The following is a 53,569-nucleotide window of genomic DNA, read 5'->3' as shown; positions in this document are numbered from 1 at the left end:
CCGATCTCGCCGCGCTCGGCCCCGCCACGCCGCTTTGGGCGGGCCTGTTGACGCCGCAAGGCAAGGCGCTGTTCGATTTCATCCTGTGGGCGGATGGCGAAGCCGTGTTGATCGACGTGGAGGTGACCCAGGCGGAGGCGCTGGTCCGGCGACTGTCTATGTACCGCCTGCGCCGGCCGATTACGATCGAGCGCACCGGACATGCGGTCCATTGGCATCCCACAGCCGGCGATATTGCCGATCCGCGGTTATCGGCGCTTGGGTATCGATGGCTGGGGGGTGCGGGCGAGCCCGCCGACGGTTGGCATGCCCATCGGCTGAGACTGGGCGTGACCGAGGGGGTCGCGGAACTGGGGTCCGGCGAAACGCTCTGGCTGGAATGCAATGCGCGGGAGCTGAACGGGGTCAGCTTTACCAAGGGCTGCTACGTCGGGCAGGAGAACACCGCCCGCATGCATCACCGTGCCAAGGTCAATCGCCGGCTGGTCGTGGTGCCCATCGGTCCGGTCGGCGACCGGACGCGGATAACTTATCCCGATCTGGGCACGATGGTCGAGCATCGCCGCGTCGAGAGTCTCGGCGATGCGCTACGGCCGGCCTGGCTGGAGGCGGCGCTACTCGACTGACGCGCATATCAGCGGCCGCGCGCTACGGCATCGGCCGTTATGCGGCCGTTGCTCGACATGAACGGTCCGACCGGCGGCCGGATCGGCGCGAAGCCGCCCAGTCCGGGGCATTCCGGCATGCCGACATAGATCGCCTCGATCCCGCCGCGCGCATGATAGGCTTCATGCCAAAAACCGCATCCCTGCGTATAGCGCAGGAAGTCTCGCCACCAGACCGCATGCGGCGTATCGCGCGTGAAGCGGCCGAGACTTTCCGCATCCCGCCAACATTGCCGGATGCCCAGATGGTTCCAGGCGAACATGAACTGCGCATCTCCCAGCAAACCGTCCGGTCTGGCCGTCCTTATCGCCGCCAGGCCGCGCCCAATACAAACAACGCAGGCAACGCGCGCCAGTGCCTGACCTTAAAGCCAAGCAGCACGACGACGAGGTCGGGATAGCCCGACAGATCGACGGTTTCTCGCAATGTGCCCGCTTGCATGAGGTCTATGATTGCAGCGTCAAACAGAATTGTTCGGCCGCTGAGCGATCTTCGCGAGCGGTTGATCGATTGCGCAGCCGCCATGGTCGAGTCTGGCGATACCGATATCAGCCTGCGCGGCGTCGCGCGTGCGGCGGGCGTATCGGCGATGGCTCCCTATCGGCATTTTCCTGACAAAGCGGCCTTGATCGGGGCGGTCGCAAGCAGTGGGTTCGGGATGTTGAGGCAGGCACTGGAACTGGCTGATCGATCCGCCGCAGACAAGGACGGCGCGTTGATCGCGCAGGGCGTGGCTTATGTCGCCTTCGCCGGCGATCATTCCGCGCTTTTCAGGCTCATGTTCGCCAACCCATCGATTGCCACTTTGGCACCGAACTGCGACACCGATGCCTACAGCGTTCTGGCGAACCGCGTCGCGAGCATGGTTGTGCACGACGCCGAAACCGCAGCGCTGGCACGTTGGTCGATCGTCCACGGACTGGCAATGCTGATGCTCGATGCGCGCATACCTAGTGGCAGCGAGCGAGCAGAGACGGTGTTGACGCTATTTGTTCTCGGCCTGAACACTCGTCAAGTCGAAGTCTGACACGCCGAGATATGCGCTGAAAGATCGGCGATGCGATCCTTGGAGAAACAGTGATCTCCTAGCGAGTGCAAAGCAGTCCGACACTCTGATAATACAACAAAAAAGGGGAGGCCGGCGCTTGCCGACCTCCCCGATTTTCTTGCCGAAGCAGGAAGACTTACTGGCCCGAACCCGGACCGTAAGTGATTTCCACGCGACGGTTCTGCACTTCGCGGACGCCATCGGCAGTCTGCACGCGCAGGTTGGTCTCACCAAAGGCGCTCGTCGTGATGACGCCATCGGGGATCGAGCGCGAGCTCATGTACGCCTTGACCGCGTCAGCGCGACGCTGCGACAGGCCTTGGTTGTACTTCGCGGCGCCCGACGTGTCGGTGTAACCAGCCAGCATGACCTGCGCGTTACCGCAGCTCTGATACTGCGTCACGGCGTTATCGAGGATCGACGAAGCCTCTGGCGTGACGTCCGACTTGTTCCACTCGAAGAACACGATGAACGGACCAGGCGAGCAGACCACAGGCTCCGGCGCTGGTGCTGGCGGCGGGGGCGGCGGTGCCGGGGGAGCGGGCGGCGGCGGCGGCGGCGGCGGCGGCGTCGGCGAACCGAAGTTGTAGCTCAGGCCACCCAGCACGCTGTGCGAACGGTAACGGCCGTCCAGCGTACGGTTCGTCACGTCGACCAGCTTGACGTTGTCGGCGTTGAAGAAACGATACTTCAGCGTCGCGTCGATGTGATCAGTCAGCGGTGCACGGATGCCGGCCAGAGCCTGCCACGCGAACACGGTGTCGCTGTCGCTCAGGAAGTCGCCGTTCGTGCCGAGGCCGTAATTGGCCTTGACGCGAGCGACGCCAACGCCGCCGCCGACGAAGCCCTGAATGGCATCGTCATCGCCGAAGTCGAGCAGGCCGTTCAGCATGAAGCTGAGCGCCGAGCTGCGGCCGCCGGCTGCATCGTAGTTGCCGGCAACTGCCGAACCCGGCGTCGTCGCCGTGGCCGACAGATAACGCGGGGTCGTGGTGGTCGACGAATAGCCGTCGACGGTCGCACGACGATAGCCGACTTCGGTTTCGAGGCGGAAGCCACCGAAATCGTAACCGACAACGCCGTCGACGTCGAAGCCATAATTGTGATCGACAGTGCCGGTACCCGACGTCGCCGCAGTGGCGCCCGTGATATCGTAATCAATGTCTTCAACGATCATCGCGCCGCCTTCAGCGCCCACGTACCACGACTTGTCGCGGGCGAGGGCGGGTGAAGCAAGCGCTGTTGAGGCGAGTGCCAGAACGATGGCAACCTTCCGCATCATAGTCCCCTTTCTTGAGTGTCACTACGGTGTGCGCAAACCCACTATAGGGCAGATGGTTTCGCGGCAAGATCACAAACTTTCACATGTGTTGCGCAAGGGACACACTCTGCGGGCGCGCCGGACCGTGCAAACGCCGCCACGGATCGAAATTCGGGCGGCTCTCAAACCGGAAAGCCACCGGTACTGCTCAAGGCAATTTCGCTGTAAGCGATCCGCATCATCGCCTTTTCAGACACTTTATCAGTATCTTGGCGCAGATCTTGAGCACGATTTCACCAAATCTGGCGAGGTGACGGTTGCCGCAACCGCCCGATTTTGGCCAGCGAAACGGTCGCAAGACCCACCAGGAGAACCACAAGGTGTCATCGATCATCAATTTGTCGATCGATCGTTGATCCCGCTGCCCGCGTCCGGCGCCGCACCGCATTCAGTCTGCGAGAACGATCGTCGCGGGCAGCGAATCCAGCCAGGTTCCGCGCTGGCTTACGGCCGCTGTCAGACCAGCCGCCATCGGCAACGCCAATCGGGGTTCGACCGTCTCGACCTCACGCACGCCGTTCGCATCGGTCAGCGTGACGCGATAACGTTCGGCCTCCTCGCCCAGCGGCGGAACGACACCATCGGACAGGTTCCAGCCGATCCGGCTCCGCCGCGTCCAGCGCAGCATGCCGCCATCGCCCGGTTCCCATCGCAGATCGACCGGCGACGGCGGCCGCAGCGACGCACCCGTCACCACGCACCGTGCCTCCGCCGGCTGGTCGTCACCGGCGCCCGACGCCATCACCCGCACCGTCCGCCCGATCGCCGTCAGCGGCAGGTCGATGACGCGCGACGCGTCCGCCGTCAGAAGCGCAAAGCCATCGCCTACCTGCAGCGGTGACGCCTCTGTTCCACGCCGCCCCCGCAACAAACCGGAAAGCCGCCAGCGAGCATCGCCCAACGGCGCTGCCCGTCCGAACTGAATAAGCTCTGCCCCCGCCATCGCCAGATTAGCGCCTTGGGCGAACGCCGCATCATCGGCATCGATCAGCATCATGTCGTTCCGCGCCAGTCGGACGATCAGCGTCGCAACGTCGTCCGGCACCGCATCCGGTACCGATTCGACGATGCCGACGATCCCCGGCGTCGCGGTACTCCCCGCCTCGACCCAGCTGACGCCGTCATCGATGCTCCACAACAATGCCGCCCGCCGCCAGCCGGCCCCCTGCCCGGACGCCACCACCGTCAATCGCGGCTTGGTGAGCAAGCTATCATCCAGCACGGGCGTCTCGGCCAACCGCAGGATCGTCGCCCCCAACACATCGTCCGGCGAGCGTGCGACCCGGCCGCTGGTCACCGCCGTCGTCGCCATCGTTGCCGCCGCCACCGGGGCCAGCGTCAGACGAACTGCCATCGCCTCGACCCCCGCCTCCAGCACGCGCCAGCGCCCCACCTCGCCGGCGATCGTCACGATCTCGCCAGGCCGCCGCGCCAACCCGGCAAAACCCAGCGTCACGGTGCGACGAACCCGGTCCGCCTCCCGCCGTGCGAGCATCGTCGTCGCCAGCGTCATCGCGGCACCGGCATCGATCACCGCCGGCATCTCGACCCGTTCGTCACGGTGCCCCGCCCCCGGCCGCACCGCCCGCTGGACACCCGCCTGATAATCGCGCGCCGGATCGTAATGGCCGATCGACAGTGTTCGCGGCACACCCTCGACCGCCGCGATCGACCGCGATCGCGCCGCACCCTTCAGCCCCGTCGGCATGACTCCGGCGTCGGTAATTTCTGTCGCGACATCGGTTCCGCGCCGCAACCGCACGCCATCGGCATCCGCTACCCACCGGCCATCGGCCAGCGCGCCGATCGTCGCCAACACCCCCTGCACGCTGCCACTCGCGGCAAAGCCCGGCACCGGCACCCTACCACCGATTGCATTCGGCGCCATGGCCCGCGCGATCGACCCGGTCGTCACCGGAATCGCATCGGCCATCACCTCTATAGTCAGCGACGGGATGCGATTGCCGAACTCCGCCAGTGGCAGATCCTCCCACACCATATAGGCGCAGCCGCGATAGGCCGGCGGCGTCGCCTCCGCGCTGGCGATCAGCGGATCGACCGGCTGGTCCTCGCCCCCGCGATGGACACGCAGCATGGCCTTCACCTTCAGGTCGCCCGCCGCGCCCCGGATCAGCCGGCCGTCCGCCCAGATCCGCCCGATCCCCGCAATTGCCCGCGCCGACAACAGCACCGCGAACGACGCCGCATAGCTATAGCCATTGACCGCCGGCTGCCCCTTGCCACCACCCGACCGTTCGCGCGTCTCCTTCAGGTCGGCCGCCCAGATCACCGTCCCCGCCACCCGGATCGTGCCGAACAATTGCGGGATCGGCGTGCCATAGGACGACGTCTGCACCGCCAGTTCGGTCAGCCGTGGCCCCTCGCGCGCCTTGCCCAGCCATTGCCGGTCGGCCAGATTGCCCAGCAGCCCGCCGATCGCACCCCCGATCGGCCCGCCCACCGCCGTTCCCAGCGCCGTCAGCACCAGTGTCGCCATCGCTCATCCCCCTGAAAGTCGCCACGCCCCGATCACCGGCCAGGGCGGTTCACCCGGCCGCTCCACCACCCGGCCCAGTCCGGCATCGGCATGGACCAGCCCGTCACCCGTCCAGATCGCCAGATGCAGCTGTCCCGGCCCCGCCTGCAGCAACAGCAGGTCGCCCGCCGCCCGCCCGGCCACCCGCCGCAACCGCTCGTCCAGCAGGCTCGCCACCCGATCAGGCCGCCCGCCGCGCAGGCCATATCCCGTCGGCACCGCCTGCAGATCGAGCGCCATCGCCACCAGCCCGACGCAATCCACGCCGTCCATTCCGCGGCCGTGCAGCCGAAACCGCAAGCCCATCATTTCCCGCGCCGCCGCGACGACCGCGCTCATCCGCCCGGCCACCGGGTCAACAGGTCGATCCCCGGCAGATGCGGCTCGCCCCGAAAGTTCGCTGCATTGCCGAACCGCCGCGCACAGGTCGCCAGCGTCCGGTCGCATCCCTCGACCAGTTCCACGAGATCGCCCGCCGTCACCGCGAACACCGGCGGCGCGCGCAGCGTCATCTGCACCCCCGCCGAAATCGCGATGGCGCTCTCCAACCCGCCATTCGCGCCACCGAACCAGCGCAGCAGCCCGCCGCCATAGGCATCGGCGACCGGCTCCCCCCGATCCAGCGTCAGCACCGCGTCCTCCACCGACACCACCCGCGCGAACCGCCGCCGCCCCGCCATCGCCACCCGGCACCGCCGATCGCCCAGTTCCGCCCGGCACGTCGGCGACGTATCCTCCACCGCCGGCCGGTCGAACCCGGCACCCGGTCCCGCCAGTTCGGCCGAGAAGCGCCCATCCGCCATCTCGACCGCCCCGATCGTCCCCTCGCCCAGTTCGACGCGCCCGCCGGCCCCCATCTGGTCGGCGGCCCAGTCCACCGCGAACAACTGCACCCGCGCCCCGTCCCAGCGCCCGGCCAGCAGATCGCGCTCGCCGATCGCCGCGCTGGCCAGCCCGCCGGCGACCTCCATCGTGTCCGCCTCCAGCCCCACCTGCCGCCTGATCGCCGAGGGCACCATGCCCGGTGCCGCCCGGTGGATCAGGCCGTCGATCGTCAGATCGCGGTCATGCGCGGTCAGCCCGATCGCCACCCCGTCGCGCCGCTCGATCCGCAAGCAGAGCGCGATCGTCGCCACCTCGCCGTCCAGCCAGCTCATGGAAACGCCTCACGCACTTCGATCAGCGGTACGGACGTCGCCATGCCAGCCAGAAACGTCGCCCGGCTCACCGCCAGCCGGTCCTCGGCAAATCGCACCGGCACGTCGAACCGGAATCCCGCCCACACCACCGCCCCCGCCGCCGGCGGCGTGTCCAGCACCACCCAGCCGCCAGCCTCGATCGCGAACGGCGCAGCAACGCCGCCGACCTGCACCGTCACGCTGCCCGCCTCCGGCCGCGTGATCCGCCGCACCGTCTCGCCATAATGCTTCACCAGCGCGAACCGCCGGACGGTCCCGTCACCCACGCCGATCCGCTCGTCCGCCGCCTGCCAGTCGAACGGATCGCGCAACCGGAACCCCCGCGCCGGTCCCATCCGCGCGCGGAAGAACCCCAGCAGCGCCGCGATATCCGCCTCCGATCGCAGGCCCGGCCCGACATCATACGAACACCGCGCCTCCGCCCAGGCAACATTGCGCTGTTCGGCCCCGCCCGCCGCCGTCACGATCTGGGTCGAAAAAGCCGGCACCACCTCCGCCTCGCGGCCCAGCGCCAGCGGAAACGCCACATCGTCGAACGCCTGCATATCGTCCCCCCCCTGTTCGGTATCGAAATGCACGAAGCCGTCGCGCATCACCTGCGGCAGCGCCCACAAGACGGTCGCGGCGACGCCCCGCGCCCGCGCGACCGCCGCCGCCGTATCGATCGCCGCCCACTGCCCCGACTGGTCCGGGCTGAGTACGAAGCCCGACAGATAATGCTGACGCGCCGCTGGATAACCCAGCCGCGCCTCCGCCGCCGCGACGCCCCGCGCGGTCGACACCGCATCGCCCGTCGCCGCCCAGTCGTAATCCTCCAGCTGCAACACATCGAAGGCGGGGCTCGCCCATCCCACCGGCATGTTCGCCCGCTTCGCCTCCGGCGCCAGCGGATCGAGCACCGTCGGCAGATAGGTCAGCAGATGGCTGACACATCCCGGTGCCGCCGCTTTCGCTGCCGCCACCAGCGCCGCCGTCGATGCCGCCAGATATGCCCCCGCCCGGTCCAGCGTGTCGCGCTGCGCCTGCGTCGTCACCGCCCGCATGCTGTCGATCGGCACCGGCGCAAACGCCGCCACCGCTGCCGTATCGTACAGGCACGGCCGCTGACGCTCGGGCTGAACCCACCACCACGGCTCACCGACCTGGAACTTCGGCGCCAGCCCCGCCGCCACCGCGATTGCCATGAATGCCGCCGCGACGCTGCGCAGATACGCCATCGCCTCGCCATGCGCCGGACTGAGCAACGTCGAGGGCGGTTCCCACCCGGTCAACGCCGGCGACCCGTCCGCCGCCCGCTGCTTCCACCCTTCCGGGCAATGCGCATCGAATAATTCGTAACTTAGCGACCAGATCACGCCATAATCCAGCGCCCGTGCCCGCTCGGCGAAATCGCGATGCCACGTCGCGCACGCCGCGTTCAGCACACCGCCTGTCACGCCGGCCTGAAAGCCGCCGCCCACCCGGTCGAGCCGGAAATAATGGCTCATCCCGACATAATGGACGATCGCCCCGCGATACCCCAGATGCAGCGCGTTGCGCAGCAGCCGTGCCGGCGTCAGGTTATAACTGTCGTCATATCCGCTCGCGATGCCCAGCCCATGCGGCGGCACCACCGCCTCGCCGATCGCCAGCACCGATCCCGGCCCCTCGCACACCATGCCGCTCAGGTCCGCCCAGCTACCGACCGGCGTGTCCAGCGCCACATCCGCCCCGGAATATCCGCGCGGCACCAGCGACACGAACATCCGGTCGATATCGCCCGCCCAGACCGGATCAGCCTCGCCGGGATGCAGGAACCCGCCCGCGACGCTGGCAAAGTCGATCGACACCACCGCATCCTCCGGCGTGCCGACCGCATAGTTCCACAGCCGGACATACCAGGCCCGCGCCTGCCCCGCCGCATCACGCCCCTCGATCGTCAGCACCGGGCCGTTGACCGCGTCCAGCGACATCACCCCGCCCGAACGCCACCGGAACTGCAAGCGACAGTCGCGGAAATCGCGTGCCGTCTCGTACCGCAGCAGCGGATGGTCGATCCGGTCCTCCGCCTCCCAGATCAGCCCCGCCAGATCGTTTGCCTTGTGAAACACGCAATCGACGCGCAGCCCGTCGGGCGCGGTCGTCACCACCGATGCCATCATCGGTCGCGGAAAATTCACCGTCCAGAACCGCGGATCGAACCGCGACACCGTACCGGCCACCTGCACGGTCCGCGACCGCGCCAGCCAATGCCCCATGCTTTCCTCCCTCACCCCTCGGCCAGCGCCGCCCGCACCGCACGCGCCACCTGCCGGCTCGACTGCATCAGCGCCCCCGACGCCTCGCCCGTCCCGGCATTCACGGTGATCGCCACCCGCACTTCCCGCGTCCCCGCAGCGGTCGCCATCGGCTCGATCCGCCCCCCGGCGGTCGGCACGAACAGCTCCGGCCCGCGCTCGCCGACCGTATAGGGCCGCCCCGCCACCACCGGCCCGCCCGTCGCCCGCCCCGGCGCCCCCAACAGCCCCGCCAGCGCCGATCCCAGACCGCCGCCACTCCCGAACAGCGCCTGCACACCCCCACGCAGCGCTGCCCCGGCAATGTCGTCCAGCGCCCTCAGCGCCACGCTGCGCAGTTCGTCGAAGCCCAGCTTGCCGCCGCGCACCGCCCGCAACAGCGATCCCTCGATCAGCCGCCCCGCCCGGTCCGCGCCCTCGCCCAGCCCGTTGCCCAGTTCGCTGCGCATCTGCGCCACGTCGCGCGCGAAGCCCGTCGTGTCCGCGCGCACCGCGATCATCATCCGGTCGATCTCGTCATCCATCCGGAAACGCCTCCCTCAATCGCGCGATCGTGGCGCCGTCGGGCGGGCTCGCCGTCTCCCCCGTCAGCGCCGCGACCACCGCCCCCAGTTCCGCCGGCGTCGCTGCCCAAAAGGCATCGGGCGACCAGCCCAGTACCGCCCCCGCAAAGCCCGCCAGCCGCGCCGCGCCCTCGCCGAACATCATCGCCCCGCCAGTATCTGCCCCAGCAGCACGCGCAGCACCGGCGTTGCCGCCGCCAGCCCGCCGGCCGCCACGGCGTCGCCCATCACCTCGCGCGTCAGCCAGTCCGGCCGCCCGGCGACGCAGTGCCAGAACAACGCCACCGTCTCACCTAATCCCAGCCGCCCCTCCGCCGCCCGGTCGACCAGCGCGAACAGCGGCCCCAGTTCCCCCTCCGCTGCGACCAGCGCCGCAAACGAAGGCCGCAGCACCACCGCCTCGCCGTTCACCCGCAACGCCGCCTCGCCGCGCGCCACATTGGCGGTCATGCCGCCACCACCTGACCGGAGCTTTCCAGGCTCAGCGTGTACGAACGCTCGCCATTGAAATCGCCGGCATAGTCCAGCCGCGTGACCAGGAACCGCCCGGTCATCGTCTCGCCGCCCTCGAAACTCAGCCGATAATCGTCGAGCACCCCCGACAGCGCACTCGTCTTCAGCCGCGTCTCCGCCGCCGATCCGGTGAACACGCCGGCACCCGACACGCTGACCGACCGCACACCGGCGCCCGACAGCAATTGCCGCCAGCCGCCGGAATCCTTGTTGGTCACGACCACCGCCTCGCCGTTGATCGACAACTGCGTCGTGCGCAGCCCTGCCATCGTCGCGAACGCCGGGTTCGCCTGGCCATCGCCCACCTTCAGCAGAAAGGCGCTTCCCTTCTCGATCATCGTTCCGTCTCCCCATCCTGTCGCCACATCGTCAGCTGGAACTCCGCCGATCCCGTCCACCGATCGCCGCCGCCCGACCCCACCAGCCGGCTGCGCACCAGCCGCATCCGGCCCAGCCGCCAGCCATCGCCGATCGCCGCCGGCATCGTCGCCAGCCCCCGCTCCACCGCATCGACCAGCCCGCGCAGCCGCACCGGCCGCTCGCCGGCATCCGCCAGCGTCACCGTCAGCCGCCCCTCCACGCCGCGCCACCCCTGCGCGCCCGTCGCCGCCAGCACCGGTTCCTCGACCAGCACATATGGCAGTCCCGCCCGCACCGGCGGCGCATCGAACACCGTCACGCCCTGCAACCTCGGCAAGGCGCGCACCCGCGCCACGACCGCCGCCATCAGCACGTCCCGCGCGCTCACGCCCCGATCCCCATCACCCGGTATGGCCGCCACAGCGCCGAAATCGCGGCCGGCGGCGGCAGGCCGTCCGTCCCCCGGTTCTCCCACAGATGCACCGTCAGCAGTACGACGCCATGCGCGACCGGCGCCGGCATTCCGCCCCATTTGTCCGCGATCCCCACGACATAGCGCACCGTCGCCCGCGTCCCCGCTGGCAACCGCACGCGCCCCCGCCCGGCCATGATGTCGATCGCATACGCGTCGTCCGGCACCCCCTCGACCGCGACGATCACGCCCACCGGCCGCTCGCCCAGCCGCTGCCAGTCGCCCGTCCCCACCAGCACCTGTGTGAATTCGCGCGCCACCAGCCGCTGCCCGCAGAACGCCTCGCCCATCTCCAGCGCCGTGCGCGCGAGCCGGGTCATCAGCATGTCCTCGCCCGATCCCTCCAGACGCAGCATCGCCTTCGCCGCCGCGACCGCTTCCGCGATCACGGCCGGCGCCACCGTTCCGTTCATGCCCATCTCCCCCAACCCCTCCGCCGTCGCCGGCGGAGGGGAGGCCACCATCAGTTGGCGGCGAACTTCATGAGCTTGATCGCCTCGGCATTGGCGACGCAGCCGCCGATCCGCTTGGTCGCGTAGAAGCTGACGAACGGCTTGTTCGAATACGGATCGCGCAGGATCGCGGTCTCGCTGCGTTCCGCGATCAAATATCCGGCGCGGAAATTGCCGAACGCCACCGACAGCGATCCGCCGGCGATATCCGGCATGTCCTCGGCCTCCACGACGGGATAGCCCAGCAGCGTCGCCGGCTGCCCCGCGCTCAGCGAAGGCTGCCACACGAACGCGCCGTCGCTCGTCTTGAACTTGCGGATGCGCGCCAGCGTCCCCGCGTTCATCACGAAACACGCCCCCTGCCGGTATGGCGTGCGCAGCGACTGGACCAGATCGATCAGCCGCTCCTGCGGGTTGGCCGCGAAGTCGCCCGCCGCCCCGCTCGCCAGATACTGGATCGTACCGAACGCGCGGGTCGCATCGCCCGTCGTCGCTACCGGCTGCATCAGGAAACCCTTCGGCTGGTTCACCCCCGATCCCGATACGAACGCCGCCCCCTCGGCCCGCGCGAATTCGTTGGCGATCTCGCCCGCCAGCCATTCCTCGACGTCGAACGCCGCATCGTCCAGCATCGCCTGACTGGCGCTGGGGTTGGCATATAGCTCACCCGTGGGCGGAGCGATCTCCTGGAACACCGGGCTGGCCGTCCCCGGACGTCCCGCCGTCTCCGCCGCCCAGCCCGACGGCGTACCGCCCGTCGTCACCAGCTTGCGATAACCGGCCGATCCCACCTTCACCACGTTGGCGATCTGCCGGATCGGCGACACCGCCGTCAGCGCCCGGTCGATCACCGCATCGATCTCGCGCGGCACGGCATAGCCGCCCGCATCGCCGCTCACCCCCGTGAACGCCTTCATCTCGATCGTCGCGCCGGTCCGCACGAAGCCCGCGAACCCGGCATCCTTGTCCATTACACGCGCGCCATCCAGCGCCGGCCGTTCGACCACGTTCATGCCATTCTCCCTTGTTGAACCTTCAGAAAATCCGCGACACTCGCGCCAGCGCCTGCATCGGCACCGCGACCAGGCTCACCTCGACCAGCGTCACGCGCAGCAATTCGCGCCGCGCCCCCTGCCGAACCGACACCGCGCGATACCCGACCGACAGCCCCGCCACCGCGCCGCTCACCACCAGCGCCGCCATCACCGGATCATCGACCGACGCGACGAGGTGCAGCCCGTGCGCGTCCTCGGCGATCGTCTCGATCCGGCCGACCGCCGCGCCGCGATGCCCCCACAACAGCGGCACCGGCACGACGTCGCCGAACGCGCCCCGGCGCATCACGTCGCCCGCCCGGTCCACCCGGTCGAACACCGCGGCATAGCCCTCGAAGCGGATCACTTGAGCCACTCCTCGAACCCCAGCCGCATCGCGATGCCCGCCAGCAGCAGCGCCAGCACCAGCCTCACGAGCCACTGGAACACCGCCCGCCACGCCGACTTCTTGGCGTCACGCCACGCCGCCAGCAGCTCGCGCAGTTCCGCCAGATCGCGCGGCGCCCGCTCGTCGGCCAAACCTAGCCGCGTCAGCGCCCGCGTCGCGCCCAGCTCGCCCGCCTCCTCGGCGATCGCGCGCAACGTCGCGATATCGATACCTTCGCGAGACCCCTGCGCCATCAGTTGCGCCAGCACCGCGCCGGTCACGACGACGTCTCCGTCGCCAGCCCCAACAGCGCACGCTTTTCGTCGCCGGTCAGGAAATCCGCCGCCGCCACCGATCGCCAAACCCGCTCGCGGTCCTCCGCCAGCGCCGGCACCCGGTCCATGTCGATGCCCAACCGCGCATCGGGGAACCAACCGGCCAGTCCCTGCGCCAATCCCCCCAGCACCAGTTCCGCCATCGGCAGCACCGCCAGCCGCCACAGCGCCCGGTTCGCCTCGGCATAATTGGCGTGGGTGGAATCCCCCGCCAGCCCCAGCAGCATTGGCGGTACGCCGAATGCCAGCGCGATCTCCCGCGCCGCCGCCGCCTTCGTGCCGGCAAAGTCCATGTCGGCCGGCGACAGGCTCATCGCCTGCCACTTCAGCCCACCTTCCAACAGCATCGGCCGACCGGCATTGCCCGCCCCGGCAAAGGCATCCATCTCCGCCCGCAACCGGTCATATTGATCCGGCGCCAGCGCCGATCCGTCGCCCGGATCGTACACCAGCGCGCCCGACGGCCGCGCCGCATTGTCGAGCAGCGACTTGCCCCAACGCGACGCTGCATTGTGGATCGCCACCGCCCCCGCCGCCGCGCCCAGGCACCCCATGCCGTAATGATCGTCGAGCGGATTGAACCGCTTCAGGTGAATCACATGCGGTTGCACCGGATCGGCCGACAACCGCACCACGCGTTCGCCGACGCGATACCGGTAGGCGGCGGGCCAGCCACCCGCATCCGTCTCCACCGCCACCCGTTCGGGGCGCAACGCGTACAGCTCCGCCGCGCCGCCCTCCGCATCGCGCAGCACCTGCACATACGCATTGCCATGCAACAGCAGTTGCGCCGCCACCGTCTCCAGCAACGCCTGCCCACCCGATCGCGCCGCGACCAGCGCCACCAGCGCCGGGTCCGATCCGGTCAGCGGCGCCGCCCCCACGCCCTCCGCCACCAGCTTCACCGCCCGCTGCGCCACCGCATTACCCGCATAGGCATCGCGCAACTGCGCTTCGTAACTGCGCGGCCATTCGCCCATGATCGGCACGCCCGACCGCGACACGGACGCCGACAACGCCGGACGCGACTCATCGCGCCCGGTCCTTCGACCGAACAATTTCATGATCGTCCCCTTTGTTTTATCGTGGTGGGCGCCGGCTAAAGCCCGCGCACCCCCGCCTCGCTTTTACGCCCCAGCATCAGGGTCGCGGTCGCCCACACCAGCGCATCGGCGCGATCCGGCGATCGTCCCGGCCCCGCATAACCATGCGGCGTCAGCCCACACAGCTCGTCCTCCAGCGCCGGAAAGCGCCCCACATGCCACACCCGCCCCCGCTCATAGAGCAGCGACACCGGCTCGGCCCGCGCGCCCTTCCCTTCGACGGCATGGACCAGTTTCAGCGGCATCGTGTCGTTCTGCGCCCGCAGCACGCTCTCCACCATCGCGCCGCCCTGGTTCTTCTCCGCCACCACCCGGTCCGCACCATGCCGCGCGGCGCATTCCGCCACGGCACGCGCCCAGCCCTCGGGCGTCAGTCCCCGGACGCTGGCGTCCTCCAGCACATACGCATGGCCATCCCGCCCCAGCGCCGCCGCGACGATCCCGCACGCATCACCCTGCGTCCCCGCCGGCGGATCGACACCCACCACCACGCGCGTTAGCGGGGGAGCCTGCCCGACCCGCTGTCGCTCGATCAGCGCGCGCGACCACAGCGCCTCCGCGACATCCTCGATCAGTTCGCCGTCCAGTTCCTGCCGGCCGAAGCGCGTTCCGGCATACCGTTCCTCGACCGTCGCAATATACGCCGCCGCCAGATGCGGATTGTCATAGGTGCCACCGCGCGTTTCCAGCACGCCGCGGATCGCCATCACCCGCCGCATCAGGTTGTTCGGCTGCGGCGTCGTTGTCACCACCACCTGCGGCCGCTCCCCCAGCCGCAGGCCCAGCATCAGATTGTCCCACGTCGCCTCGCCGTACCGCCACTTGGCCACTTCGTCGCACCACGCCGCATGGTGTTCCGGCCCACGCAGCTTCTCCGGCGCCTCCGCCGAATACACGAACGCCTTCGCGCCCGAGGAAAAGGTGAACTCGCCGATCCCGCTGCGCCATTCATATCCCTCGCCATGTCGGCACAGCGCGATCAGGCCGCTCGGTCCCTCCACCATTACGGCGCGCACCTCGTCCACCGTGCCGCCGACCAGTGCGATCCGCGCCTTGCCGTCGGCGCGGGCGAGCGCGCTCACCCATTCCGCTCCCGCCCGCGTCTTGCCGAACCCGCGCCCCGCCCGGATCAGCCACAATGACCAGTCGTCGCGGCCCGGCAATTGCCCGTCATGCGCCCAGGTCGGCCAATGCTCGTCCAGCGTGCGCAATTCGCCATGCGACAACATCCTGAGCGTCCGCAGCCATTCCACCCGCGGATGCGCCGCCAGCCGCGCCATCAGCGACTTCAGGTCGCCGCCGCTCATGCCGATTTCGCCCTGCGATCCAGTGCATCAAGCTTGCGGATCAGCGTCGCCTCGACCTCTTCGATCGGCACCTGCCGGGTGCTCGCCGCCTTCGCGCCCCGCCCCTGCGCCGCCCGTCGCGCCAGCACGTCCAGCGCCAGCTTGCGGTCGATCGCATTGTCGTCGGCCGATCCCATCGCCGCCGCCAGCAACAGCGCCTCCAGCCGCGCATAGCCCTCGTCCAGCGCCGCTTCCCACGCCGCCGCGAAGCCGGCATCGCGCTGCCGCAACCGGTAACAGGCCCGCGCCTCCACCCCCGTCTCGCGCGCCGCCCGTGCCACGTTCGCCGTCGCCGCCAGCACTTCCAGAAACCGCTGCCGCCGCACGGCATTCAGCGTCCTCTCCCCAACCTCAGCCATGATCCGCCCCCCGGCTCATCCGAACGTCGTCGGGCCGGCGGCAACCGGAGCATCCGCCCCGACCACCCCGGCCCGTTCGACTATTCTTCGATGTTCCCGGTATGTACCCAAACAGCGTCGCGCTGTCAAGCACAATGTACCGATATGGTTAAATGAAATCACCTGCCGCGATCAGGTCGCACGCCTCGCCGATTGCCGCATACACCCGGTCCAGATCGTCATCGCCGATGCAGTATGGCGGCATCACATACACCGTATCCCCCAACGGCCGTAGCAACAGATCCCGCTCGCCAAAGAAACGCAGCAACAACGGTCCCAGCGCCGACAGATACCCGTCCCGCCCGCCGATCTCCAACGCCGCAATCGTCCCGATCCGCCGCACGCCCGACACCGCCGGATGCCCCGCCAGCGCCGCCAGCCGTGTTGCCTGTCGCGCGCCCAGATCGGCCACCCGCGCCAGTACCGGTTCCTCGCGCCAGATCGCCAGATTCGCCACCGCCGCCGCGCAGGCCAGCGGATTGGCGGTGTAGCTGGACGAGTGGAAGAACATCGTCGCCCGGTCGCGACTGTAATGCGCGTCCCACACCGCCTCGCTCGCCATCGTCACCGCCAGCGGCACCGCGCCCCCGGTGAGCCCCTTGGACAGACACAGGATATCCGGGACGATCCCCGCCTGCTCCCCCGCCAGCAGCGTCCCCGTCCGCCCCCAACCGGTCATCACCTCGTCGCTGATGAACAGCACGCCCGCGCTGGCACAGATCGCCCGCATCTCGCGCAACACCCATGCCGGATAGATCAGCATCCCGCCTGCCCCCAGCACCAGCGGCTCGACGATGAACGCCGCCGCCTCGCCACCCGCGCACGCCCGCATCAGCGCGTCCAGCGTCGCCTGCTCTTGCCCAGCGACGGGAAACGGCACCGTCTCCACATCGAACAACAGCGGCGAATACGCCCGGTTGAACACGCCCCGCGCCCCCACCGACATCGCGCCGATCGTATCGCCGTGATAGCCATGCTCCATCACCAAGATGCGATGTCGGGCATTGGGCCGCGCCTCACCCCGCGCCAGCCAGTATCCCAGCGCCATCTTCAGCGCGACCTCGACCGCCGTCGATCCCGAATCGGAATAGAATATCCGCGTCAGGCTTTCCGGCATGATCGCGCGCAGCCCCCGCGCCAGTTCCTCCGCCGGTTCATGCGTCCACCCGGCAAAGATGATCTGGTCCAGCCGCTCGGCCTGCTCCCGCAGCGCCGCCACGATCCGCGGATGCCGATGCCCATGCGTCGTCACCCACCAGGACGAGATCGCATCCACGATCCGCCGCCCGTCCGCCGTATGCAGCACCGCCCCCTCGGCACGCGTCACCAGCGGGATCGCCTCGCCCAGCCCGTGCTGCGTGAACGGATGCCACACCGACGATCCCGTCATCGAAAATCCTCCACATCGAACCCGGTCGCGAACGCCGCTGCGAGCGTCCCGGCATCCAGCGGATCGAGCTTCGGCAACCGCCCCAACCGCTTCACCCCCCCAACGCCCGCGATCGTCGCCTCGCTATCCTCCACCGCCTCCCCCACGAACGCCACGCCCAGCACCGGCACGCCGCGCGCCCGCAACGCCTCGATCGACAACAGGCTGTGGTTGATCGTCCCCAGCCCGGTCCGCGCCACCAGCACCACCGGCCGCCCCCAGCGCGCGAACAGGTCGGCAAACAGCAGCTCCCGCGTCACCGGCACCAGCACCCCACCCGCGCCCTCCACCACCAGCGGCCCGTCCACCACCGGCAACGCCAGCCGCGCCGGATCGATCTTCACCCCGTCGATCTCCGCTGCCCGGTGCGGCGAACACGGCGTCCGCAACCGGTACGCTTCGGGCAGGCACCGCGCCGCCGGCACCCCCAGCCGAGTCACCCCGGCGACATCACCGCCCTCATCCGTGCCCGCCTGCACCGGCTTCCAGTAATGCGCGCCCAGCGCCATCGTCAGCGCAGCGGCGAACACCGTCTTGCCGATGTCGGTATCGGTCCCCGTGACCACGATCGTCATCGCCGCATCTCCCGCAACACATCGCCCAGCGCCCGCACGTCATCCGCCCCGACATTCAGCGTCAGCGAGATTCGCAACCGCGCCGCCCCAGCCGCCACCGTCGGCGGCCGTATCCCGCGCAGATCATATCCCGCCGCCTGCACCGCCGCCGCGATCCGCATCGTCTCGCCATCCTCGCCGATCACCAGCGGCAATATCTGCGATCCCGTCACCGTGACCCCACACGGCGCCAGCACCTCCCCGGCCACCGCGATCAGCGCCGCCAGCCGCGCCCGCCGCTCCGGCTCGTCCGCCAAAATCCGCAGCGCCTCGCCCACCGCCACCGCCATCAACGGCGACGGCGCGGTCGAAAAGATGAAGCCCCGCGCCCGGTTGACCAGAAAGTCCCGCACCACCGCCGGCCCGCACACCAGCGCGCCCTCGACGCCGAGCGCCTTCCCGCAGGTATGCAGCGAGATCACATTCTCGCGCCCCTCCAGTGCCGCCGCCAGCCCCCGCCCGCCCGGTCCCCAGACCCCCGTCGCATGCGCCTCGTCGATTAGCAGCATCGCTCCATGCCGCGCCGCCACTACCGCCAGCTCCCCCAGCGGCGCCCGGTCGCCATCCATCGAATACAGGCTCTCCACCGCGATCCACGGCGTCCCTGTGCCACCCCCGGCTCTCCAGGCGGCAATGGCCTCCTCGAACGCCCCCGCCTCGTTATGCGCCGCCGCCACGCAGGTCGCCCGCCCCAGCCGCATCCCCTCATGCGCGCTGGCGTGGATCAGCGCGTCATGGACCACCAGATCGCCCCGCTGCGGCAACGTCGCCAGCAACGCCGCATTCGCCGCAAACCCACTGCCGAAAAACAGCGCCGCCTCGACGCCGAAGAACCGCGCCGCCTCGTCCTCCAGCCGCTCATGCTCGACGTCGTTCCCGCGCAACAGCCGCGATCCGCCGGAGCCCACCGCCACGCCCCTCGCCACCGCGTCGGCGACCGCCGCCGCCAGCCGCGGCGAGGTCGACAGCCCCAGATAATCGTTCGACGAGAAATCCACCCCCCGCCGCGGCGCCAGCGATCGCCGCCGTCCCATGGCGGCCAACTGGTCCAGATCATGTCGATGGGCGGCAAGATGGGTCATGTCCGCGCTGTAGGACGCGTTCGACGCCCGCGAAACTCCCCGATCCTCACCCTCGCACCCGCAGCATAAATCTGCTAGGGGCGCGCGCATGCTCAACATCAACGGCATCACCGTGCGCCTTGGCGGCCGCACGATCCTCGACGGCGCGTCGGCGGCACTTCCCCCCGGCAGCCGCGTCGGGCTGATCGGCCGCAACGGCGCGGGCAAGTCGACGATGGTCCGCGTCATCGCCGGCCTGCTCGAACCCGACGAGGGATCAGCGGAAATGCCGCGCGGCAGCCGCCTCGGCTATATCGCGCAGGAAGCGCCCGCCGGTCAGGAAACGCCGTTCGACACCGTGCTCGCCGCCGATACCGAACGCGCCGCGCTGATGATCGAGAGCGAGACATGCGAAGACCCCGACCGGCTCGGTGACGTGTACGAACGACTGATCGCGATCGACGCCTACACCGCCCCCGCCCGCGCCGCGCAGATCCTGCTCGGTCTGGGTTTCGACGAAGAGATGCAGGCGCAACCGCTCGACAGCTTCTCGGGCGGCTGGAAGATGCGCGTGGCGCTTGCCGCGCTGTTGTTCTCACAGCCCGATGTGCTGCTGCTAGACGAGCCGTCGAACCACCTCGATCTAGAAGCGGTCATGTGGCTGGAGGATTTCCTGAAATCCTATTCCGCGACGATCGTCGTCGTCAGCCACGAACGCGATTTCCTCAACAACGTCGTCGATCACATCCTGCATCTGCAGGGCGGCAAGATCACGCTCTATCCCGGCGGCTATGACGCGTTCGAGCGCCAGCGCGCCGAACGCATGGCGCAGCTGGCGGCGGCCAAGGCCAACCAGGACATACAGCGCGCCAAGCTGCAGGATTACGTCGCCCGCAATTCCGCCCGCGCCTCCACCGCCAAACAGGCGCAGAGCCGGCAGAAGATGCTGGCCAAGATGCAGCCGATCGCCGAACTCGCCAACGATCCGTCGCTGTCGTTCGACTTCCCCGATCCGTCCGAACTGCGCCCCCCGCTCATCACGCTCGACATGGCGTCGGTCGGCTACAGCGACATTCCGATCCTGAAGCGCCTCAACATGCGCCTCGATCCCGACGACCGCGTCGCGCTGCTCGGCCGCAACGGCAATGGCAAGACCACGCTCGCCCGCCTGCTCGCCGCGCAGCTGGCGCCGATCGATGGCGAAATGAACGCGTCGGGCAAGATGAAGGTCGGCTATTTCACCCAGTATCAGGTCGAGGAACTGGACGCCGACGACACCCCGCTCGAACACATGACCCGCATCATGAAGGGGTCCAGCCCCGCGGCGGTGCGCGCGCAGCTCGGCCGCTTCGGCTTTTCGGGCGACAAGGCGATCGGCAAGGTCGGCAAGATGTCCGGCGGCGAAAAGGCGCGCCTCGCGCTCGCCCTCATCACCCGCGACGCCCCGCACCTGCTGATCCTCGACGAGCCGACCAACCACCTCGACGTCGATGCGCGTGAGGCACTGGTGCAGGCGCTTAACGCCTATAGCGGCGCCGTCGTGCTGGTCAGCCACGATCGCCACATGCTCGAACTCACCGCCGACCGGCTGGTGCTGGTCGATAACGGCACCGCCAAGGAATTCGACGGCAGCCTCGACGATTACATCGCCTTCGTCCTGAAGGGCGACGCCCCCGCGGCGGGCGCCAGCAAGGCCGATCGCAAGGCGAACAAGAAAGCGGCCACCGACGCCCGCGACCGCGAAACCGCCCTCCGCCGCACCATCCGCGACCTCGAAGCCGACACCGCCCGCCTGACGACCGAGCGCAACGCCCTAGACCGCGCGATGTTCGACCCCGCCGGCGCCGAACCTCGTTTCGCCAAACTCAGCATGAGCGACCTCGGCAAACGCCGCGCCGAAGTGCAGGGCAAGATCGAAGCGGTCGAGGCCAAATGGCTCGAAGCGACCGAGGCGCTGGAGACGGCGTAACGGGCGGCGTGCCCATCGTGTTGACCGGCTATTAAATATGACGGCGTCGCGCCATCTTATCGATCGATAAGGCTGGTGAGGAGCGACGCCGGCCGTACCAAAACGGGAAACCGCAGCCTCGTTCATATTGAAACCTTTCCTCGACCACGACCGTAGCTCCGCCGCGATCACTGCCGTCAGACTCGGCGTTGAGAACGCATGGAGATGGTAACATGAAGAAACTGGCGCTTGGTATGGTGACCGCAATGGTCCTGGCTGCCTCCCCAGCATATGCGGCACCGCTGCTGTTCAACTTCTCCGGTCCTTCGGGAACGGCGGTGTTCCAGCTCGATTCGAACCCGATGCCTGCTTTTTCACAGACGTTCCTCGGTTCAGATCAGTTTTCGTTCAACAATGTTGCCGGCACATTTGGTGGGGTCGCAGGAACGGCATCGACGGTCAGCTTCGGCAATGGCTTATTTTCTAGCCTGAGCATCAACGCGGCCAATCTGGGTTTCACCCAGTTCAACGCCCCGACCCTGTTTAGCGGATCGCCCGGTAACCCGACTTTCCTCACCGGCTCCTTTACCCTGATCAATCCATTCTTCGGCAATGGTCAGCTGACTATCTCTCCGATCACAGCCGCTGTTCCTGAACCCACGACATGGGCAATGATGGTGCTCGGTATGGGCGTCGTCGGCTTCGCTATGCGCCGTCGTCGAGCGGTCACCACCCGCGTCACGTACGCCGCCTGACACCGCGATAGACAACGAAACCAGCCGGCGATCGCAAGATCGACGGCTGGTCGATGCGGTTTCAGCACGACCGTGCGCATGCCATGCCCGAATGAGCAGACTACCGCCATCGACTTGGGCTACCAATCAGCGATCCAGCCATCATCGATTGATCGGCCAAAAAATTGGCAAGTTAATCACCCCCGCTGTCCTATACCGACCCTCGCTGGTACAAGGCGGTCGCAGCGCTCAGGCTCCGCTCTTTCGCATCACCGGCTACCAGTGAATTGGACAGTGTTTAGGCCTAACCTTAGCCTAACTTTCCGCGCCCCACCGCGATCACGGGATCAGCCGTTGGGCGCGTAACTGCTGGAATAGACTGAAGAAAGCATCGTCGGTCGGCTGGTAATCCAGAAACCCCAGCCGCCGGCTCTTGCCCATGTCGGTCACCACCTCGATCGGCCGCCCCAGATCGGCGTCGGTATGCCAGGGTGACGCCAGCCGCGACAGGTCGGCCTCCGCCAGCCCTTCGCGCTCGGCGATCCCGCGCCACACGCCGGCGTCGTCCGCCATCTGCTCCTCCAGCGGCATCACGCTGCCATCGAACGGCGCCGGCTCCAGCCCGAACCACTCCGCGATCCGCCCCCACATCCAGCTCCACCGGAACACGTCGCCATTCACGACATTGAACGCCTGATCCCGCGCCGCCGGTGTCTCCGTCGCCCACACCAGATGCCGCGCCAGTTGCCGCGCATCGGTCATGTCGGTCAGCCCGTTCCACTGCGCCGCCGACCCCGGAAAGCGGAACGGCCGCCCCAGTTCGCGGCACAGCGTCGCATAGACGGCCAGCGTCGTGCCCATGTTCATCGCATTGCCCACCGCGCGACCGATGATCGTATGCGGCCGGTGCACGCTCCAGCCGAAGCAATCGCGCGCCGCTGCCGCGAACACCTCGTCCTCCTGCGCGTAATAGAAGTTCTCGACATCCAGCCGCCCCTGCTCCTCGCGGAACGGCGTCTGCGGCAACGTGCCTTTGCCGTAAGCCTCGAACGGCCCCAGATAATGCTTCAACCCGGTCACCAGCGCGACATGCCGCACGCTCCCGGCCGGTCGCACGCCGTCGAGCAGATTGCGGACCATCGCGGCGTTGACGCGGATGTTCTCCGCCTCGGTCGCCTGTCGCGACCATGTCGCGATGAACACTGCGTCCGGGCTCAACCCGGCCAGCGCCGCCGCCGTGCCGGCTGCATTCTGCAGGTCGGCCGCCACCGGCGTCACGCCATCCTGCGCCTGCGGTCGCCGCGCCAGACCATGGACCGCCCAGCCATCCGCCACCAACTGCGCGGCGGTCGCGCTGCCGACGATCCCGCTGGTCCCCACGACCAAAGCCGTACGTGTCATCGTTCATTCTCCGTGAAGGCTGAGGCCACGAACCGGGCCGCTCTATCACGGAGCCAAACGCACCGGGCCGCAATCGGTCCCGGACGATCGTCGATCAGGCGGTGGGCTGGTCTTGTGCGTCGCCAGCCGGCTCGTCGCCCGCTGTCTCTTCACCAGCAACCGGCCGCTCGAACCAGGCTTCGACCTCGCCGACCAGCTTCAGCGTGAGCGCGCGACCCTTGCGATCGACCTTCTTGCCCAGCGCAACCCGAATCCATCCCTCAGAGATGCAATATTCCTCGACATCCTTTCGCTCGACACCCTTGAAACGGATGCCGATCCCGCGCTCCAGCAGCGGCTGGTCGAAATACGGGCTGTCGGAATTGATCGAAAGGCGATCGGGAGGCGTGTCGGTCATGCCGCGCGCTTAGCGGTGCCGATGCCGTCCGGCCACAAAAAAGCGGCGCGGGAATAGCTCCCCGCGCCGCCGGTCATCCGATCAATAGCCGTAGCCGCCATATCCGTCATAACCGCGATCGTAATAGCCACGGTCATCATAGGCCGGCTCGTAATAGTGCTCCCGCACCACGACCCGGGGCGGCGGCGAGTAATACCGCTCGCGATACACCACCCGCGGCGGCGGCGCGTCGTAATAGCCACGGTCGTAATACCGGTTGCGGTTGTTGTTCGACGCAATCGCCGCGCCGACGCCCAACCCCAGGATGCCACCCAGCACCGCGCCGGCCACGCCGTTGCCGCCGCCACGATGCCCGCGATAGTCGCGATAGCCATAGCCACGACCCCAACGCTGCGCCTCTGCCGGCACCGCTGCGGTCAGCACCGTCGCGGCTAGCACCGCGCCCAATCCGGCCTTCTTCAACATATTGTTCATCTCGAACCTCCGATACAGTTACGCCCGGTCCGCCAGATCCAACGCACAATGGTGCGACCGTGTTGCGATCCCTGCCCGAGTCGGGCTGAATGATCCCGGAACCGTCTGTTTAAGGAACGTTCATGCGCTGGCTCGTGAAGACCGAACCCGACAGTTACTCCTTCACCGATCTGGTCGCCGAAGGTCGGACCGAATGGACCGGCATCCGCAACCACACCGCCGCCAACCACCTGCGCGCCATGGCGGTCGGCGACGACGTCCTGATCTATCACAGCGGCAAGGAAAAGGCCGCGGTCGGCACCGCCACCGTCGCCCGCGCCGCGCAACCCGATGGCGACGAAGGCTGGGTCTCCACGTCCCTTGCGGCCGACGTCCCGCTGGCCCGCCCGGTGACGCTCGCGCTGATGAAGGCCGACCCGGCGCTCGCCGACATGGCGATGATCCGCCAATCCCGCCTGTCCGTCTCCCCCATCACCGACACGGAATGGTCCGTGATCCTACGGCTGGCAAAGGGCTGATCTACCCCCGCGCAAAAGTCTCCGCCTCTGCCACCTGCGCATCGCTAGGCCGTACCCCCGTGTAGAGCACGAACTGCTCCAGCGCCTGCAACGTCGCCACCGCCGCGCCGGTGATCCGCCGCTTCCCCGCCGCCTCGGCCGCGTTCAGGAAGGGTGTCGCCGCCGGGATCGCCACCACGTCGAACGCCACCTCACACGCCGCGACCATCGCCCCCGGAAACGCCATCGCATCGGCATCGCCGCCCGCCATCCCCAGCGGCGTCACGTTCACCAGCAGCGGCGCACCCTCGTCGCCCAACTCGGATCGCCAGCCAAAGCCATACAGGTCCGCCAGCGGCCGCCCCTTCGCCTCGTTACGTGCAACGATCACCCCGTCACTAAAGCCCGCATCGCGCATCGCCGCCGCCACCGCCTTCGCCATCCCGCCCGATCCCCGCAGCACGAACCGCGTCGCCGGATCGACCTCCGCGATCAGTGCAGCCACCGCCGCATAATCGGTGTTATGCCCGGTCAGCACGCCATCGTCGTTCACGATCGTGTTCACGCTGTCGATCGCCGCCGCCGACCGTGCCAACCCGTCGAGCAAGGCGATCACATCTTCCTTGAACGGCATCGATATGGCGCAACCTCGCACCCCCAGCGCCCGGATGCCGCCGATCGCACCCGGCAGATCGGTCGTCGTGAACGCCTTGTAGACGTAATCCAGCCCCATCAGTTCATAGAGCCGGTTATGGAACCGCGATCCGAAATTACCCGGCCGGGTGGCAAGCGACATACATAACCGCGTATCGCGGCCGATCGGGGGTTTGCTGGTCATCGGGACACTATACCGTCGCAGGGCGATCCGGCCAATCAGTCCGGGAAAACCGTGTCGTCATCCGACCCACCCGGATCGAACAGCCGGAACACCACCTCTTCCAGCGTCCGTTGATCGAGGCGACGCTCCGCCGGGCAGTCACCAGTTCGTGTCGCCTCCACCTGCCAGCGCTGACTTTGTGGACGATCCGGGTTCCAACCCGGTCCCCCGCCCCGTTGCATCCCGTCGAACAAGTCGTCGGACAGGAAATTTATCGTGAGCCGCTTCGCATCATAGCGTCCCGACACATCAAGTTTGCTGTTGCCCGGCTTTGCGCCCGGTTGGCTGACCGGCCGTAGGCATGACCGGCCACCCCTGATCCGCCCGTCTGCAACCTTTAGCCGCAGCGAACTGCACCTGATCGCTCGCGGCATCGCGGATTGCTCACCCGCCATCGCCCGCAGCGCCGCTTCCAACGCGCTGTCGGGCAGGCAGACAGCGAAACGGAACGACCGCGAACCGTTTCCCATTGTCGCAGACCGCGTGAACTTCCACAGACCGCCCCTGATCGCCGGTCGCTCGCCCGTCACGATGATGTCCGGCTGGTCGGGACCGATGACGACGATCGGCTTGTCCTGCGACGCGGGCTCGCTCGCCTGCGCCAACGGCGTCGAATGCGCGACGGACAGCCCGAACGCCCCCGCCATCACCGCAACCGCTACCCATTTCAGGCCGATCGGCATCCTGTTCCCTCCCCACCGGCCCATGGCTGGCGGTCGAGTGTAGAGCGGATCGGGCACGTGGCCACCCCCTCCCATCCCGGCGGGGCGATGCCGGTCACGGCGGCCAAGAACGAGAAAAGGGCCGGACGTTTCCGTCCGACCCCTTCTCTATCATCAGCCCCGTCGCGGCAAAGCCGCGCCGTCGGTCCTCGCTGTGGCGAGGCCGGCCGGGCGGGCCTCTTCGGCTCAGTGCAGCTTCACTGCGCCGTGCCCGGCCCGCCTTACGCGGCCTGTTTTGCGCGGCTCGCCTTCTTGCGCTCGTTCGCGTCCAGATAGCGCTTGCGCAGCCGGATCGACTTCGGCGTCACTTCGACCATCTCGTCGTCGTCGATATACGCGATCGCCTGCTCTAGCGTCGCGCGCTTCGGCGGGGTCAGGCGCACCTGATCGTCCTTGCCACCCGACGCGCGGAAGTTGGTCAGCGCCTTGGTCTTCATCGGATTGACCTCAAGGTCGTCCGGCTTGGCGTTCTCGCCGACGATCATGCCCTCGTATAGCGCTTCGCCATGGCCCACGAACAGGATGCCGCGCTCTTCCAGCGGACCCAGTGCGTAGTTGTTGGCTTCGCCCGTGCCGTTCGAGATCAGCACGCCGTTCTTGCGGCCTTCGATCTTGCCCTTGTGGGGGCCATACTTCTCGAACAGCCGGTTCATGATGCCGGTGCCGCGCGTGTCCGACAGGAACTCGCCGTGATACCCGATCATGCCGCGTGAAGGGGCTGAGAAGGTGATGCGCGTCTTGCCGCCGGTCGATGGCCGCATGTCGGTCATCTCCGCCTTGCGCAGGTTCATCTTCTCGACGACCGTGCCCGAATGCTCGTCGTCGACGTCGATGATGACGGTTTCGTACGGCTCGGTCTTGTTGCCGTTCTCGTCCTCACCGAACAGCACGCGCGGACGCGAGATGCCTAGTTCGAAACCCTCGCGACGCATCGTCTCGATCAGCACGCCGAGCTGAAGCTCGCCGCGGCCGGCAACTTCGAAGCTGTCGCGGTCGGACGCCTCGGTCACCTTCACGGCGACGTTCGATTCGGCTTCGCGGAACAGGCGGTCGCGAATCATGCGCGACGTCACCTTGGTGCCTTCACGACCCGCCATCGGCGAATCGTTCACCGCGAACCGCATCGACAGCGTCGGCGGATCGATCGGCTGTGCGTGCAGCGCTTCGGTGACGGTGATGTCGGCGATCGTGTTGGCGACGGTAGCGACCGACAGGCCGGCCAGGCTGATGATATCGCCTGCCTTGGCCTCGTCGACAGGAACGCGATCGAGTCCGTGGAACGACAGGATCTTCGACGCGCGGCCGGTCTCGACGATCGTGCCGTCGTCACCCAGCGCGTGGATCGGCTGGTTGATCTTGATCGTGCCCGAATTGACGCGGCCGGTCAGGATGCGACCCAGGAACGGATCGCGGTCGAGCAGCGTGACGAGGAAGGTAAAGGGCACGCCCTCCACTTCCACCGCCGGTGCCGGCACATGGCTCACGATCGTCTCGAACATCGGGATCAGCGTGCCTTCGCGCGCATCCATGTCGGTCGAGGCGTAACCGTTGCGGCCCGACGCATAGAGCACCGGGAAATCGAGCTGCTCGTCATTGGCGTCCAGCGACACGAACAGATCGAACACCTCGTCCAGCACTTCCTGGATGCGCGCGTCGCTGCGATCGACCTTGTTGACCACGACGATCGGCTTCAAGCCCAGCGCCAGCGCCTTGCCGGTCACGAACTTCGTCTGCGGCATCGCGCCTTCCGACGAATCGACCAGCAGGACGACGCCGTCGACCATGCTCAGGATGCGCTCCACCTCACCGCCGAAATCAGCGTGGCCGGGTGTATCGACGATGTTGATACGAATCGATTCGCTCGCGCCCGGCGGGGTCCAGTCGACCGACGTCGGCTTGGCAAGGATCGTGATCCCGCGCTCTTTTTCAAGGTCGTTCGAATCCATGGCGCGCTCTTCGATGCGCTGGTTGTCGCGGAACGTGCCGGACTGGCGAAAGAGCTGATCGACCAGGGTGGTTTTACCATGATCGACGTGCGCGATGATCGCCACGTTGCGGAGGCTCATGAGGAATCCTGAATGTCTGGGGCTATAATTGCGTGCGCTCATAGCCGAACTGACGCTTTTCGGGAAGGGCATCAATTGGTGCGCTGCAACGACGGCGGGAATCGTTGCCCTTATGACTAATCGGGATTAAGTCCGATCCGGAGCTGTTGTCGCCCGGAAAATCCATTTCCCATGGGCCAATGCTTCGGGAAGATTGTCATGAAGACGCTCTATCTTATCACCACGATCGCGGCCGCCATGCTGGTTACACCGGCGGCACAGGCGGCCACGGTCGTCGATCCGATCGGTGATTTCTCGCCCGGTTATGTCGGCGCGGCCGCTGATCTCGATGTCACGTCGTTCACCGTCGATTATAACGCCCTCACCAACGTGTTTACGCTGGGCGCGACCATGGCGGGTGCGATCGATGCGACGACCGCGGGCGTTTATATCATCGGCGTCAACACCGGCACCGGTGCCAATGCTCCCTTCGCCAGCCTCGGCGCGCCGAATGTCCGCTTCAATCAGGTCGTGCGCGTAAACAAAGATGGCACTGCCGTCGTCGGCGCCAATCCGCTGACCGCGACGATCGCCGGCAACGCATTCTCGCTGGCCGTGTCCGGCACGCTGTTCGCCAGCACCGGGTTCGCGGTGCAGGATTACAGCTGGAACCTGTGGCCGCGTAACGGCGTCGGCGCTGGCACCTTCGTGACCGATTTCGCGCCTGACAACGCCATGCTGACCGCCGCCGTGCCCGAACCGGCCAGCTGGGCGATGATGTTCGTGGGGATGGCCGCCATCGGCCTGACCCTGCGTCTGCGCCGCCGTCCAGCCGTCCGTTTCGCCTGACCGGACGGGGCCGGTTCTCGCCTGTTCGGGGACCGGCCCCATCTTTAGATGTGTATTGCTTCGATAAGGCACTTGTCTTGCCGGCGTCACCCGCGCATTTTGACGGCTCATTGCACAGCGGGACGGTGATATGAGCGTCGAGACGACCACGGCCGAAAAAGAACTGGTGCTGACGCCGCCCGATCCGGTGCCCACCGTCACGGCTGCCAAGGCCGCCGGCCTCGTCCCCGTAGACGACGGCAAGAAGACCGAGCTGGATTCCCGCGTCGATACCTTCGTCGCCGATCTGGTCGCGCAGGACGTGAACAGCCCCGAATTCGGCCGCCGCGTCGATGCGATCACCGCGATGGGTGCCAAGGAAATTCGCGAGGCCGCCGGCCAGTCGAACCGCTTCCTCGATCGCCCGGTCAAGGCGATGGATCAGGACACCGGCGTCGGCAAGGATCTGGCCGAACTGCGCCGCGTCGTCGAGGATCTCGATCCCGGCAAGAAGGGCAACCTGACCGCCCCGCAAAAGCTGTTCGGCATCATCCCGTTCGGCAACAAGATGCGCAATTACTTCGACGGGTACAAATCCTCGCAGACGCATATCAGCTCGATCCTGAAGAGCCTCGCCAGCGGCAAGGACGAGCTGCTGATGGACAACGCCGCGATCGATACGGAACGCGCGAACCTGTGGGCGGCGATGGGTCGCCTCGAACAGATGATCCACCTGTCACAGACGATGGACGGCAAGCTGGAGGACAAGGCCAACGACCTGGATCACACCGATCCCGCCAAAGCCAAGGCGATCCGCGAAACCGCGTTGTTCTACACCCGCCAGCGGACGCAGGACCTGCTGACCCAGATGGCGGTCACCGTGCAGGGTTATCTGGCGCTCGATCTGGTCAAAAAGAACAATGTCGAGCTGGTGAAGGGCGTCGATCGCGCCTCCACCACCACCGTCGCGGCGCTGCGCACCGCCGTCACCGTGGCGCAGGCGCTGACCAACCAGAAACTGGTGCTGGAACAGATCACGCAGCTGAACACCACCACCGCCAACATCATCGATTCGACCGGCAAGCTGCTGAAGGAAAACACCGCCCGCATCCATGAACAGGCGGCTAGCGCGACGATCCCGATCGAAACGCTGCAACGCGCGTTCCAGAACATCTACGACACGATGGACGCGATCGACACCTTCAAGATGAAGGCGCTCGATTCGATGAAGACCACCGTCAACACGTTGGGCAACGAGGTCGAAAAATCGCGCGGCTATATCGCCCGTGCCGAAGGCGCATCACAGGGCGCGCTGAAGGGCCCGTCCGACCAGTATCGACTGGAGGCGCTGTAATCGCATGAGCGAAGTCGACGACGCGATCGCCGCTGCGCGCTCCTCCTGGTCGCGCATCTCGGACACCGGCCAGCCCGCTGCGCCGCGCAATTCTGTGCGCACGCGCGGTCAGGGCGCCCGTCGGGTGAAGCGGATCGCGCTGGCGATGCTGGCGGTGCTCGTTGCGGCGTTCGCGATCGGCTTCGTCACCCCGATCGGCATCATGGGGGTGTTCATGACGCTGGTCGCGCTCGTCGGCGTTGCCATGCTGTTCGCGATCCTCCCTGCCGCCAGCGACCGCGCGCCACCGCCGGAAAAGCTGAAGACCGTCGATATCAAGGCGCTGCCCGCGCAGACCGAACGCTGGCTTCACGCGCAACGCCGCCTGCTCCCCGCTCCCGCCCAGCATCTGGTCGACCGCATCGGTGACCGCCTCGGCACGCTTGCCCCGCAACTCGCCCGCGTCGATGCCAATAGCGAATCGGCGCTGGAAATCCGTCGCCTCGTCGGCGAGCAGCTTCCCGCCTTCGTCGATGATTATGCCCGCGTTCCCGAACCCCTGCGCCGCACCGACCGCAACGGCCGTACTCCCGATGCCGCACTGGTCGACGGCCTGTCAGTCATCGAACGCGAGATCGCCGCGATGACCGAACGTCTGGCGCAGGGTGACCTCGACTCCCTGCAGACCCGTGGCCGCTATCTCGAGATGAAATATACCGGCGACGGCGCCCCCGGCTGACGGAGGCTCAGATCAACGCCAGTTCTGCCAGCTTCCCCATCAATGCTGCCGGCATCTCGGCGATTCCGGTCCCGTCGCCACCCAGATCTACCGGCGCATCCGCCTCCTCCAGATAGCGCCAGCCCTGATGCGCGCGCTTTGGCCGCGCCTGTACCAGCACCAGCTCGGGATTTAGGTGGATCGCCACGCGGCCACCCTCCGCTTCGCCGAACGACACGATCGGCGACCGCGCGACCAACTGGTGCTTGATGATCCAGAACAGCGATCCCTGACCCGTGATCTCCTCATGCCGCTTGGGCAAATACCGCGTGGTCAGATACATGCCACCCTCCGCCGCGCGCATCCGCAGCCGTTCGGCCAGATGCTCGACGCTGGTCGCGCCGAACGCCACTTTGGTCAGATGAAGCGCCATGCCAGCCCATCTGGGCATGACCGGCGCGCGATCAAGCGCGCTTCACGCACCCAACCCCCACAGTGTTGCCAGACCCAGGAACGAGAAGAACCCCATCACATCCGTCATCGTCGTCACGAACACCGCCGACGACACCGCCGGATCGATCCGAAACCGGTCCAGCGTCACCGGCACGATCACCCCGCCCAGACCCGCGACCAGATTGTTGATGACCATCGCCAGCGCGATGACGATCGACAGATCCCGGTTGCCGAAAACGAGGAAGGTGCCCGCCCCTATCAATACCCCCAGCGACAGGCCATTGGCCGCCGCGATCCGGAATTCGCGCACGATCATCCGCACCGTATTCGACGAGGTTAGCTGGTTCGTCGCCAGCGCGCGCACGACCACCGCCAGCGTCTGCGTCCCCGCATTACCGCCCATGCCCGACACGATCGGCATCAGCACCGCAAGCAGCGCAAACCGCGCGATCGTCCCCTCGAACAGGCTGACGACCGACGCCGCCAGCATTGCCGTACCCAGGTTGACCACCAGCCACGTCAACCGCGTCCTGACCGTGAAGCGGATCGGTTCGTTGATGTCGCCCTCACCCGCGCCGGACAGGCGCAGCACGTCCTCGCCCGCCTCCTGCTGGATGATGTGGACGACGTCATCGACGGTGATCATACCGACCAGCCGCCCGCCACCATCGGTGACGGCAGCGGAGATCAGCGCGTATTTCTGGAACCGCAGCGCGACCTCTTCCTGATCCATGTCGACCGGGATCAGCGTCTGCTCGCGCGCCATCACATCGGCCACCGGCACCCAATGCGGCGTGCGGAGTATCCACGACAACGCGCAGGTGCCGACCGGCCGGTGCGCGGGATCGACCACGAAGATTTCCCAGAAATCGGTGGTCAGTTCCTCATGGCCGCGCAGATAGGTGATGACATCGCCGACGGTCCAATGCTCCGGCACCGCGATCAGCTCGCGCTGCATCAGGCGGCCGGCAGATTCCTCGGGATAGGACAGCGCCTCCTCGATCGCGGCGCGATCGTCGGGGTCGAGCGCGCGCAGCACGGCGCGCTGCTCGTCCTCGTCCATGTCCTCGATCATCGCGACCGCGTCGTCGGTATCCAGCTCGGCGGCCAGATCGGCGATCTCATGCGGTTCGAGCGCGTCGATCAGGTCCTCGCGGACGTAATCGTTCATCTCCGCGAACACGTCGGCGTCGAGCAACGATGCGACCGCGCGGGCCAGCGCCGCGCGCTGTTCGCCCGGCGTCAGCTCGAACAGATCGGCCAGATCGGCGGGATGCAGCGGCTCGACCAGCGAGCGCGCTTCCTCGTCATTGCCGTCCGCTACCGCGTCCAGCACCGCCCGGATGAACTCGGGACGCAGATGGTCGTCCTCGTCCAGCTCGGTTTCGGCCTCGACCTCGATGTCGGGAAGCTCGCTGGTGCTCATCGCCGCCTCCCTGCTGTCTGCGCGAGGGTTGCCCTATCGCGATGCAGCATCATTTGCCAGCGGCGGAATGCGTACCTATCTGCCGCCGCACGGAATAGCATCAAAGGAAATCACCATGGCCGATACCCCCGAAACGCTGACGATGACGCTCGACGGCGGCGACGTGACGATCAAGCTGCGCCCCGATCTTGCCCCCAAGCATGTCGAGCGGATCGTCGAGCTGGCCAATGACGGCTTCTATGACGGCGTCGTGTTCCACCGCGTCATCCCCGGATTCATGGCGCAGGGAGGCGACCCCACCGGCACCGGCATGCACGGTAGCGACAAGCCGAACTTGAAGGCTGAATTCTCCGCCGAACCGCACGTCCGCGGCGTCTGCTCGATGGCCCGCACGAACCAGCCGGACACGGCGAACTCGCAGTTCTTCGTCGTGTTCGACGACGCCCGCTTCCTCGACAAGCAGTACACCGTCTGGGGCCAGGTGACGGACGGCATGGAGCTGATCGATGCCCTCCCCAAGGGCGAGCCCCCGCGCGAGCCGGGCAAGATCGTCAAGATGCGCGCCGCCTGATATCCGGGTCGTCCGCTGTGCCGGTGCGCAGCGGACGACCTGCCATCAGCGGCGGAAAGTTAGGCTAAGGTTAGGCCTAAAACGCTCCCGTGCTCGGCGTTGCCACGATCGAAAACCAGCGCGCGTGCCGAACACGACCGATGGCGATTCATGTCATTATCGAGCCGTGTAGGACAGCGTTTGTCGACGGACGGGTCTGTCGTCAGCCGCGCCCCTTCAAAAACATGACGATCAGCACGATACAGAACATCGCCATCGCCACCATGCGAGCGATCCATGGCACGATCAGCCATCCGCCGATCGCGCCCACCGCCTTGCCAGCGACACCGCTGTCGACGCCACGGCCGGATCGCGGTGCACCCGCCACCGGATAGCCGCAACGCGGACAGGCCGGGGCCATGTCGGATACGTTTTGCCGACATTCGGGACATGAGATCAACGCCATACCGTCCTACTCCTCTGTCGCGCCACCGGCGGCGGGTTGGATGACGATTTCCACGCGGCGATTGCGCTGGCGACCGTCAGGGTCGTCGCTGCCGTCGGACTTCACATTATCCGCTACCGGCTGGCGCTTGCCCAAGCCCGCCACCGTCGCGTCACGATCGCCGTTACGTTTCAGCCACGCCGCCACCGCCTGCGCCCGCCGCAACGACAGCGGGTCGTTATAGGCATCGGTGCCCTTGCCGTCGGTATGCCCATTCACCTTCACGGGCGCGGTCGGATAGCTGCCCAACAGCTCGGCGGCCTTGCGCAGTGATTGTTCGGCGTCGGGCCGCAAACTGGCCTTGTCGAAATCGAACAGGATGTCGGCTGGCAGGTCGATGACGATCGATCGATCGCCGCCCTGCCGCGCTTTCAGTTCGGACAGCAGGCTTTCGGTCAGGGCCAGCCGGTCAGGCGCCACCTCCGCCGCGCGAAACACGGAAGCGGGCTCCCCGGCGGGGGCAAAGCTGCTTTCCGGCCCGGTCGTGCCGCCCGCGCTATCGGCACCGACGAGCGTCAGCCGGCTCTCCGGTGCATCGACGACGACATGAAAGCTACTGGCCTCGTCCTTCAGGCTGCGCGGCGCCGGCCGGCTGTCGCCGCACCCGGCCAGCATCAGGAGGCCGGCGGCGGCCAACCATGCCTCCGCGCCGATGCTCCGCACCGTGGCGGGCCGCGTCACCGCGCCGTACCGTCCAGCGGGATGACCATCGTCAGGCCCGGCGAAATGATGCTGTTGCCGTCGTTATTGTCGTTCACCACCAGCTTGATCGACTTCGCATCGGGCGCCACTGCACCGAGGAACACCAGCTTGCCGTCCATCGTCTGGCCCCGCGTGATGCGGAGCGACTGGTTGTCCTGTGGCGGTTTCAGCATCAGGCGATCACCATTGGCCGCGAGCAGATACGTGCCGTTGCCGGCCAGTTCGAGGCTGTTCGTGATCGTGCCGCCATAGGAGGCGCTGACATCAAGCGTGGTTGCATCGGTCCCCAGTTCCACGCTCTTCACGCGCAGGGTGACGCCCACCGGCGCGGCGCCCTGCACGTTGACGGCGATCGTACGCGGGTCGGCGGGGATGCTGGCCACGGGGGCGGCGACGCTATCGTTGGTGCGCGTCGGCTGCGCTGGGGCCGCGTCGTTGGCGGCGGGTTGGGACGGAGAAGGGGAAGGGGACGAACATGCCCCCGCCATCACGGCCAGCAGTATGATTGACGTTGTCGAACCAACCTCGCGCATCCATCCACTCCCTTTTTCTGTTCTCGTGACGAACCGGGGGCAAAAGTTTTGGTTCCGTAACGACCTTGCCAAATGGCGGGGCCGACCGAGGTGACGAGACAGGACGCATATCTGCATAACGCGGCGAGCCGATGACAGGCATTCGGGGCGATCCGGTGGCGAAACACGTTCGATCGTTACGGCTGTAACCAGCCCACGCCGAGCGATCAGCCAGCCCGATCCTTTTCCAACAACGCGAACAACCAGTCGTGGAACAGCTTTACCGGTTTCGACTGCAACGCGCGCGGCCGGCACACGAACCAGTGGCTGTACGGGCTCTCCACCTCGATCTCCGGGAACAGCCGGACAAGTCGCGGATCGTTGGCATGTTCGAAGTGGCTGGCGTGCATGAATGCCACGCCCAGCCCCTGCGCCACCGCCTCCAGCATCAGCCCACCCGAATCGAACAGATCGACCGCGAGCGGCTTCAGCGGCCCCAGCCCCGCCGCCATGCTCCACGCCTGCATTGTATCGGGCATTTCCCGGTGGAGCAGCGCCGTGACGTCCGATAGCTGTTCGGGCCGGGTGATCGGCCGCGGTCCCTCTGCCACCGCGCGCGTGCCGATGACGTACACCGAATTCCGGTCGAACCGCTTCGCATACAGCGACGGGTCGATATCCCGCGCCAGCGCGATCACCGCGTCCAGCCCTTCGCCCAATCGCGCGACGCCGTGCCCGGCGGTATCGATATCCAGATGCAGTTCGGGATGCGCCTTACGCAGCGCGCCGAGATGCGGAAACAGCCGTTGTGCCGCGAACAACGGCAACACGCCCAGCCGCAAACGCAACAGTTCCGACCCTGCGCTCATCGCCTCGACCGCGTCGGACAGTTGATCCAGCACCGGCGCGATCTGTCTCAACAGCCGCTCGCCATCCTCGTTCAGCACCATCGCCTGATGCCGCCTGGCGAACAGCGGTCGCGCGATGAAGCGTTCCAGCGACTGGACACGCCGGCTGAGGGCCGGGGCGGACAGCGCCAGCTCCTCGGCCGCGGCCTTGATCGAGCCCAATCGCGCGACCTGAACAAAGGCCTCGATCGATCCTAAAGGTGGCAGCCTGCGCATTGCTCTCCTCGCCGCCCGCACATACGATTGCAGTTAGCGCAACCATGAATCGTCTTTTCGCACTTGCAACATAACCCGGCTGGCGACAAAAGGAACTCGCCTTTCAGGCATCCTCTCCTAAAAACTTATTCGGGCTGGCGCATCTGTGCTGGCCCTTTTTTTGTCCGTCGTCATTTCGACCCCGTTTTTGACGGCGCCCGGTCGCATGCCCCCTCGCACCACCGGAACCGGCTTCCTACTTCTCACGCTTGCCGTCCAAGAGGAAGCCCATGGCCGATACCGACATCCCTTCGCGCAAGATTCAGGTGGCGAACAGCCGGCCCGAGGATTCAGGCCGGGGCCTCGCCCATCTGCCGCGCACGTTGATGGCCGCGCTCGGCATCGGTGAAGGCGACGTGATCGAGATCGTCGGCAAGCAATCCACCCCCGCCCGCGCCGTTGGCCCGTATCCTGAGGACGAGGGCCTCGACATCCTGCGGATCGACGGGCTTCAGCGCGCCAATGCCGGCGTCGGCTCGGGCGATGTCGTCGAGGTGCGCCGTGCCGAGTCGAAGCCCGCCACCCGCGTCGTCTTTGCGCCCGCGCAGCAGAATCTGCGCCTGCAAGGCTCTGCCAACGCGCTGAAGCGCACCTTCATCGGCCGCCCCTTCTGCCAGGGTGACGTCGTGGCCACCGCCGGGCACCAGCGCGTGTCCGACATGCCACCGACGGTGCAGCGCTTCATGAACGCGCCCGCCTATGCGTTGCAGGAGATCCGCCTTCAGGTCGTCTCCGCCAGCCCCAAGGGCGTCGTCCATATCGACGAGAATACCGAGATCGAGCTGCGCCCCGAGTACGAGGAGCCGCAAGCGGCACGGCGTGCCGACGTCACCTATGACGATATCGGCGGCATGGCGCAGACGATCGATGGCCTGCGCGAAATGGTCGAGCTGCCGCTCCGTTACCCGGAACTGTTTCAGCGGCTCGGCGTCGATCCGCCCAAGGGCGTGCTGCTGCATGGCCCGCCCGGCACCGGCAAGACCCGCCTCGCCCGCGCGGTCGCCAACGAATCGGACGCGCAGTTCTTCCTTATCAACGGTCCCGAAATCATGGGCTCCGCTTATGGCGAGTCCGAGTCGCGTCTGCGTGACATCTTCGAGGAAGCGACAAAGGCTGCCCCCTCGATCGTGTTCATCGACGAGATCGATTCGATCGCACCCAAGCGCGGTCAGGTGCAGGGTGAGGCAGAAAAGCGCCTCGTCGCGCAGTTGCTGACCTTGATGGACGGCCTCGAATCGCGCGCCAATATCGTCGTCATCGCCGCCACCAACCGGCCCGAGGCGATCGACGAGGCGTTGCGCCGTCCCGGCCGCTTCGACCGTGAGATCGTCGTCGGCGTGCCGGACGAGCGTGGTCGTCGCGAAATCCTCGGCATCCACACCCGTGGCATGCCGCTCGGCGATCATGTCGATCTCACCGAGCTGGCGCGCACGACCTACGGCTTCGTCGGCGCCGATCTTGCCGCGTTGGCGCGGGAAGCGGCGATCGAGGCGGTGCGCCGAATCATGCCGAAGCTGAACCTGGAAGAGCGCACCATCCCGCCCGAGGTGCTCGACACGCTGTCGGTCACGCGCGAGGATTTCCTCGGCGCGCTGAAACGCGTCCAGCCGAGCGCGATGCGCGAGGTGATGGTCGAGGCCCCACGCGTCCGCTGGGAAGATGTCGGCGGCCTCGACGCCGCGCAGGAACGGCTGAAGGAGGGTGTCGAACTCCCTCTGAAGAATCCCGACGCGTTCCGCCGCCTGGGTATCCGCCCGGCCAAGGGGTTCCTGCTGTATGGTCCGCCCGGCACCGGCAAGACGTTGCTGGCCAAGGCCGTCGCGCGTGAGGCGCAGGCGAATTTCATCGCCACCAAATCATCCGACCTGCTGTCGAAATGGTATGGCGAAAGCGAACAGCAGATCGCCCGCCTGTTCCAGCGTGCGCGTCAGGTTGCGCCGACGGTGATCTTCATCGACGAGCTCGACAGCCTGGTTCCCGCGCGCGGGTCCGGCGCCGGCGAGCCGCAGGTGACGGAGCGGGTGGTGAACACCATCCTTGCCGAGATGGACGGGCTGGAGGAGTTGCAATCGGTCGTCGTCATCGGCGCGACCAACCGGCCCAACCTCGTCGATCCGGCGCTACTCCGGCCGGGCCGCTTTGACGAGCTGGTCTATGTCGGCGTTCCCAGCGCCACTGGCCGTCGCCGCATCCTCGATATCCAGACGGCCAAGATGCCGCTGGCGTCCGATGTCGACCTCGACGAGGTCGCGCGCCGCACCGATCGCTTCACCGGCGCCGATCTGGAGGACGTGACGCGCCGCGCCGGTCTCGCCGCGCTGCGTCGGTCGATCACCAGCACCGACGTGACGATGGCCGATTTCGAGCACGCCCTCACCGATTCGCGCGCCAGCGTGACACCGGAAATGGAGCGCGACTACGAACAGATGGCCAGCCGCCTGAAACAGGACGCCGCCTCGATCCAGCCGATCGGCTTCGCGTTTCCCAGCCGGCCGGCGACGACAGACTGACGATACGCCCTCTCCCCGTCATTCCCGCAAAGGTGGGAATGACGGGGGGATCAGCCGGAACGCGCCCTACCCATCACTCCGCGCCCACCGATACGATCGGTCCACCCCCGCCACTGCGACTTCGTACCGCTCATACCAGTCTGCTCACCCGGCATCGCGGATGACGGCATGAACCGGGTGCTGGCGCCATGCCACCGCCGCCGTTTCATCCGCCCACCAACTGACGGTGATGCCAAATCCGTCCGCCCCGCGCGCGCTGTCGACGCCGCAATAGCCGGGCTGGTCGGCGGCCAGCGCCTCCATCGCGACGGCCGCTGCGCCATAGGCGTCGTCATTCCCCTCGCGCCGTTGCGAGAGGAAGACGACCGCCACCTGTCCCGTCCGATCCGTCATACGCGGACGGCCATCTCCTATTGCTTCGTCGCCGTAAACTGCGCGGTCGATCCGGTGCGCTTGCTCTCGTTGCTATAAGTGAGCGTTCGGCCGTCCGGTTTCACCGTCACCGTCGTGACGCTCACCACCTTGCCGTCGCGCATCATCGTGGACACGAAGGAGGATGGGCCGTTCCGCGCGAACTTCACCATCGATTTGCCCGGATCATTGGCCATGGCCATTGCCGGCCCACCGAACCGTGCCGTCACGCTCTCGCCGGTCGGATAGGTCATGGTCAGATTGTCGCCCTCGGTCTTCATCGTCACCATCAGACCCGAGTCGGACACCGTCCCACCACTCTTGCCGCGCCAGCTACCGGAAATTGCATGCGCATCGGCGGCAGCGGGGGCCAGGCGGGTCTGCTGCGTTTCATAGGTGACGGGCGTGCCGTTTCCGGCGCTGCTATCCTCGCCCTTCATGGTCACCATCGTCTTGTCGGGCGATACCGTCCAGATTTCGTCGCCATTGACCTTGCCGGCCTTGCGGTAGGAAAACTTCACCGTCATCGGGTCAATCACCGTCACCGATACGTCGTCGGTATAGGGATCGCCCTTGATCGGGTGGAACGCGCCGTCCGCCGCGATCGTCCACGGCTCGGGGCAAGATACGCAACTATATTTGCCGCTTTTCAGCGTGCGGACCATCGGCTTGCCGCCGAACTGGGCGGTGCTGGTATCGGCCTTCCAGGTCCCGTCGAACACGCTCTGCGCGGTCGCGGGCGTGGCCGCAAACAGGACTGCGGCAAATGGCGCCGCGATCAAGAACAAGGCTTTCATCATCGTCTCCTCCTGTCATCTACAGGGAAGCGCGCCGCACTTATGTATCGCGCGGCCGTCTCCCGCTTGGGGAAACACGACACGCCGACAACGCGCGTTCCCTAAACGGGGACGTAAGCGACGGTCGATCGATGATATGACGTCGCGATCGTTGCGCCAAGCGGCGGATTGACCCGATCCGGCGCTCTCGTCCCATCGCGGGAATGAACCCGATGGCTTGCAACACGTTCGGCACTTGTGCGACGGAAGGGGGAGACCCTCGCCGTTCGTGTGGGGACCACGATCGACAGGATTTCGATGGCTAGTTCGACCTCTGCCGCCCGCCGGGTGCGCCGCCCCGCCGGGATATCGTCACCGGCACAGATGTTTTTTCAGGGCTTCCTGAAACATCCCGTGATGGTCGGCTCTATCATTCCGTCCTCGGACAAGCTGATTCGCAAGATGCTGTCCCGAGTCGATTGGGATTCCTGCAAACTTTTTGTGGAGTACGGCCCCGGCGTCGGCACCTTCTGCCGCCCGATCCTGGAACGGATGGCGCCCGACGCCACGCTGATCGCGATCGACACCAACACCGATTTCATCCGCTATCTGGATGCGACGATCGTCGATCCGCGTTTCCAGGCGGTCGAGGGATCGGCCGCCGACGTGGCGCAGATCATCGCCGATCGTGGTTTCGCGCATGCCGATTACGTGCTGTCGGGCCTGCCGTTCTCGACTCTGCCACCCGGCGTCGGCCCCGCGATCGCCGCCGCCACCCACGCGTCGCTGCGTGTCGGCGGCGCGTTCCTGGTCTATCAGTTCAGCCCGAAGGTGAAGGACTTCCTCGACCCGCATTGGGATCGCATCGATCACGATATGGAATGGTGGAACGTCCCTCCCGCCCAACTCTACTGGGCGTGGAAGGAATAATACCGGATTTTCGGTATACGAACGTCGTCATTGCGAGCGTACCGAAGCAACCCAGAGTTCTGCGTGTTGCCCTGGATTGCTGCGCTGCGCTCGCAACGACAACACCTTGGGTGCACCTGATCGTCATCAATCGCCTCGTTAGATAAACGATCGGCGATTAATCGACCTGACGTCATTGGACGTCGTAATCCACAAGGACGGGCCGCCATCACGGCCGGCCCGCCCCGTTTCACATCACTTCTTGCCGGCGCGCTGCTTGCGGGCGGCGTAGCGCGCATCGCGCGCTGCCTTCATCTCGGCTTCGGTCGGCATCGTCGGGATATAGGGCTTCGCTGCCTCGGCAGCCGCGGCAGCCGCTTCCGCTGCAGCAGCGGCGGCTTCGGCCGCGCGTGCCTTCTTGTCGGCGATCTCCTGCTCGCGCGCCGCCTTCTTCTCGGCGCTCAGGCGCGCCTTTTCCTCTTCGCGGGCCGCCGCGGCCGCACGCCGCTCCGCCAGTTCCGCCTCGTCGACGGGCGGCTTCGCGCGCAGTTTGTCCAGCGCAGCCTGCTTGGCCTTGGCGGAGAGCGCGTTACGCTCCTGAAAACTCTGTTCCTTGAAGGCAGCCATAGAGACGAATTGATCCTGTCGTTGGTCGGGAATCGCGACACCCACCCATGGGCACCGTTCACCATCGCACGCCCGATAGGGCAAAACGCCGGTTTCTACAAAATATCCGGGCTTGCGCCGGGTTTTCAGGCGTCGCGGCACCATAACCGATCGACGGCGGCCGATGGTTCCACCCCCAAACCGGCCATCGACGAACAAGGATGCTCGCCTCCTGCTGCCCCCCGCTGTATCGGCGCCTGATGACACCCAGAGAATTGCTCGGCACCGCGCAGATACCCGGCGGCGACGAACTGCGCCTGTTCCGGCGCGGCGGCGATTTCATGATCGTGCTCGACCGCAACGAATTGATGAGCAGCCGGATGAGCGGTTCAGAGGAAGCGCTCGCGGTCATGACCTGCGACCGCCTGCGCGGCCGCCCCGCCCCGCATCTGCTGATCGGCGGGTACGGCATGGGCTTCACACTGCGTGCCGGCCTGGCCGCGCTCGGTCCCGATGCCCGCGTGACGGTGGCCGAACTGGTGCCGGAGATCATCGAATGGGCGCGCGGCCCGATGGCGGCGCTGACGGCGAACGGCCTCGACGACCGTCGCGTCGATCTGGTCGGCGGCGATGTGGCCGATGTCATCGCCACTGGCCGCGGCCGGTACGACGCCATCCTGCTCGATGTCGACAACGGCCCCGACGGCCTCGTCCGTGTCGCCAACGACCGTCTCTATTCGATGCGCGGCCTGGCCACCGCCCGTGCCGCGCTCAAACCCGGCGGCGTCCTCGCCGTCTGGTCCGCCGGCACCGACCCCGCCTTCACCCGCCGCCTGCACGCCGCCGGTTTCGACACCGATGAAGTCAGCGTGAAGGCGCGCAGCAACGGCAAGGGTCCCAGCCACGTCATCTGGTTTGCCACGCCGCGTTGAACAGCCTATTCGTCGATCCCGAAATTCAGCCCCCGCGACACGCTGGGATCGACGACCGCCAGCGTCAGGTACGCGCCGAACTGCTTCACCCGCTGCCACCAACCCGTCCGCGCCTTGTACACCTCCCAGGTGATCGCCTCCGACTGTGCGATCTCGCCATCCACATATCCCCGGACATGGTCGGCAAAAGCACGGTCTTCGATCCGCAGCATCAGTTCCAGATTGATGAACAGGCTGCGCATGTCGAAATTGGCCGATCCGACATGCACCGCATCGTCGACGACATACAATTTGGTGTGCAGCTTGGTCTGCGCGAACTCGAACATCTGCACGCCCCGTCGCAGCAACCCGGCATAGGTGAAACGCGCCGCCGCGATCGTGGCGTTGTTGTCCGATTTCGCCGCCGTCACGATCCGCACCCGCTTGCTTGCCCGGCCTGCCCGCTCGATTCGCCGCAACAGCAACGGACTCGGCGTGAAGTATCCCGCGATCATGTCGATGCACCGCCCCCGAGCCATGTCATCGCGCAGCGTTCGCGCCCAGGGCGACAGCTTGCGCGTCGGCCCGCCGATCAGCCAGCGGAGCGGTCCCTCGGTCTCGCTGTATTTCGCCAACGCCTTGTTCAGGGGCCTGATCTTTGGATTGGGATGCTCGATCGCCGCCCTCAGCTCATCGAAATACGCCGCCATCCGCGCCGCCGCCGGCCCCTCGACTAGCAGACCGAGATCGCGCCATGCCTGCTCCGCTGCCGTTCCGAAATAATCATCCTCGACATTGAAGCCGCCGATGATGATTCGCGGCGCATCCTCCGCATCCGCCAGCGCCAGCTTCTGATGGTTACGCAGCAGATACCGCCGCCCGAACTTCGCGGCGAAGCGGCACATATCCACCCCTGCCTCGCGCAGCGGATCGAAGAACGCGTCATCGGTATCGTCGCTGCCGAACCCGTCGATGACGAGCGCCACATCGACCCCGCGCCGCGCCGCCGCCGCCAGCGCCTCGTTCACGCGCCGGCCCGCCCCGTCATCGGCATAGATATAATACAGTACCCGCAGCGTCCGCTGCGCGCCCTCGATCAGCGCCACCAACGCATCCAGCCGCCGCGGCCCGGTGTCCAGCAGGGTCAGCCGATTGCCGTCCACCGTGAATACCGGCTGCTCGGGCGGCGGCGTGTTAATATTGGGAGACGGGGCGCGCTGATTGACCGATGCCATCCCCTCATTACGCGCAAGAGCGCCGAGTTGATCCATGTTCCTCGTGCCGGCGCAGTCGCTGGCGCCGCGCCCCGCCAACCTTGATTTTGGCGGCCCGGTCTGCTAGCCGCCACGGCTCTCCCTATTTCCCGGGTATTTGAAGGACACGGCATGGCGCGCGTCACCGTCGAGGATTGCGTCGACAAGGTTTCCAATCGCTTCGACCTGGTGCTGTTCGCGGCCCAGCGGGCACGTCAGATTTCCGGCGGCGCCGATCTGACGCTCGACCGCGATCGCGACAAGAATCCGGTCGTCGCTCTGCGTGAGATCGCCGAGGAGCGCGTGCGCCCCGACCATCTCGAAGAATCGGTCATCTCGTCGCTGCAGAAGGTGCAGATCGACGACGATGACGAGGTCGATGCCGTCGGCTCGCTGTCCGGTGCGGCAGAGGCGCTGCGCCTCACCGCCGCCGCCCCGCCGCGCAACCAGAATCTGGGTGCCGACTACGACGGCTGATCCGCTACGCTGCCCGGCAGCGTGACGATCCGATCGAAAAAGAGCCGCGACGGCGACGTCGCGGCTCTTTTCGTTTGTCATTTACTCTCCCGACGGGAGGGTGAGGGCGCTTTATGCCTCGTCGTCCGCCCCCGCATCCGGCGTCGCCACCCGCCCCTTGAACCCCTGCGCGATCACATACCATTCGGACGAATCCTTGCGGCTCGCCGGCGGCTTGGCATGCTTCACCGCAGTGAAATTGCGCTTCAGGGTCGCGACCAGATCATTGTCCGCCCCGCCCGCCAGCACCTTGGCGACGAACGCCCCACCCGGCCGCAAGATGTCGCAGGCGAAATCCACCCCCGCCTCGACCAGCCCCATCGTGCGCAGATGGTCGGTCTGCGGATGCCCGACGGTGTTCGCCGCCATGTCCGACAGCACCAGATCCGCCTGCCCGCCCAGCGCCTCTTCCAGCAGGCGCGGCGCGCTGTCGTCCATGAAATCCAGCTGCATGATCGTCACGCCGTCGATCGGATCGACCGGCAACAGGTCGATCCCGACGATGCTCGCCGCCGGCACCTGCCGCCGCACCACCTGCGACCAGCCGCCCGGCGCGATGCCCAGATCCAGTACGCGGCGCACGCCCTTCAACAGGCCGAATCGCTCGTCCAGTTCGATCAGCTTGTACGCCGCCCGGCTGCGATAGCCCTCCGCCTTGGCCCGGCGGACATACGGGTCGTTCAACTGCCGCTCCAGCCAGCGCTGCGACGCCGCGGTCCGGCCACGCGCCGTCTTCACCCGTGTCCGGCCGCCCGATCCACCCCTGCTCACAGTCTGTTCTCACCCATCAACCGGCGTAATATGCCCTCGCGAATACCGCGATCGGCGATGCCGAGCCGTTCGGCAGGCCACAAGTCCATGATCGTTTCCAGAATCGCACAGCCCGCCACCACCAGATCGGCCCGCTCCGCGCCGATACACGCGACCTGCGCACGCTGCGCGATCGATTTGCCCGACAAGGATCGGCTGATATCGCGCATCGCCGATGTCGGCGCGATCAGGCCGTCGACCATCGACCGGTCGTAATGGCTCAGCCCCAGATGCACGCTGCCCAGCGTCGTCACCGTGCCGCTGGTCCCCAGCAATCGCGGCCGATCGACCCGTGGCAGCCGCGCTGCGAACCCCGCCATGCTCTCCGCCGCCAGCGCCCGCATCCGCGCATAGACATCGGCCAGCGATGCGGCCCCCCCGTCCCCGCTGCCGGCCACGCTCTCGGTCAGCGACACGACGCCCCACGGCGCCGAATGCCAGTCGAGCACGCGCGGTTGCGGCCCGGCGGTGTCGACCAGCACCAGTTCGGTGGATCCGCCGCCGATATCGAACACCAGCGCCGGGTCGCTCCCCGGCTCGATCAGCGCGTGACAGCCCAGCACCGCCAGCCGCGCCTCTTCCTCGGCGGTGATGATGTCCAGCCGGATGCCGGTTTCCGCATGCGCCCGTTCAATGAACGCGGCGCCGTTCGTCGCGCGCCGGCACGCCTCGGTCGCCACCGAACGCGCCAGCACGACGTTGCGCCGCTTCAGCTTGTCCGCACAGACGCGCAGCGCCGCCAGCGTGCGCTCGATCGCCGCATCGCTCAGCTGCCCGCTCGCTGCCACGCCCTCGCCCAGCCGGACGATCCGCGAGAACGCATCGACCACCGCAAAGCTCGCGCCCTGTGGCCGGGCGATCAACAGCCGGCAGTTGTTGGTGCCAAGGTCCAGCGCGGCATAGGCCTGCGCATCTGACCAACGACCGCGTGGCGGCCGGGTCGGCGCCGGACGGGCAGGACGGTCCTGCCGGTACGGCTGTCGGGTGGAAACGTCCCCCATCGCCGTGGTACTTTCTTTAATGTTCTGCCGTCGCGGGCCAGACCCGCTCGGTGCTTGGCATCAACGTAGCGATACCCGTCCCCCACCACAAGCCGAGCGTTGACAGGCCGCGCGACCCCGCCTAGATGCGCCGGCCTGTTGCCCCGTCGTCTAAAGGTAAGACTACGGACTCTGACTCCGTTAATTGAGGTTCGAATCCTCACGGGGCATCCAGCTTTCGGTCCGCCGGCGTCGAACGCCAAGGCAGATCGGTCGATCCCACATCGCCGTATCAGCGCCCTCTTAACCGAGGAGCAAAAAATGCTGCACCGCAAACAGCCTTAAACCGGTCTTAACCATAGTCGCGGATAACCGGGGCATGGATCGCACCGCCCCACCCGCCACCTTCGCCGATTCGGGATCGTCCGTCGTGGCGGCGTACTCCGGCATTGCCACGTTCACCGCCGGCCTCGCCCGCCGGTTGCCCGTCAACGCCGGCACGCTGGCCACGATGCGGATCGACGAGGCGCGGGGCCTCGCGTCGATCATGGTCGTCGCCTTTCATGCCATCGGTTCGGAATCGCTGGTCCATTCGTCCTGGGCCTATCTGGCGCAAAGCCTGACGTTCGTGCGGATGCCGCTGTTCATCGCGATCACCGGCTATCTCTATGGCCTGCGCCGCGGGCATCGGCCGCTGACCTTTAACGGCTGGAGCAAGCGCACCGGCCGGCTGTTGCCGCCGTTCCTGCTCGGCACGCTGGTCTGCTGGACGATCAGCCTGCACAAGGGACACCCGTTCGAGATCGTGAACGGCCTGCTCTTCGGCGCTTGGCACCTCTGGTATCTGCAGGCGCTGGCCATGATCCTGCTGGCGGTGTGGGCGATGGACAAATGGTTGCAGCCGTCGAACGAACGCCTGTGGATGGTGGCCGGCATGGCCTTCGCCGTCGCCGCGACAGGTGTGTTCAGCGGCATCGCGCAACTGTCGGTCGCCAAGGCCGCGTATCTGTTGCCGCATTTCCTGGTCGGCGCGGCGATCGGCGCGTCACCGGGCCTGCTGGAACGCCGGCGCAACCGGATCGCAATCTATGCGGCCGGCGCGTTCGGCCTGACCGCGCATCAGGCGTCGCTGCTCGGTATCGGTCCTGAATGGGCCAAGACCTCGCTGGTCGCCGCCACGATCGGCGTCGCCACTTTCACGCTGGTCCGCACCAGCATGCCCGCCAGCCCGGTGCTGCGCCGCATCGGCGCTTATTCGCTGCCGATTTTCCTGTGGCATCTGCCGGTCGCCTCGGTGTTGAGCGCGCTGCTGCTCCACCGATTCGGCACGGAGCCGCATATCGCGGTGGTCGCCAAGGTGGCGTTCGGCATCGCCATCCCCATCGCCGCCGCCATCGCCTGCGCCCGCCTCGCGCCGCAAATGTTGATCTTCGTCGGTCGGCGCGCGACCAGCCCGCCGCCGGAACCGGTGGCGAAAACCCGCTGCCCGGCCCCGGCGCTCAAAGCCGCGCTGGCCTGACCGCCCCTTACTTGACGGCGGCGATCGCCTTGGTCGCCAGTTCGCCCGTCCAGTCGAGATCGCCTACCGTGCGCAACACCTCATGCCCGGTCGAATCGTACAGGATGCTGGTCGGCAGGTTGCTGGCCACCGCCGGCACCCACGCCATCTTGGGATCGGTATAGGCCTTCAGCGTCTTGAAGTTGCGCGTCGCGAAGAACGGCGCGACCTTCGCCGGGTCCATGTCCTGGCTCAGCGTCACGACATGCAATCGCCCCGCCTCGCGCGTCGCCAGCGCGTCCAGCGTCGGCAGTTCCTTCACGCACGGCCCGCACCATGTCGCCCATAGGTTCAGCAGCACGGGCTTGCCGCGATAATCGGCCAGCGTCACGCTTTTGCCTGCGGGATCGAGAAAGGCGAGCGTCGGCGCCGCATCGCCGGCATGGCTGCGATCGAACGATCCGCCCGCGGCGGCACCGGCGGGCGCGGACGGGGCGACCTCGTCCGCGCTGACCGCATCGGCGGGGTTCGCGGCAGAGTTGGAGGATGCGGCGGCATTGCCTTGCCCCCCGTCGCCTGACGGCTTATCGCCGCACGCGGCCAGCAGGCCTGCAAGCAGGACCGGAACGATCAACGAACGCATGAAAACCTCCAATGCCATGTGGGGCGGCCGCTTTGCAGAGGGCCCGTCGGCGGTGATGCGTGAGATTAACGCATCCCTGCCATTCGACAAGCGTATGTGGCGTCAGGATATTGCCGGGTCGAAAGCCCATGTCGCGATGCTCGGCGCACGCGACATCGTGTCGCCGGCCGACGCCGCGACGATTGCCGCCGGGCTCGACCGGGTGGCCGCCGATTACGAGGCGAACGGCGTCCCCGACGATCTGGCGCTCGAGGACATCCACATGCTGACCGAGGCCCGGCTGGCCGATGCGATCGGCCCGGTCGCCGGCCGGCTGCACACCGCCCGCTCGCGCAACGATCAGGTCGCGACCGATTTCCGCCTCTGGGTGCGCGACGCGATCGACCAGGTGCTGGCCGCCCTCGCCGGTTTCCAGACCGCATTGCTGGTCCGGGCGGAGGAACATGCCGACAGCGTGATGCCCGGCTTCACCCACCTGCAATCCGCGCAGCCCGTTACGCTTGGCCATCACCTGTTGGCGTATCACGAGATGATCGCCCGCGACGTCAGCCGTTTCGCCGATGCGCGCACCCGCCTGAACCGGTGTCCGCTCGGCTCCGCCGCGCTGGCGGGCACCGGCTTCCCGATCGATCGCGAGGCGACCGCCGCCGCACTCGGCTTCGACGGCCCGACGCGCAATTCGCTCGACGGCGTCAGCGACCGTGATTTCGCGCTCGATTACCTGACCGCCGCCACGCAGTGCGCGTTGCACCTGTCGCGGCTGGCGGAGGAATTCGTGCTCTGGGCGTCGCAGCCGTTCGGCTTCGTCGCGCTGTCCGACCAATGGTCGACCGGCAGCTCGATCATGCCGCAGAAGCGCAATCCCGACGCCGCCGAACTGGTGCGCGGTCATGCTGGCCGGATCATGGGCGCCATGACGTCGCTGATGGTGACGATGAAGGGCCTGCCGCTCGCCTATTCCAAGGACATGCAGGACGACAAGCCGCCGGTGTTCGAGGCGCACGACCTGCTCGGCCTCTGCCTCGCCGCGATGACCGGCATGGTGGAAAGCGCCACGTTCCGCACGACGCGGATGCGCCAGGTCGCCGAAGCCGGTTTCTCCACCGCCACCGATCTGGCCGACTGGCTGGTGCGTGAGGCGGGGTTGCCGTTCCGCGAGGCGCATCACGTCACCGGCCGCGCGGTGAAGCGCGCCGAGGACCTCGGCATCGGTCTCGACGCGCTGTCGCTCGACGAACTCACCGCGATCGACGCGCGCATCGACGCATCGGTCTATGATGTGCTGTCGGTCGACGCCTCGGTAGCCAGCCGCACCAGCTTCGGCGGCACCGCCCCCGCTAATGTCCGCGCGGCGATCCGCGCAGCGAGGAATATCTGATGCGCGGTAGCCTCCTTCTGCTCCCCCTGCTGTTAGCCGGCTGTGGCTCGGCCGCCGGCCTGAAGCCGCCCGAAGGTGGCACGCTGCCCGTCGCCCCGCTCGGCGCGAGCGCCACGCCGACGCCGCAACAATTGCTGACCCCCACTACCCAGCAACGGCCACAGCGCAGTGACGAGCTGCTCCGCAGTTCAGAAGAGCGTCGTTCCGACGAATTCGATCTGCCGCCCCGCTGATGAATCATTTCGACCACAAGGACGGCGTGCTGCACGTCGAAGACGTCGCCATCCCCGCCATCGCGGCGGCGGTCGGCACCCCCGTCTACATCTATTCTGCCGCGACCCTGCGTCGGCACGCGCGCGTGTTCCGCGACGGGCTCGCCGGCGTACCGCGCAAGCATCTGGCCTATGCGATCAAGGCCAATCCTAACCTCGCCGTCCTGCGCGTGCTGGCCGACGAGGGATATGGCGCCGATGTCGTCTCGGTCGGCGAGATGCGCCGCGCGCTCGCCGCCGGGATGCCGCCCGCCGACATCGTCTTTTCCGGCGTCGGCAAGACGAAGGCCGAACTCGCCGCCGCGCTCGACGCCGGCATCGGCCAGTTCAATCTTGAACTGGAGGAGGAAGGCGTCGTCCTCGCCGCCCTCGCCGCCAAACGCGGCATCCGCGCCCCCGCTACCCTGCGCGTCAACCCGGATGTCGATGCCGGCACCCACGCCAAGATCTCGACCGGCCGCAAGGAAAACAAGTTCGGCGTGCCGATCGATCAGGCGGCGGCGATGTTCGACCGGCTGGCGCCGCTGCCCGGCCTGAACCTGCGCGGCATCGCGATCCATATCGGCAGCCAGTTGTTCGATCTTGCGCCGCTGGAGGCCGCGTACACCCGCGTTGGCGAACTCGTCGCCGAACTGCGCGCCGCCGGTCACACCATCTCCCATGTCGATCTCGGCGGCGGGCTCGGCGTGCCGTACAAGGCGGGCGACATGCCCCCCAGCCCGGCCGATTACGGCGCGATGGTCGCCCGCGTCACCGCCGATTGGGACGCCGAACTGATGTTCGAACCCGGCCGCGTGATCGCTGGCAACGCTGGCGTGCTGTTGACCGAAGTCATCTGGGTGAAGCCCGGCGTGGTCCACCCCTATGTCATCGTCGATGCCGCGATGAACGACCTCGCCCGCGTGGCGCTGTACGATGCGTATCACGATTTCGTCGCGGTGCAGCCGACCGGCGATCGGATGACCGCCAACATCGCCGGCCCGGTGTGCGAGAGCGGTGACACCTTCGCGATGGGCCGCGACATCGACCATGTCGTGTCGGGCGACCTCGCGGTGTTCCGCACCGCCGGCGCGTACGGCGCGACGATGGCCTCCACCTATAACAGCCGGCCGCTGGTGCCCGAGGTGCTGGTCGATGGCGACCGGTTCGCCGTGGTCGCCGATCGCGTCGCCGCCGAAACGCTGATCGCCGCCGAGCGCGTGCCCGACTGGCTGAACGAGGCACGTCAGGGATGAGCCTGCACAGCCTGCCGCTGTTCATGCGGCTGGCCGGGCGGCCCGTGATCCTGCTGGGCGAGGGCGAATCGGCGGATGCCAAGCGCCGCCTGCTCGAACGTGCCGGTGCGATCGTCGGTGGCGAGGACACCGCCGCCCCCCTCGCCATCGTCGCGATCGATGACGATGACGTGGCGCTGGCCGCCGTCGCCCGGCTGAAGGGGCGCGGCATTCTCGTCAATGCGGTCGACCGCCCCGATCATTGCGACTTCACCCTGCCCGCCATCGTCGATCGCGATCCGGTGCTGGTCGCGATCGGCACCGGCGGCGTCTCCGCCGGCCTCGCCGCCGCGCTGCGCCAGCGGCTGGAGGCGCTGCTCCCCGCCTCGCTCGGCAGTCTCGCCGATGCGATGCACGCCGCCCGCACCGCGATGCGCGATCGCTTCCCTGACGGTGGCGAACGCCGCCGCGCCATCGGCGCCGCCTTCGCCCCGGGCGGCCCGCTAGATCCACTGGACGATCACCGGAACGCCGACGTCATGGCCGCCCTCGCCGCCGCCGGCGCAAGCCGGCTGGAACGCATCGCGCTCACCTCCCCCGATCCGGACGACCTGACGCTGCGTCAGGCCCGCCTGCTCGCCAACGCCGACCGCGTCTTTCACGCCGCCGACGTGCCGCCCGCAATCCTCGACCGCGCCCGCGCCGACGCCGCCCGCATCGCCGGCCCGCCACACGACGCACCGGGCCTGTCGGTCTGGCTGGAGATGGCGTGATGGACGCCTATTGCTATCGCATCGCCGGCGGTGACGGCAGCCGTATCGATCCGGCTGAGGCGCTGGCCGACCGCTGCGACCTGGTCTGGATACACCTCGCCCAGATCGATCAGGAAACGCAGGACTGGCTACGCGGCCCCGCCGGCCTCGACGACTATATCGTCGACGCCCTCACCGCGACCGAGACGCGCCCCCGGTGCGAGGCGTTCGGCGACGGCGCCTTCCTCAACCTGCGTGGCCGGTCGAAGGAGGAACCCGACAGTTCCGATCTCCTCGCCTCGGTCCGCATCTGGGCGGTCAAGGGCCGCGTCTTCTCCGTCACCCGCAAGCCGCTGATCGCGGTCGGCGCGGTGAAGCAAGAGGTGACGGCGGGGCGCATCCGCGATCCCGGCGACCTCATCACCGGCTTCGCCACCGCGATCACCACCGATCTCGACCCCGACGTCGCCGATCTCGGCGACCAGCTCGACGATTGCGAGGAACAACTCGACGCCAACCGCGTGTTCGAATTGCGCCGCAACGTCAGCCGGGTCCGCGTCGCCGCCATCGCCTATCGCCGCTTCCTCAGCCCACAACGCAGCGCGCTGGAGAAACTGGCGGCCTTGCCTGGCGATTGGCTGGGCGACGACGACCGCTTGCACATCGCCGCCGCCGCCGATCGCGCCGCGCGCATGGCGGAGGAACTGGAATCGATCCGCGAGCGGTCCGCGCTGATGCACGAGACCCTGTCCGATCTGCGCGCCGAACAGATCGACGGGCGCACGCTCATCATCTCGATCGTCGCGATGGTCTTCCTGCCGCTGACCTTCATCACCGGCCTGTACGGCATGAACGTCGCCCACCTGCCCTATGCGCAGGAACCATGGGCGTTCGACGCGATCATGGGCGTCTGCACCACGATCGCGGTCGGCGTGGTGCTATATTTCGTCCGCCGCCACTGGTTTACTCACTGACCTGATTCGGTCGCCACCCGCGCCAGCGGCGCGAAGCGCGCCACCTGCCGGCCGATCAGCCGCAATTGTTCGACCACCGCCGGATCGCTCGCCCCGCCCTCGTCGTCGAACCGCGTCACCTGCGTGTTGATCGCCGCCGCAAACGGCGTCGGCCAGCCGCGCAGCGCATGGACGATCGAGCGCAGCGCCGCGATCGTCGATCCCGTCGCCTGCCAGCCATAGGCGGTCGCGATCAGGCCCACCGGCATGTCCGCCAGATACGGCCGCTCGTCCTTCGCCGTCTCCTCCAGCAGGTCGAGAGCGTTCTTCACCACCCCCGAAATGGACCCGTGATACCCCGGACTGGCGATGATGACCGCCGACGCGCCCCGCACCGCATCGACGAACGCGCGCTCGTCCGGCGTCCGCGTCGTCGCGCGCGGATCGTACAGCGGCAGCCGCGCCATGTCGGCCCCGCCGAACATTCGGGTCGCGAAACCCTGTTGCGCCGCCGCCTCCAGCGCGATGCACAGCGCCCGCTCGGTCGATGATACCGCACCGATCGTCCCGCCGATCCCCACCACCAGCGGCCGTCCGCCGACCGAAACCGCAGCGCCTGAAACATTGATGTCGTTCATCCGTCCCTCTTCCACCGCCTTGATCCAAAAGAACAGGGGGCTCGCATCGGCATTCGCATCCCGGTATGACGGGATCGTTGCGCGAGGTGTTTTAGGCACGTATAACAGCGCTCGTGTCCTGGAACTCACCGATGCGCCCC

The 53,569-nt window shown here is 67.3% G+C and carries 61 protein-coding genes, 1 tRNA gene and 1 pseudogene (2 of these 63 cut by a window edge); 21 read left to right on the top strand and 42 right to left on the bottom strand.

All coding sequences use genetic code 11. From position 1 onward, the window contains the following. Positions 1–626, top strand: the 3' portion of a protein-coding gene (locus ASG67_RS11590) for a YgfZ/GcvT domain-containing protein (protein ID WP_056530066.1). It extends 97 nt beyond the left edge of the window; 626 of the gene's 723 nt are visible here — the last part of the coding sequence; the start codon falls outside the window, past its left edge; it ends in the stop codon at positions 624–626. Between the two features lie 8 nt (positions 627–634). On the opposite strand, the gene ASG67_RS11585 is transcribed toward ASG67_RS11590, so the two are convergent. Continuing rightward, entirely contained in the window at positions 635–949 is a 315-nt protein-coding gene (locus tag ASG67_RS11585) for a monooxygenase family protein (protein ID WP_235535171.1), read from the bottom strand. Positions 950–969: 20 nt separating this feature from the next. Beyond that, complete coding sequence (locus ASG67_RS19510; protein WP_235535170.1) at positions 970–1,191, bottom strand: hypothetical protein; 222 nt, start codon at positions 1,189–1,191, stop codon at positions 970–972. On the opposite strand from ASG67_RS19510, the gene ASG67_RS11580 reads away from it, so the two are divergent. Further along, entirely contained in the window at positions 1,106–1,693 is a 588-nt protein-coding gene (locus tag ASG67_RS11580; RefSeq protein WP_056530063.1) for a TetR/AcrR family transcriptional regulator, read from the top strand. The genes ASG67_RS19510 and ASG67_RS11580 overlap by 86 nt on opposite strands. 157 nt (positions 1,694–1,850) lie before the next feature. Here ASG67_RS11580 and ASG67_RS11575 read toward each other — a convergent pair whose 3' ends face one another. From ASG67_RS11575 to ASG67_RS11480, 20 genes are all read right to left on the bottom strand, one after another. After that, a complete protein-coding gene (locus tag ASG67_RS11575) occupies positions 1,851–2,993 on the bottom strand; it encodes an OmpA family protein (protein ID WP_056530060.1) in 1,143 nt (380 codons plus the stop codon). Positions 2,994–3,423: 430 nt separating this feature from the next. Continuing rightward, complete coding sequence (locus tag ASG67_RS11570; RefSeq protein WP_056530057.1) at positions 3,424–5,532, bottom strand: phage tail protein; 2,109 nt, start codon at positions 5,530–5,532, stop codon at positions 3,424–3,426. A 3-nt stretch (positions 5,533–5,535) separates the two neighbouring features. Then, positions 5,536–5,910 (bottom strand): hypothetical protein, encoded by a 375-nt coding sequence (locus ASG67_RS11565; protein ID WP_056530054.1) that lies wholly within the window; start codon positions 5,908–5,910, stop codon positions 5,536–5,538. Beyond that, the gene (locus ASG67_RS11560) at positions 5,907–6,728 is read right to left on the bottom strand and encodes a DUF2163 domain-containing protein (protein WP_056530050.1); all 822 of its coding nucleotides are present in this window, start codon (positions 6,726–6,728) and stop codon (positions 5,907–5,909) included. The genes ASG67_RS11565 and ASG67_RS11560 overlap by 4 nt, the downstream gene beginning before the upstream one ends. Continuing rightward, entirely contained in the window at positions 6,725–9,007 is a 2,283-nt protein-coding gene (locus ASG67_RS11555) for a DUF2460 domain-containing protein (protein ID WP_056530047.1), read from the bottom strand. Before ASG67_RS11555 ends, ASG67_RS11560 begins: the two co-directional genes overlap by 4 nt. Positions 9,008–9,018: 11 nt before the next feature. Beyond that, positions 9,019–9,570, bottom strand: coding sequence for a hypothetical protein (locus ASG67_RS11550; protein ID WP_056530044.1), 552 nt, complete (start codon positions 9,568–9,570; stop codon positions 9,019–9,021). Further along, positions 9,563–9,754, bottom strand: a complete 192-nt coding sequence (locus tag ASG67_RS11545; protein ID WP_056530041.1) for a phage tail assembly chaperone — start codon at positions 9,752–9,754, stop codon at positions 9,563–9,565. Before ASG67_RS11545 ends, ASG67_RS11550 begins: the two co-directional genes overlap by 8 nt. Further along, a complete protein-coding gene (locus tag ASG67_RS11540) occupies positions 9,751–10,059 on the bottom strand; it encodes a gene transfer agent family protein (protein ID WP_056530038.1) in 309 nt (102 codons plus the stop codon). The genes ASG67_RS11545 and ASG67_RS11540 overlap by 4 nt, the downstream gene beginning before the upstream one ends. Beyond that, a complete protein-coding gene (locus tag ASG67_RS11535) occupies positions 10,056–10,460 on the bottom strand; it encodes a phage major tail protein, TP901-1 family (RefSeq protein WP_056530035.1) in 405 nt (134 codons plus the stop codon). Before ASG67_RS11535 ends, ASG67_RS11540 begins: the two co-directional genes overlap by 4 nt. Beyond that, positions 10,457–10,870, bottom strand: a complete 414-nt coding sequence (gene gp17, locus ASG67_RS11530; RefSeq protein ID WP_056530033.1) for a tail completion protein gp17 — start codon at positions 10,868–10,870, stop codon at positions 10,457–10,459. The genes ASG67_RS11535 and gp17 overlap by 4 nt, the downstream gene beginning before the upstream one ends. Next, positions 10,867–11,367, bottom strand: coding sequence for a head-tail connector protein (locus ASG67_RS11525; RefSeq protein ID WP_056530579.1), 501 nt, complete (start codon positions 11,365–11,367; stop codon positions 10,867–10,869). Before ASG67_RS11525 ends, gp17 begins: the two co-directional genes overlap by 4 nt. Positions 11,368–11,417: 50 nt before the next feature. After that, complete coding sequence (locus ASG67_RS11520) at positions 11,418–12,419, bottom strand: phage major capsid protein (RefSeq protein WP_056530030.1); 1,002 nt, start codon at positions 12,417–12,419, stop codon at positions 11,418–11,420. A 22-nt stretch (positions 12,420–12,441) separates the two neighbouring features. Next, complete coding sequence (locus ASG67_RS11515) at positions 12,442–12,804, bottom strand: HK97 family phage prohead protease (protein ID WP_056530576.1); 363 nt, start codon at positions 12,802–12,804, stop codon at positions 12,442–12,444. Continuing rightward, entirely contained in the window at positions 12,804–13,109 is a 306-nt protein-coding gene (locus ASG67_RS11510) for a DUF6127 family protein (protein ID WP_235535168.1), read from the bottom strand. The genes ASG67_RS11515 and ASG67_RS11510 overlap by 1 nt, the downstream gene beginning before the upstream one ends. Next, positions 13,106–14,227, bottom strand: coding sequence for a phage portal protein (locus tag ASG67_RS11505; RefSeq protein ID WP_056530027.1), 1,122 nt, complete (start codon positions 14,225–14,227; stop codon positions 13,106–13,108). Before ASG67_RS11505 ends, ASG67_RS11510 begins: the two co-directional genes overlap by 4 nt. 35 nt (positions 14,228–14,262) lie before the next feature. Then, entirely contained in the window at positions 14,263–15,573 is a 1,311-nt protein-coding gene (locus tag ASG67_RS11500) for a DNA-packaging protein (RefSeq protein ID WP_056530024.1), read from the bottom strand. Next, positions 15,570–15,971 carry a hypothetical protein gene (locus ASG67_RS11495; RefSeq protein ID WP_056530023.1) on the bottom strand — a complete coding sequence of 134 codons (402 nt, stop codon included), beginning with the start codon at positions 15,969–15,971 and terminating at the stop codon, positions 15,570–15,572. Before ASG67_RS11495 ends, ASG67_RS11500 begins: the two co-directional genes overlap by 4 nt. A gap of 148 nt (positions 15,972–16,119) precedes the next feature. Continuing rightward, entirely contained in the window at positions 16,120–17,400 is a 1,281-nt protein-coding gene (locus ASG67_RS11490; RefSeq protein WP_056530020.1) for an adenosylmethionine--8-amino-7-oxononanoate transaminase, read from the bottom strand. After that, positions 17,397–18,014, bottom strand: coding sequence for a dethiobiotin synthase (gene bioD, locus ASG67_RS11485; protein ID WP_056530016.1), 618 nt, complete (start codon positions 18,012–18,014; stop codon positions 17,397–17,399). The genes ASG67_RS11490 and bioD overlap by 4 nt, the downstream gene beginning before the upstream one ends. Then, positions 18,011–19,135, bottom strand: coding sequence for an 8-amino-7-oxononanoate synthase (locus ASG67_RS11480; RefSeq protein WP_056530013.1), 1,125 nt, complete (start codon positions 19,133–19,135; stop codon positions 18,011–18,013). Before ASG67_RS11480 ends, bioD begins: the two co-directional genes overlap by 4 nt. An 88-nt stretch (positions 19,136–19,223) precedes the next feature. Here ASG67_RS11480 and ASG67_RS11475 point away from each other — a divergent pair, with 88 nt between their 5' ends. Next, entirely contained in the window at positions 19,224–21,083 is a 1,860-nt protein-coding gene (locus ASG67_RS11475) for an ABC-F family ATP-binding cassette domain-containing protein (RefSeq protein ID WP_056530010.1), read from the top strand. A 614-nt stretch (positions 21,084–21,697) separates the two neighbouring features. Further along, a pseudogene (locus ASG67_RS19835) lies at positions 21,698–21,817 on the top strand (PEPxxWA-CTERM sorting domain-containing protein); the annotation flags it as partial. 318 nt (positions 21,818–22,135) lie between these two features. Here ASG67_RS19835 and ASG67_RS11465 read toward each other — a convergent pair. From ASG67_RS11465 to ASG67_RS11455, 3 genes are all read right to left on the bottom strand, one after another. Then, positions 22,136–23,197 carry an SDR family oxidoreductase gene (locus ASG67_RS11465; protein WP_056530004.1) on the bottom strand — a complete coding sequence of 354 codons (1,062 nt, stop codon included), beginning with the start codon at positions 23,195–23,197 and terminating at the stop codon, positions 22,136–22,138. 94 nt (positions 23,198–23,291) lie between these two features. Further along, positions 23,292–23,594 carry a DUF3297 family protein gene (locus tag ASG67_RS11460; RefSeq protein WP_056530001.1) on the bottom strand — a complete coding sequence of 101 codons (303 nt, stop codon included), beginning with the start codon at positions 23,592–23,594 and terminating at the stop codon, positions 23,292–23,294. A gap of 81 nt (positions 23,595–23,675) precedes the next feature. Continuing rightward, positions 23,676–24,068: a hypothetical protein gene (locus ASG67_RS11455; RefSeq protein ID WP_056529998.1), complete on the bottom strand. Its 393-nt coding sequence runs from the start codon at positions 24,066–24,068 to the stop codon at positions 23,676–23,678. A gap of 122 nt (positions 24,069–24,190) precedes the next feature. Between ASG67_RS11455 and ASG67_RS11450 the strand changes: the two genes are divergently transcribed. Beyond that, positions 24,191–24,586 carry an EVE domain-containing protein gene (locus tag ASG67_RS11450; RefSeq protein ID WP_056529995.1) on the top strand — a complete coding sequence of 132 codons (396 nt, stop codon included), beginning with the start codon at positions 24,191–24,193 and terminating at the stop codon, positions 24,584–24,586. Between the two features lies 1 nt (position 24,587). On the opposite strand, the gene ASG67_RS11445 is transcribed toward ASG67_RS11450, so the two are convergent. The 3 genes from ASG67_RS11445 to typA form a co-directional block, all read right to left on the bottom strand. Beyond that, positions 24,588–25,403, bottom strand: a complete 816-nt coding sequence (locus ASG67_RS11445) for a shikimate 5-dehydrogenase (protein WP_056529992.1) — start codon at positions 25,401–25,403, stop codon at positions 24,588–24,590. Between the two features lie 35 nt (positions 25,404–25,438). Beyond that, positions 25,439–26,125 (bottom strand): hypothetical protein, encoded by a 687-nt coding sequence (locus tag ASG67_RS11440; RefSeq protein ID WP_056529989.1) that lies wholly within the window; start codon positions 26,123–26,125, stop codon positions 25,439–25,441. A 260-nt stretch (positions 26,126–26,385) separates the two neighbouring features. Then, positions 26,386–28,230: a translational GTPase TypA gene (gene typA, locus ASG67_RS11435; RefSeq protein WP_056529986.1), complete on the bottom strand. Its 1,845-nt coding sequence runs from the start codon at positions 28,228–28,230 to the stop codon at positions 26,386–26,388. A 198-nt stretch (positions 28,231–28,428) separates the two neighbouring features. Between typA and ASG67_RS11430 the strand changes: the two genes are divergently transcribed. The 3 genes from ASG67_RS11430 to ASG67_RS11420 all read left to right on the top strand — a co-directional run bounded on the left by ASG67_RS11430 (position 28,429) and on the right by ASG67_RS11420 (position 31,109). Next, entirely contained in the window at positions 28,429–29,058 is a 630-nt protein-coding gene (locus tag ASG67_RS11430; protein ID WP_162244348.1) for a PEPxxWA-CTERM sorting domain-containing protein, read from the top strand. A 130-nt stretch (positions 29,059–29,188) separates the two neighbouring features. Further along, positions 29,189–30,391, top strand: a complete 1,203-nt coding sequence (locus ASG67_RS11425) for a toxic anion resistance protein (protein ID WP_056529979.1) — start codon at positions 29,189–29,191, stop codon at positions 30,389–30,391. A gap of 4 nt (positions 30,392–30,395) precedes the next feature. Next, on the top strand, positions 30,396–31,109 hold the full coding sequence (locus tag ASG67_RS11420) for a hypothetical protein (RefSeq protein ID WP_056529977.1): 714 nt from the start codon (positions 30,396–30,398) through the stop codon (positions 31,107–31,109). 7 nt (positions 31,110–31,116) lie between these two features. Here ASG67_RS11420 and ASG67_RS11415 read toward each other — a convergent pair whose 3' ends face one another. Together ASG67_RS11415 and mgtE are read right to left on the bottom strand one after the other, a co-directional pair. After that, the gene (locus ASG67_RS11415) at positions 31,117–31,521 is read right to left on the bottom strand and encodes a DUF1489 family protein (RefSeq protein ID WP_056529974.1); all 405 of its coding nucleotides are present in this window, start codon (positions 31,519–31,521) and stop codon (positions 31,117–31,119) included. 42 nt (positions 31,522–31,563) lie between these two features. Continuing rightward, a complete protein-coding gene (gene mgtE / locus ASG67_RS11410; protein ID WP_056529972.1) occupies positions 31,564–32,967 on the bottom strand; it encodes a magnesium transporter in 1,404 nt (467 codons plus the stop codon). A 115-nt stretch (positions 32,968–33,082) separates the two neighbouring features. Between mgtE and ASG67_RS11405 the strand changes: the two genes are divergently transcribed. After that, positions 33,083–33,538 (top strand): peptidylprolyl isomerase, encoded by a 456-nt coding sequence (locus ASG67_RS11405; protein ID WP_056530570.1) that lies wholly within the window; start codon positions 33,083–33,085, stop codon positions 33,536–33,538. A gap of 202 nt (positions 33,539–33,740) precedes the next feature. On the opposite strand, the gene ASG67_RS11400 is transcribed toward ASG67_RS11405, so the two are convergent. From ASG67_RS11400 to ASG67_RS11380, 4 genes are all read right to left on the bottom strand, one after another. Next, positions 33,741–33,938 carry a hypothetical protein gene (locus ASG67_RS11400; RefSeq protein WP_056529969.1) on the bottom strand — a complete coding sequence of 66 codons (198 nt, stop codon included), beginning with the start codon at positions 33,936–33,938 and terminating at the stop codon, positions 33,741–33,743. Between the two features lie 51 nt (positions 33,939–33,989). Further along, on the bottom strand, positions 33,990–34,703 hold the full coding sequence (locus ASG67_RS11395; protein ID WP_056529966.1) for an OmpA family protein: 714 nt from the start codon (positions 34,701–34,703) through the stop codon (positions 33,990–33,992). After that, positions 34,700–35,257 carry a hypothetical protein gene (locus ASG67_RS11390; RefSeq protein ID WP_156460772.1) on the bottom strand — a complete coding sequence of 186 codons (558 nt, stop codon included), beginning with the start codon at positions 35,255–35,257 and terminating at the stop codon, positions 34,700–34,702. Before ASG67_RS11390 ends, ASG67_RS11395 begins: the two co-directional genes overlap by 4 nt. Before the next feature lie 206 nt (positions 35,258–35,463). Then, a complete protein-coding gene (locus tag ASG67_RS11380; RefSeq protein WP_056529957.1) occupies positions 35,464–36,360 on the bottom strand; it encodes a LysR substrate-binding domain-containing protein in 897 nt (298 codons plus the stop codon). Between the two features lie 269 nt (positions 36,361–36,629). Here ASG67_RS11380 and ASG67_RS11375 point away from each other — a divergent pair, with 269 nt between their 5' ends. Beyond that, complete coding sequence (locus ASG67_RS11375) at positions 36,630–38,909, top strand: CDC48 family AAA ATPase (protein ID WP_056529954.1); 2,280 nt, start codon at positions 36,630–36,632, stop codon at positions 38,907–38,909. A 144-nt stretch (positions 38,910–39,053) separates the two neighbouring features. Here the strand turns inward: ASG67_RS11375 and ASG67_RS11370 are convergent, their stop codons facing one another. Next, positions 39,054–39,302: an antibiotic biosynthesis monooxygenase family protein gene (locus tag ASG67_RS11370; RefSeq protein ID WP_156460771.1), complete on the bottom strand. Its 249-nt coding sequence runs from the start codon at positions 39,300–39,302 to the stop codon at positions 39,054–39,056. A gap of 17 nt (positions 39,303–39,319) precedes the next feature. Beyond that, the gene (locus ASG67_RS11365) at positions 39,320–40,117 is read right to left on the bottom strand and encodes a hypothetical protein (protein WP_056529950.1); all 798 of its coding nucleotides are present in this window, start codon (positions 40,115–40,117) and stop codon (positions 39,320–39,322) included. Between the two features lie 297 nt (positions 40,118–40,414). On the opposite strand from ASG67_RS11365, the gene ASG67_RS11360 reads away from it, so the two are divergent. Beyond that, the gene (locus tag ASG67_RS11360; protein WP_056529947.1) at positions 40,415–41,026 is read left to right on the top strand and encodes a class I SAM-dependent methyltransferase; all 612 of its coding nucleotides are present in this window, start codon (positions 40,415–40,417) and stop codon (positions 41,024–41,026) included. Between the two features lie 234 nt (positions 41,027–41,260). Here ASG67_RS11360 and ASG67_RS11355 read toward each other — a convergent pair whose 3' ends face one another. Further along, positions 41,261–41,632, bottom strand: coding sequence for a DUF6481 family protein (locus tag ASG67_RS11355; protein WP_056530568.1), 372 nt, complete (start codon positions 41,630–41,632; stop codon positions 41,261–41,263). Positions 41,633–41,871: 239 nt separating this feature from the next. Between ASG67_RS11355 and ASG67_RS11350 the strand changes: the two genes are divergently transcribed. Further along, positions 41,872–42,543, top strand: a complete 672-nt coding sequence (locus ASG67_RS11350; protein WP_056530565.1) for a spermidine synthase — start codon at positions 41,872–41,874, stop codon at positions 42,541–42,543. A 5-nt stretch (positions 42,544–42,548) separates the two neighbouring features. Here ASG67_RS11350 and ASG67_RS11345 read toward each other — a convergent pair whose 3' ends face one another. Next, positions 42,549–43,757 (bottom strand): phospholipase D-like domain-containing protein, encoded by a 1,209-nt coding sequence (locus ASG67_RS11345; RefSeq protein WP_056529944.1) that lies wholly within the window; start codon positions 43,755–43,757, stop codon positions 42,549–42,551. 150 nt (positions 43,758–43,907) lie between these two features. On the opposite strand from ASG67_RS11345, the gene rpoZ reads away from it, so the two are divergent. Continuing rightward, positions 43,908–44,252, top strand: a complete 345-nt coding sequence (gene rpoZ / locus ASG67_RS11340; RefSeq protein ID WP_056529942.1) for a DNA-directed RNA polymerase subunit omega — start codon at positions 43,908–43,910, stop codon at positions 44,250–44,252. Between the two features lie 111 nt (positions 44,253–44,363). On the opposite strand, the gene ASG67_RS11335 is transcribed toward rpoZ, so the two are convergent. Together ASG67_RS11335 and ASG67_RS11330 are read right to left on the bottom strand one after the other, a co-directional pair. Further along, on the bottom strand, positions 44,364–45,062 hold the full coding sequence (locus tag ASG67_RS11335; protein WP_056529939.1) for an RlmE family RNA methyltransferase: 699 nt from the start codon (positions 45,060–45,062) through the stop codon (positions 44,364–44,366). Further along, positions 45,059–46,102 carry a Ppx/GppA phosphatase family protein gene (locus tag ASG67_RS11330; protein ID WP_056529936.1) on the bottom strand — a complete coding sequence of 348 codons (1,044 nt, stop codon included), beginning with the start codon at positions 46,100–46,102 and terminating at the stop codon, positions 45,059–45,061. The genes ASG67_RS11335 and ASG67_RS11330 overlap by 4 nt, the downstream gene beginning before the upstream one ends. A gap of 139 nt (positions 46,103–46,241) precedes the next feature. Here ASG67_RS11330 and ASG67_RS11325 point away from each other — a divergent pair. Both ASG67_RS11325 and ASG67_RS11320 read left to right on the top strand, forming a co-directional pair. Further along, positions 46,242–46,315: transfer RNA gene (locus ASG67_RS11325), tRNA-Gln, on the top strand. 145 nt (positions 46,316–46,460) lie between these two features. Further along, complete coding sequence (locus ASG67_RS11320) at positions 46,461–47,600, top strand: acyltransferase family protein (RefSeq protein ID WP_056529932.1); 1,140 nt, start codon at positions 46,461–46,463, stop codon at positions 47,598–47,600. A 7-nt stretch (positions 47,601–47,607) separates the two neighbouring features. Here ASG67_RS11320 and ASG67_RS11315 read toward each other — a convergent pair whose 3' ends face one another. Further along, positions 47,608–48,222 (bottom strand): TlpA family protein disulfide reductase, encoded by a 615-nt coding sequence (locus tag ASG67_RS11315; protein ID WP_056529929.1) that lies wholly within the window; start codon positions 48,220–48,222, stop codon positions 47,608–47,610. A 16-nt stretch (positions 48,223–48,238) separates the two neighbouring features. On the opposite strand from ASG67_RS11315, the gene argH reads away from it, so the two are divergent. From argH to ASG67_RS11290, 5 genes are read left to right on the top strand one after another with little or no spacing between them, the layout of a single operon-like run. Beyond that, positions 48,239–49,600: an argininosuccinate lyase gene (argH, locus tag ASG67_RS11310; protein ID WP_200940790.1), complete on the top strand. Its 1,362-nt coding sequence runs from the start codon at positions 48,239–48,241 to the stop codon at positions 49,598–49,600. Next, complete coding sequence (locus tag ASG67_RS11305; protein ID WP_056529923.1) at positions 49,600–49,833, top strand: hypothetical protein; 234 nt, start codon at positions 49,600–49,602, stop codon at positions 49,831–49,833. Before argH ends, ASG67_RS11305 begins: the two co-directional genes overlap by 1 nt. Further along, entirely contained in the window at positions 49,833–51,107 is a 1,275-nt protein-coding gene (gene lysA / locus ASG67_RS11300) for a diaminopimelate decarboxylase (protein ID WP_056529919.1), read from the top strand. Before ASG67_RS11305 ends, lysA begins: the two co-directional genes overlap by 1 nt. Continuing rightward, positions 51,104–51,859 carry a bifunctional precorrin-2 dehydrogenase/sirohydrochlorin ferrochelatase gene (locus ASG67_RS11295; protein WP_056529916.1) on the top strand — a complete coding sequence of 252 codons (756 nt, stop codon included), beginning with the start codon at positions 51,104–51,106 and terminating at the stop codon, positions 51,857–51,859. Before lysA ends, ASG67_RS11295 begins: the two co-directional genes overlap by 4 nt. After that, the gene (locus ASG67_RS11290) at positions 51,859–52,812 is read left to right on the top strand and encodes a zinc transporter ZntB (protein ID WP_056529913.1); all 954 of its coding nucleotides are present in this window, start codon (positions 51,859–51,861) and stop codon (positions 52,810–52,812) included. Before ASG67_RS11295 ends, ASG67_RS11290 begins: the two co-directional genes overlap by 1 nt. Here the strand turns inward: ASG67_RS11290 and ASG67_RS11285 are convergent. Continuing rightward, complete coding sequence (locus ASG67_RS11285; RefSeq protein WP_056529910.1) at positions 52,806–53,429, bottom strand: NADPH-dependent FMN reductase; 624 nt, start codon at positions 53,427–53,429, stop codon at positions 52,806–52,808. The two genes, ASG67_RS11290 and ASG67_RS11285, sit on opposite strands and share 7 nt — an antisense overlap. A 131-nt stretch (positions 53,430–53,560) precedes the next feature. Here ASG67_RS11285 and ASG67_RS11280 point away from each other — a divergent pair, with 131 nt between their 5' ends. Further along, positions 53,561–53,569: the 5' end (the start) of a transglycosylase domain-containing protein gene (locus ASG67_RS11280; RefSeq protein ID WP_056529907.1), read on the top strand. It continues 2,097 nt past the right edge of the window; the window shows 9 of its 2,106 coding nt (coding positions 1–9); the start codon lies at positions 53,561–53,563; the stop codon falls past the right edge of the window.

It is taken from the genome of Sphingomonas sp. Leaf339 (assembly GCF_001426195.1).
Taxonomy (GTDB): domain Bacteria; phylum Pseudomonadota; class Alphaproteobacteria; order Sphingomonadales; family Sphingomonadaceae; genus Sphingomonas.
Note: the sequence above shows the minus strand (reverse complement) of the source record. Positions and strands in the feature narration are given on the sequence as shown.

What these genes read in the sequence shown, in the direction of transcription:
- ASG67_RS11350 (WP_056530565.1), top strand. Translation starts at nt 41,872, where the DNA reads ATGACACCCAGAGAATTGCTCGGCACCGCGCAGATACCCGGCGGCGAC.
- ASG67_RS11575 (WP_056530060.1), bottom strand. Translation starts at nt 2,993, where the DNA reads ATGCGGAAGGTTGCCATCGTTCTGGCACTCGCCTCAACAGCGCTTGCT.
- ASG67_RS11460 (WP_056530001.1), bottom strand. Translation starts at nt 23,594, where the DNA reads ATGACCGACACGCCTCCCGATCGCCTTTCGATCAATTCCGACAGCCCG.
- lysA (WP_056529919.1), top strand. Translation starts at nt 49,833, where the DNA reads ATGAATCATTTCGACCACAAGGACGGCGTGCTGCACGTCGAAGACGTC.
- ASG67_RS11360 (WP_056529947.1), top strand. Translation starts at nt 40,415, where the DNA reads ATGGCTAGTTCGACCTCTGCCGCCCGCCGGGTGCGCCGCCCCGCCGGG.
- ASG67_RS11430 (WP_162244348.1), top strand. Translation starts at nt 28,429, where the DNA reads ATGAAGACGCTCTATCTTATCACCACGATCGCGGCCGCCATGCTGGTT.
- ASG67_RS11475 (WP_056530010.1), top strand. Translation starts at nt 19,224, where the DNA reads ATGCTCAACATCAACGGCATCACCGTGCGCCTTGGCGGCCGCACGATC.
- ASG67_RS11570 (WP_056530057.1), bottom strand. Translation starts at nt 5,532, where the DNA reads ATGGCGACACTGGTGCTGACGGCGCTGGGAACGGCGGTGGGCGGGCCG.
- bioD (WP_056530016.1), bottom strand. Translation starts at nt 18,014, where the DNA reads ATGACGATCGTGGTCACGGGGACCGATACCGACATCGGCAAGACGGTG.
- ASG67_RS11415 (WP_056529974.1), bottom strand. Translation starts at nt 31,521, where the DNA reads ATGGCGCTTCATCTGACCAAAGTGGCGTTCGGCGCGACCAGCGTCGAG.
- ASG67_RS11420 (WP_056529977.1), top strand. Translation starts at nt 30,396, where the DNA reads ATGAGCGAAGTCGACGACGCGATCGCCGCTGCGCGCTCCTCCTGGTCG.
- ASG67_RS11450 (WP_056529995.1), top strand. Translation starts at nt 24,191, where the DNA reads ATGCGCTGGCTCGTGAAGACCGAACCCGACAGTTACTCCTTCACCGAT.
- ASG67_RS11580 (WP_056530063.1), top strand. Translation starts at nt 1,106, where the DNA reads ATGAGGTCTATGATTGCAGCGTCAAACAGAATTGTTCGGCCGCTGAGC.
- ASG67_RS11285 (WP_056529910.1), bottom strand. Translation starts at nt 53,429, where the DNA reads ATGAACGACATCAATGTTTCAGGCGCTGCGGTTTCGGTCGGCGGACGG.
- ASG67_RS11305 (WP_056529923.1), top strand. Translation starts at nt 49,600, where the DNA reads ATGCGCGGTAGCCTCCTTCTGCTCCCCCTGCTGTTAGCCGGCTGTGGC.
- ASG67_RS19510 (WP_235535170.1), bottom strand. Translation starts at nt 1,191, where the DNA reads ATGGCGGCTGCGCAATCGATCAACCGCTCGCGAAGATCGCTCAGCGGC.
- ASG67_RS11525 (WP_056530579.1), bottom strand. Translation starts at nt 11,367, where the DNA reads ATGAACGGAACGGTGGCGCCGGCCGTGATCGCGGAAGCGGTCGCGGCG.
- ASG67_RS11390 (WP_156460772.1), bottom strand. Translation starts at nt 35,257, where the DNA reads ATGCGCGAGGTTGGTTCGACAACGTCAATCATACTGCTGGCCGTGATG.
- ASG67_RS11355 (WP_056530568.1), bottom strand. Translation starts at nt 41,632, where the DNA reads ATGGCTGCCTTCAAGGAACAGAGTTTTCAGGAGCGTAACGCGCTCTCC.
- ASG67_RS11520 (WP_056530030.1), bottom strand. Translation starts at nt 12,419, where the DNA reads ATGAACGTGGTCGAACGGCCGGCGCTGGATGGCGCGCGTGTAATGGAC.
- argH (WP_200940790.1), top strand. Translation starts at nt 48,239, where the DNA reads ATGTGGGGCGGCCGCTTTGCAGAGGGCCCGTCGGCGGTGATGCGTGAG.
- ASG67_RS11500 (WP_056530024.1), bottom strand. Translation starts at nt 15,573, where the DNA reads ATGAGCGGCGGCGACCTGAAGTCGCTGATGGCGCGGCTGGCGGCGCAT.
- ASG67_RS11440 (WP_056529989.1), bottom strand. Translation starts at nt 26,125, where the DNA reads ATGCCGATCGGCCTGAAATGGGTAGCGGTTGCGGTGATGGCGGGGGCG.
- ASG67_RS11505 (WP_056530027.1), bottom strand. Translation starts at nt 14,227, where the DNA reads ATGAAATTGTTCGGTCGAAGGACCGGGCGCGATGAGTCGCGTCCGGCG.
- ASG67_RS11400 (WP_056529969.1), bottom strand. Translation starts at nt 33,938, where the DNA reads ATGGCCCCGGCCTGTCCGCGTTGCGGCTATCCGGTGGCGGGTGCACCG.
- ASG67_RS11495 (WP_056530023.1), bottom strand. Translation starts at nt 15,971, where the DNA reads ATGGCTGAGGTTGGGGAGAGGACGCTGAATGCCGTGCGGCGGCAGCGG.
- ASG67_RS11565 (WP_056530054.1), bottom strand. Translation starts at nt 5,910, where the DNA reads ATGAGCGCGGTCGTCGCGGCGGCGCGGGAAATGATGGGCTTGCGGTTT.
- ASG67_RS11330 (WP_056529936.1), bottom strand. Translation starts at nt 46,102, where the DNA reads ATGGGGGACGTTTCCACCCGACAGCCGTACCGGCAGGACCGTCCTGCC.
- ASG67_RS11535 (WP_056530035.1), bottom strand. Translation starts at nt 10,460, where the DNA reads ATGATCGAGAAGGGAAGCGCCTTTCTGCTGAAGGTGGGCGATGGCCAG.
- ASG67_RS11540 (WP_056530038.1), bottom strand. Translation starts at nt 10,059, where the DNA reads ATGACCGCCAATGTGGCGCGCGGCGAGGCGGCGTTGCGGGTGAACGGC.
- ASG67_RS11490 (WP_056530020.1), bottom strand. Translation starts at nt 17,400, where the DNA reads ATGACGGGATCGTCGGTGTGGCATCCGTTCACGCAGCACGGGCTGGGC.
- ASG67_RS11370 (WP_156460771.1), bottom strand. Translation starts at nt 39,302, where the DNA reads ATGACGGATCGGACGGGACAGGTGGCGGTCGTCTTCCTCTCGCAACGG.
- ASG67_RS11320 (WP_056529932.1), top strand. Translation starts at nt 46,461, where the DNA reads ATGGATCGCACCGCCCCACCCGCCACCTTCGCCGATTCGGGATCGTCC.
- ASG67_RS11555 (WP_056530047.1), bottom strand. Translation starts at nt 9,007, where the DNA reads ATGGGGCATTGGCTGGCGCGGTCGCGGACCGTGCAGGTGGCCGGTACG.
- ASG67_RS11550 (WP_056530044.1), bottom strand. Translation starts at nt 9,570, where the DNA reads ATGGATGACGAGATCGACCGGATGATGATCGCGGTGCGCGCGGACACG.
- ASG67_RS11545 (WP_056530041.1), bottom strand. Translation starts at nt 9,754, where the DNA reads ATGATGTTCGGCGAGGGCGCGGCGCGGCTGGCGGGCTTTGCGGGGGCG.
- ASG67_RS11560 (WP_056530050.1), bottom strand. Translation starts at nt 6,728, where the DNA reads ATGAGCTGGCTGGACGGCGAGGTGGCGACGATCGCGCTCTGCTTGCGG.
- ASG67_RS11480 (WP_056530013.1), bottom strand. Translation starts at nt 19,135, where the DNA reads ATGACCCATCTTGCCGCCCATCGACATGATCTGGACCAGTTGGCCGCC.
- ASG67_RS11405 (WP_056530570.1), top strand. Translation starts at nt 33,083, where the DNA reads ATGGCCGATACCCCCGAAACGCTGACGATGACGCTCGACGGCGGCGAC.
- ASG67_RS11445 (WP_056529992.1), bottom strand. Translation starts at nt 25,403, where the DNA reads ATGACCAGCAAACCCCCGATCGGCCGCGATACGCGGTTATGTATGTCG.
- ASG67_RS11375 (WP_056529954.1), top strand. Translation starts at nt 36,630, where the DNA reads ATGGCCGATACCGACATCCCTTCGCGCAAGATTCAGGTGGCGAACAGC.
- typA (WP_056529986.1), bottom strand. Translation starts at nt 28,230, where the DNA reads ATGAGCCTCCGCAACGTGGCGATCATCGCGCACGTCGATCATGGTAAA.
- ASG67_RS11365 (WP_056529950.1), bottom strand. Translation starts at nt 40,117, where the DNA reads ATGAAAGCCTTGTTCTTGATCGCGGCGCCATTTGCCGCAGTCCTGTTT.
- ASG67_RS11425 (WP_056529979.1), top strand. Translation starts at nt 29,189, where the DNA reads ATGAGCGTCGAGACGACCACGGCCGAAAAAGAACTGGTGCTGACGCCG.
- ASG67_RS11455 (WP_056529998.1), bottom strand. Translation starts at nt 24,068, where the DNA reads ATGAACAATATGTTGAAGAAGGCCGGATTGGGCGCGGTGCTAGCCGCG.
- ASG67_RS11380 (WP_056529957.1), bottom strand. Translation starts at nt 36,360, where the DNA reads ATGCGCAGGCTGCCACCTTTAGGATCGATCGAGGCCTTTGTTCAGGTC.
- ASG67_RS11315 (WP_056529929.1), bottom strand. Translation starts at nt 48,222, where the DNA reads ATGCGTTCGTTGATCGTTCCGGTCCTGCTTGCAGGCCTGCTGGCCGCG.
- ASG67_RS11290 (WP_056529913.1), top strand. Translation starts at nt 51,859, where the DNA reads ATGGACGCCTATTGCTATCGCATCGCCGGCGGTGACGGCAGCCGTATC.
- rpoZ (WP_056529942.1), top strand. Translation starts at nt 43,908, where the DNA reads ATGGCGCGCGTCACCGTCGAGGATTGCGTCGACAAGGTTTCCAATCGC.
- mgtE (WP_056529972.1), bottom strand. Translation starts at nt 32,967, where the DNA reads ATGAGCACCAGCGAGCTTCCCGACATCGAGGTCGAGGCCGAAACCGAG.
- ASG67_RS11345 (WP_056529944.1), bottom strand. Translation starts at nt 43,757, where the DNA reads ATGGCATCGGTCAATCAGCGCGCCCCGTCTCCCAATATTAACACGCCG.
- ASG67_RS11465 (WP_056530004.1), bottom strand. Translation starts at nt 23,197, where the DNA reads ATGACACGTACGGCTTTGGTCGTGGGGACCAGCGGGATCGTCGGCAGC.
- ASG67_RS11295 (WP_056529916.1), top strand. Translation starts at nt 51,104, where the DNA reads ATGAGCCTGCACAGCCTGCCGCTGTTCATGCGGCTGGCCGGGCGGCCC.